Source organism: Kumtagia ephedrae (genome assembly GCF_003012745.1).
GTDB classification, from domain to species: Bacteria; Pseudomonadota; Alphaproteobacteria; order Rhizobiales; family Rhizobiaceae; genus Kumtagia; species Kumtagia ephedrae.
In genome coordinates, this window is the sequence record NZ_PXYK01000038.1 from 1 (window position 1) to 50037 (window position 50037).

Consider the following 50037-nt stretch of genomic DNA (forward strand, 5'->3'; position numbering starts at 1 on the left):
AATCAACGCGCCCGACCGGGCTGCGCAACCCCGACCAGCTCTACCCGGTCGGGCGCTCAACGTCGTGCACCAAAAGGGGGTCAAAATTGGACGCCGATCCGGGGTCAGTTTTGCAAGCCGTTTGACAGATGACGATGATCGTCCCTCACAAGGACTGCCTAGGGCTGGGTCGCGACCTTCCGTCAACGGTTAGTCAATGGCGATTCAGGGGTGCCGAGCTGCCGGGCGGCTCATGGGCTGGAAGCGCTCGTTCTCGAACCACCGAGACGGGGCCGATGCCGGAATGGCAGCTCCTAGCCTCAGAAGCCGACCTTCAAGCCGCTGCGAGTGTCGTCGTGAGCTGCATGAAACCTCTGCAATCCACAACGTGAGAGGCAGCGATCATAGTGACTGGCTGTCCGGCGATTGCGGGATTACTAGCTCATCAAGCCCGCTGCCCGCAGGGCATCCTCAATGATTCTTTTCACTCCCGGCGCGGCGGCAGTCGTGCACTGAGAGGAGGTAGCCGCATCGGCCGGCCTGGTCTGCGCCTCCTTGAGAGTTTGCTCTTGAGAGCGAGATGGCTGACGAAAGCCGACAAGCCGTTCGTGGCTTGAAGTCGTGGACACGCTTCTTTCGCTATCCAGAATCCCCCAAAAGCGTGCGATCTCCCTTGTTGACGAGATTCCCACATCAAGCATGTAAGGTCCTGGAATCCCAAGGCCATCGCCGATCGGCGTGCCATGTCCCATCTCTTGAAGCATGTTGATCTCGATCAATGGGTCCCCGGCACGATCGCACCAGGCCCTTCTTGCGAGCTTACCTATCCTCTGCGAACGTGTCGGCGTCCTCTCAAGCCCGTGAACGCCTCGCCACTGTGTCGCGATGGCCTCCGCATTGGAAGGCGAAACGGTGCGGTCCGCCGTCCCATGCCAGATGGATACTTTCGGCCAACGCCCCCGGTGCTTCGCTGCACTCCGGACAGCACTTGGCAGATCTTGTTCAGATGGGCCGCCTTGCCCGCGCATGCGATCGAATGCCTCGGGCACCGTCGCCGCACTGCCGTAAGGAAGTCCGGCGATAATGGCACCACCAGAGAAGACCTCCGGATACGCTGCGAGCATGACCGCAGCCATTGCGCCTCCCGCCGAGAGCCCCGTGATGAAGATGCGATCTCGGTCGAAGCCATGGATGACAACCATCGCCTCTATCATCTGGCGGATCGAGAGTGCTTCGCCAGCGTCCCGTCGGGCATCTGCAGGCTGGAACCAGTTGAAGCAGAGATTTGGATTATTGGATCGCTTCTGCTCGGGATAAAGCAAGCCAAAGCCTGCTTCAGCGGCGAGTTTGCTCCAGCCGGAGTGGTGATCGTAGGCGGTTGCAGTCTGGGTGCAGCCGTGCAGCACGATGACAAGCGGTGCGCCCTGGGGTAGATTCTGCGGAAGATGGTACATCGCCCTTAAGGTGCCGGGGTTGGAGCCGAAGCTGGTCAGCGCCTGGAGATGACCGGCCGCACCGCTATAATCTTTGAGGGCAGTGTTCCGGGCCTGTAACGCGGCGAGCCGCGCGATTGTGTCTGAGAGTTTTCGCAATGGGGCTGTCCCTGTTGTGGCGCCCGGAATTGGACGGCGGTCTTTCCAACGCACCTGGAGCAATATCGTTGCTGCACTGCACCATGGCAAGGGAGACAGCCGCACGGCTGCCGAGGGACGCGCCGGTTCGCCGCTTCCTCGTATAGCGATAGGCATCCCACTCATCCTTTCGGCGCGTGCCTACGCTTCTCTGTCGGCCGCCTGCCATTCAAGAAACAGGCTGTATCCCACCGCCAATAGCACCGGGCCGAGGAACACACCGATGAAGCCGAAGGCCAAAATGCCGCCTAGGAAGCCGAAGAAACTGAGCAGTACGGGCAAGCTGTTCGCTTGCGTTAGAAGATAAGGCCTTAACAGGTTGTCGATGCTGCTCACCAGCAGCAAACCCCAACCCGCAACGAAGATGCCCCAGCCGACCTCGCCCTGAAAGAACAACCATAGTGCGACAGACCCCCAGACCAGGGGAGGAGCGGCGGGCACGAAGGATAAAAGGAATGTGAGGAAGCCGAGCAGTAGGGTCTGAGGCACACCTGCGATCCAGAACCCAAGCCCCGCCAGCAGTCCTTGCGCAATAGCCGTCCCGATCACGCCGTAAACCACCCCCGTGACTGTTGAGCCGGCAACCAAGAGCAGACGCCGTGCGCGAGTGCCACCGATCCGCTCGGAACTGCCGCGCACGGAAGCTGCCATCTGGCGGCCGTACCGATAAAAGAAGAACGCGATGAACACGCTCAGTGCCAGTTCGAGGAGTCCGACGCCCAGAACCGCACCGCTGGCCACCGCGATGTCGGTCGCAGGACGTATCAGCTTCGTCAGCTCGACGAGGAAGGCGGGCGCATTGTAGGCCAGGCCCTGCCAGTAAAGTGCCAGGCGCTCACCTACGAACGGGATTTCGGCCACCCAGGCGGGCGGCGCAGGTGGGCCTTGTTCAAGCAGGTTGTTCACGGCCTGGGCCACGGTCGCCACACTATCGGCCAGTGTTGCCACCAAGATGGCAAACGGCGCCACAACAACAGCTGCTACAATCAGGGTCATGAGAAGCGCTGCCGGCGTCCTCCTTCCTCCTAGAAGTCGCTCCAACCAAGTGTAGATTGGCCAGGTGGAGAAGCAGAGCACCGCCGCCCAGATCAATGCGGAGAGGAATGGCCAGAGCACGACAATGCAGCCAATGCCTAAAAGCAAAAGTGCGCCAATTCCCAAAATCTGCTCGACTGATCTGTCAAACATCATGCGCCGTGCAGCCCTTATCCGGTCCTTGGCAGGGGCAAAATCCTTCCCAAGAATGCGGCCCTTGAACCTACCAAGCTACACGGCGCACCCGCCATGCTCTCGGTCTTCGACGGCTAACTGAGCCGTTGGTTAGATGACGCGATCAGTGATAGCCAGCGCCGAGATCTGTGACTATCTCTCCCGCGCGACATGTGCGGTCACGTCCATGGCAATGAAATCCTCCGGCAGGCCGACATAGCCCCCGATGATCGGCATGATCTGTCGATTGCTGCGAGCCACCACTATCGGAACGAGATTAGCGTTCCCCACTCGGCGGTGTGTCGGGTCGAAGGCGATCCACCCCGAACCAGGGAGATAAATTTCGGCCCACGCATGAGTCGCGCCCTGCGTACCCGGAGATGCGTGGGGATCGAAGAGGTAGCCTGAGACTGCTCGAGCCCCGAGGCCGAGATGACGAACAGCCTCGATGAAGAGCGCGGCGATGTCGCGACAGGAGCCACTGGCAAGAGAAAGTGTCTCGAGTGGCGTCTGCGTACCCTCCTCGTCGCGAGTCCGGTAAGCCACTGCATCGAGCATGCCGGCATTGATATCCTTCAGCAGAGACAACGTATCTGTCGACGCGCCGCGAATGAAGCCCCGCGCCCACGCTCCCAGTCTGTCTTCCGGGTCCGCGTGTTCAAAGACAACGAGGGTGCCAAGAGCGGCGAGGTCGTCGGGTGAGTATTCGAACGGAAACGAATGTGCTTCTGGTGCGATCCGGAAAATCGGCCATTCCGCCGCCGATTGCCGGACAGTCAGATCATTGATTATCTCGAGTTCGGCCGTGGGATGCGAGAACGTCGCAGTCGCGATCAGATTGCCGAAAACATCTTGTGTCCAGTCCAACTCCGCCTTGGGCGAGCAGCTGAGCGAACTCGCCAGCACCACGATGTCGTGGCTGCCGCGTGGCCTGAGCATGATACGGTGGGGCTGGAGCACGACGGGACGTGAGTAGCGATACGTCGTCTTGTGATGGACTGTCAGCTTCATCGATGCGGTCCCATCACCGTGTGCTTCGCTTATTGAACTCTTTCACATAGGCAACGTCGTGACGATGCCTCCGGACCCGTCTGAGGATGAAGCCGCCACAGAAGGCGACAACACTCCCAGTGACAAGGAAAGTGGGGTGATCCGGAAAACTGAAGCCGTAGAAGCGACCGATGATCCAGAGAGACGCTCCGAGCAGAACCACCGCGATGAGGCCGTAGAGCAGAGACGACCCCTGAGGCGTTGGTGCATATTTTTCGGCGGCGTTCCGGGAATCCGTGCGGCGCTGTTTGCTCATAAAATTCCCTTACCGTGGAGCTGACATCCAAAAGGCGGTGGCACTCAAAGTTCGCTAGGCATTTTCTTCTGCAGAGCGAAACTGATCAGGGATTCGCGGTAAATCGAGAGGCTTTGATGGGATCCAGCCTTCGCTAGTGAATCGTCCCTTTGTCGTTCGCGGGATGGAGGAGGTTTAGGACCTCCGTGATCTCCTCGGCATCGTTCCTCTGCATCTCTGTGGTCAGTCGGTCGCCAATCTCGGCAGATTTGTCGGTAAACGTGTCGAATACCATCCGTGTCCCGTTGTCTTGGATCCGCAAGGCGTAGCGGATCTCCAGAGGCTTAAACCGTGCATGACAACACCTTGGGTTGGTTTTGGGCGACTGGCGAGTCTTGCTACCACCTGCGTTCCTGGCGGAGTGCCTTCTCGACGCTGTTTTGATCTTCGCCATCATCCGGGCGATTTAGCGTCACGGTGCAGCGAATGAGCTGATTCCAGTCCGGTCCGTGATCAAATATTGCCGTCTTTCCCGATCTCACGCTTCCGCCGCGTGCCGTTCGCGTCGTTATCGGTCCGCTGCAAGGTCTCCATCCGAGGGGTTTTCCCAATTGCTCCGCCTTCATTATCCCAACGTTCAAGCGCTTTCCGCTTTGCACGAGCCGAGCCTGTTCGAGTTTCGCAACCAACATCGAAGCCGGCATTTGCGGCCTCTCCGGATATCGCGTCCTCCAGATCGGCATCCGAGATATCCAGCTCAGGAAACATCGTTCGGATTGCGCCCAGAGCCTCAGTTCCGGCAAACGGCGCCGCATCACTCTGACAATGGTGCAGGAAGGTAGCGATGGCTGCACGAACGTGCGCCGGAATGGCGCGCTTTATTGGCATAGGAGCGCTACCAGGTCATTCCATTGCCGACCAGATACACAAGGTAGCCAAGGATAGCTATTGTGCCAAACAGCAGGAGCCAAGACGAGGGCTGCTCGTTCATGCGCTGAATGAATTTCATCTGAGTGCTTTCTGCGCTGATAGCGCGCCCCGCCGGCGTACACACGGAAAGGGTGGGGACATCTCACCAACACGTGGGGCAGCAAAAGGTTCCGCCATGGGAGCAAGGCTTGGCGCAGACGACGTGGCAGTGCTGCTCGCCGTTTGTTGACCCTGGTCGAAGTTGGAACAGACCGCCACCGCTGCTTCGCAACCCGGAGCGGCGGTTCTGTTGTCGCTCAGTCAGTTGCCGTTCCACATCCTCGTGCGGGAACGTCATGCGCGCCTGGGTCGCTCCAGACTTTCGCGGCGGCGCGAGGCTTTTCCGACATCGATCTGACTCGCGCAGGATTTAGTATGGTGTTGGCATGCACGGGGCGTGATAGGGTGTATTCGTCGAGTTCGTCTTTCCGGCTCGGCGGCGTTCCTGCCGAGTGATGGCTCGCTCCGTGAGTCTCCGGCCCTTGAGGGCCTCTTCATGCCAAAGACACCGACTGTGCATTTCGAGGCGGCGAGCACGCTTGCCGTTGTGGTATCGTCGAACGAACCGCTGCTTTTCCTGTCCGACGACCAGAAGGTCATTGCGGCGAGCGCATCGTTCTGTCGCGCCTTCGAGGTCGACCCAGCGACTGTTCCCGGTAAACGCCTCAGCGAACTTGGCAACGGCGAATGGGCGATGCCCAAGCTTGCGTCACTGCTCAAGGCTACCGTCTCAGGAAGTGCGCAGATCGAAGCTTACGAGATCGACTTCAAGCGGCCAAAGCAGAAAACACGGAACCTGGTCGTCAACGCTCGCACGCTCGACGACGGCGACACGGATCACATTCGCCTCCTGCTGGCCGTCACCGACGTGACGGACGCGCGCGCCGAGGCTCGACTGAAAGATGATCTCATTCGCGATAAAGCGATCCTGTTGCAGGAGGTCCAGCATCGGGTGGCAAATAGCCTGCAGATCATTGCAAGCGTTCTCATGCAGAGCGCACGTCGGGTGCAGTCGGAAGAAGCGCGCGGGCATCTCCACAACGCCCATCACCGCGTCATGTCGATTGCAGCCCTGCAGAAGCAACTCTCGACGTCCAACAGCGGCACCGTCGAACTTCGTACCTATTTGACTCAGCTTTGCCAAAGTCTTGGCGCGTCTATGATAGCGGACCCTAATCGGCTCTCGATTCAGGTGACGGTCGACAACAGCGCAGTGGAAGCGGACGTTTCCGTCAGCTTGGGGCTTATCGTGACCGAGCTTGTCATCAACGCCCTCAAGCACGCGTTCCCCGATGAGCGAACCGGCACCATCGTGATCGACTATCGATCGTCCGGCAATGACTGGGCCCTTTCGGTTACCGACAACGGCATCGGCATCCCTGCGGGTAATGATGCACCAAAGGCGGGACTAGGGACTGGCATTGTGGAGGCTCTTGCAAAGAACCTAAAGGGCGGAATCCAAGTGAGTGATGCGGGCCCCGGCACGGCCGTCAAAATCAGCCACCAGGAAAACGCCGGCGTTCGAACCGACAGTTCTACGGTCGCATAGGAACAATTGCCTCCGAATATCTACACCTTGGCACGGAAACGCCGCCCTTACCCGAGTGAGCCATGAATAACAGCATAGCAGTCGTCCTGGTTGTCGAAGACAGCTCGATCTTCGGATAAGCGGATAAGCCCTCCACCGCGGAGGTTTATTGCTCAGAGGAATGCCAGCGTAGCCGGAGCAGGAGCCTGGCGCCCGGTCGGCGACGATGTTCGGAAATCGCGCAACACGACTCCGAGATGTCAGCTTTCAGAAACCGCAGGATCACCGCTACGACCGATATATCGGGCGCATAACGGCCATTCAAAAGCAAAACTCGACCCAACGACCGTAAGCGATTCGAACTTTTTCACCGCCACATATCGCCGTTTATATGCTTTTTTCACACCCAGGCCATTTCCCGCTCTTCACATGGGCGTAGTTTCGGCGGCCATAGCGTACTGCAGAGGGTAATCGGCGGTATCTGGCGCGCCGTATCAGGTGAAGATGATAAATACATCTACGCTATAGCCCTCTAAATTAAGCGAGGAAGATCGGTCGTAACTCACTGAAATAAAGCATCGACGTCGATGGGCGGCGCGCCGAACTGCGCGACCGTTCCTATGATCCCTGCCATCCAGACATAGGGCGCGACGGCAAAGGTCCAGCCGCTTTCCGGCGGCAATTCGGGCGGCACTTCCGGCAGGGCCGGGTCGGCGCGAGGGCCGAACTCGCCCACATCGCAACCGATATTGCCACAAATGGCGTCAAAACCCTGATCATCACTTTCCTCCCTGAGCGTTACGCGCCGCGGCGGGCACAAACTTTGGTCGCACATCAATCACTCAGCTGGCGTGTACCAGATCGGCGAGGTGTAGGCGCGTTCCGTGGTCGTCATCCGCACTTCCGGAGGCATGGTCAGGCCAAAGTACTTAGCATCATAGGCTGTCCAGCGTGGGGTCGGGATTTCGATGACGCGGCCGTAGTAGAACGCGCGCTGCGCCGGATCGAACTCGGGATCGGTCCAGACAGCGATCAGTTCCGGAGCGCCGATCGTATTGGTCCAGGTGGCGTTCTGGACATCCACCGTGTCGCCGACCAGCGGCACCTTGCCGTCCGTGCCGGGCTTACGATCGCCCGACCACGCGACATCGTAGACCTTCTCGTGAACCTCGCTGGCCGCATCGAGCCAGCCCTTGACGATCTGGTAGCGGTCGAGGTTCGCCCCGATCGGATCCTTCAGCGCCGCAACCAGGAAGGTCGGAGCCTTGCCCGCCGGTGCATCTGTCAGGTCGCCGCCCATCGGCACACCTTTGCTGTAGCCGGCAAGGGCCGGATTTCTAGAATTGGCGTCTTCGGCTGTGAAGTCGAAGCCACCAAAGAAGCGGACCAGCATGCGCGGCCCCGTGGTGGCATAGGTTTCGCGGCGTTGCATGGCGTCGAAGATGGAGGCGCGTGTGTTTTCCTGAGCCCACACAGCTGCATAGCCCGACGCCGTCGTTTCCCAACCCATGATCTTCAAGCCAAGCTTGGCGTTCGTCGCGAACGGGTGGGCCGTGCGTTCCGGGCTAGGTTCCCCAGAGGAGACTTTTCCGAAGAAATTGTCATCGTCCGCAGTGGTTAAACCGGTATGCGAGTCAGTCGAGCCGACCAGTCCGAATTTATAAGGATTGATGCCGAGCTTGGCTTCCAGCTTAAGGCCGTTCTTGAGCGCCGAGCGCGTGTACTCGAACTCCAGCATTTCCGGCTTCTTGGCCTCGCTGAGGTCGAGGTTACCCTTGTCCCACGTCTCGAAGTTCGCGAACTCGTCGTTGGGTGATAGCGTTGGATGGCTCTCGCCGTCACCCTTCATCTGCGTCGCCTCGTAGAGCACCTCCCAACGTGCGCGCTGCTCTGCGTATTCGCGATCAATCTCCTTGCCGGTGAAGGATTCTATCATCGGGAACATCGTGCCGTTGCTGAGATTTCCGTTGTGGGCAATGGCAAGGACGTCGCCGCCGGTCTTGTCCTCGTAGTTGTGCAGCCATCTCCAAAGATCACGCGGATTGTTGCTGCCGAGCGGAGGCTGGGTCGTATAGGGCTCCATCAGACCTGCTTTCTCGCCCCCGTCGCGATAGATCACGTTGCGGTGCAGGTTGTTGCCCTTGTCGAGCGACGTCCACTCATAGCCGATGACGGCCGTGAAGCGGCCAGGATCGTTCGCCTCTTCTGCCGCAGCGATAATGCTCTGCCATGTAGAGCGGTAGGCCAGCGTCCCAGGCTGGTACAGGAGTTCTGGCGGAAACTTGCCCTGCGCAAAGGTAGTGACGATGTCGAAGCCGGCCTCTGCTCCTTGCCCCGATTGCATCATATTGTTCCATTTGCGGGCCAGCGTGTTCTGCAGTATTTCAGGCTTTCCAGCCAGGAAATCGCCGAAGAACCCCATATTGTCCGAGTGATCTGTCACCACGAGGAAATCGAGGGGACGTGCCAACTTCACAGGCTGGCCCGTCGAGGAAACGATCTCTTCGCCCTTGGCAAACCGGTAAGCCTCGCGCGGCCCTAGCCGGGCGCCGAACGCACCGGCATCGAAGGAAAGCATCGTATGGAGATGCGTGTCCCCAAACAGTGGCCGCGTTGGGAAGCTCCTGCCTGCCCAAGGCGAATAGGGGCGTTTGGTAGGATAAACCTTCGCGCCGGTGGTTTTGTCGAAATCGCCGATGTCCGTGTGAACGGTTTCCTGTGCCAGTGATGGCAGGGAAAGCGCCGCCAACAATCCGACAGCCGCGGCGCTGCGCAAGAGTGCCGTTTTCAGGGTGTAGCCTTTGCCGGTCATGATCATTTCCTCCCGTTTCGCGGCCGTGCCACGTTCCGCGCATGCTTTCTGATTATCCGATCCAACGTCTCATCATCCCGCCGCTCGCAGCATGGCATCGAGCCGTTCGACGCCCCAGAATGCCGCGATCGTGCCGATCCCGTATGCAGATGCGATGACGGCCTGCCGCGGGATCGTGAAGAACTGTCTTGCGGCGGCGACGACCGCCAGAATTGCGGCGATGAATATCAGCTGCCCGAGTTCGACGCCGACATTGAACGAGAACAGCGCGAGCGGAATGTCGCCGCGCGGCAGGCCGAGATCCGCCAGCGCGCCCGCAAACCCGAATCCATGCAAGAGCCCGAACCCGAAAGCCACGACCCACGGCCAGGTGATGGTCAGGCTTGTTTCGCCGCGCTCCATGCGGACGATCTCCGCCCCGACGAGCACGATGCTGAACGCGATTATCACCTCGACGGGTGCGGAGGATAGCGCTGCCCATCCGAGCGTGGCGAAAGTGAGCGTTATCGAATGCGCCACCGTGAATGCCGTGACTGTTTTCACCAGCATGCGCCAGTCCCGCACGATCAGCATCAGGGAGGCGACGAACAACAAATGGTCGAAGCCGAAAAGGATATGCTCGATGCCGCTGGCGACATAAGTTTTCGCCACAGTCCATCTGCTCTGCGTGGCAGGAATCGTCGCGCCGGGTTTGCCCGGCGTCAGCTTTTCCAGCCAGACATAGCCGTCGAGGAATTCGATCCTGACGAGCGCATCGGTCATCGTATTCTGCAAGCCGTCGATCGATACCTTCTGGCCCTCCAACGGCTCAAGGGCGCGTATCTGCCAGGTCTGCAGCATCGCGTCGCCTGTCGGGCGCGACATAACAGGCGTGAGCTTCACCAGATCGCCTGAAAATGCAGCGGACAAAGCCAGCCGTGCATCGCCCTGCATAGGCGTCTTGAGCAATACGCTGAACACGCCGGGCGTCTCCTCGCGTATATCGAGATAGGCAGGTCGAACTTCATGGGCGGCGGCGGCCCCGAGCAGGCTGGCGACCATCGAGGCTATGGTCAGTAACCGGACGAGCAAGCGGGGCAACATCGTCATTGCGCCGCCACCTTTGCCGCAGGTTGAGGCTCGAGCATCGCCCTGACGCTGTCGTCGAACTCCACCCCGTATTTCTGGCGCAGCCGTGCAAGATAGTCCGCGCTCACCTTCTGTTCGCTTTCGCGCCGCCACTCCGCAACCACCTTGTCACGAACCGCTTCGAACGCTGGCTTTCGGGCTGTCTCCTTTGCGCTGACGAAAACGAGGTGCGTGCCATAGCCTGACTTTAGCGGCCCGCTCCATTTGCCTGTTTCGACGGTGAGCAGCGCATCAGCGAAATCGTCTCCGAACACGTTGGCGATGGCCTGCCGGTCGGCACGCGTCATCTCTGCTTCGAGCAGAAACCTGTCCCCGAGTTCCGCCGCATCGGCGCCGGCATCAGCGTTCAGCTCTGCAAGGACGAGACCAGCGTCCTCGGCCGCATCCTTGCGGTTTTCCGGGTTGAAATAGATCTGGGAGAACGACACCCGAGGGCTATCCTCGAAACGTGCGGCATTCGCTTCGAAATACCGGCGCAGCTCTGCGTCTGTCGGCTCAGCCAGCCGCGACGTATCCTCGACGAGGAATTTCAGCTTCTGGGCCAGCCGGCGACGAATGATCGTGTCATCATCTCCGAGGCCCATGGCCTGCGCCTCGCGGGCAAGCAACTCCTCCTCAACCAGATTGGTCACCAGCCCTTGAAGCTCATTGGCACCCGGCGGCCTGAGCCATTGGCTGGAATAGGTTTCCTTCAGCCACTGGATCTCGCCTTTGCCGATCCGCACGGGTTCGACACCATCCGCAACCGGCCTGCTGCCATCTAGCCATGCATAGGCTGAAAATAGCACCACGCCCGCCACAACGAAATGAAACAAGGGCTCACGTAGAACTTTCATGAGACGTGCCTGTCTGCCGGACATCGGCGCTAAATTCGCGGGACGCATGGGGTCGGCTCACGGCTTCTCAGTTGCCTTGCCCTTCAACCACATGCCTTGTGGCACTTTGTCGGCCGGAATGAAGATGTCCTTTTCGGTCGGCCAGTACGGTATCAGTTCCGGCTTGAAGCCTTCCGGGTAGTAAACTTCCGGCGGAATCTCGGCATCTCTGATCGACTGTTCCTGGATGTCCTGACGCTTGATGTGCGGAGCTGGAATGACCAGCCCGCCCATCCCGGCAATGTCGAACTTCGGCGGCGCCGAGGCTGGGTAATCCGGCACTATGCCGTCGCGTACCCAGACCTTGTCCCTTGTCAGGTTCACCACCACCATATCCGGTGCACCGAAATGGAAAGGTCCTTTGTAGTGATAGCGGATCTGGGAAAGCATCTCGGCGTTTGCGTAGGGGTCGTAGCTCATATGTGTAGTCATCGCCATGCGCGGCTTCACCTCGTTGAAGAGGTATCCGGCGGCGTAGGCAGGGTTGTGAGCCGAGTCGATGGTGTTGCGGGCAATCACCGGCAGTACGCCTGCCACCGTAGAACTGATCGCTACCAGTTCGACCTGGACTTCCGTGATGACCACGTCACACCCTTTGGCGTATTTGATGGTGAGCGAGTTTGGACGACCGTCTCCGGTGAAGGCGACGCACATGCTGTTCCAGTCGAGCCGATAGGCTGATGCTCCGTCTTCGGTGTGCGATTGACGCCAATGCGTGATCTTGACGCCATTCTTCTCATACGCCACGCCGCCATCGTCGCGAAAATCGAACTCCTTGACTTCCATGTCGAAGCCTTTGCCGATCGGCGAAGTGTCGAAGCTTGCGCGATGCCAGGCCAGCATCTCCTTCATGTGCTCCATCATGTGGCTGATACCGAACTCGGGCTTGCTGCCCGACGGTCCGGTGATGCGGAATGTTTCATGCCAGCGGCCTGCCCATGCGCCGAACATGTAGGCATAGGGCACCGTGGCCACGTGGTCCCAGTGCAGATGGGTTAGAAAGATATTGTTCAGTCGATTGAGCGGCACCCCCGCCGCCAGGTAGTTGGCGATCGAGCCCGGTCCCATGTCGAAGATGAAGTTGTCTCCGTTTCCGAGTTCGACGTAAACTGAAGTGCCCATCTGCCCAGGTCGAGGCAGTGGCGAACTTCCCATGAACGTCACGCGGATTTCTTCGGGCTGAACATCCTCCGTCTTCGGGAACCAGTTCGATGCGCTCTTCAGCCAGGGCATTGGTGCGACCCCCTCGAAGGTCAAGCCTTCCTTCCAGCGGCCCATAGGCAAGCCACCAGTCGCCAATTCTTTTAGAACGCCTGGGTCTGTTTCGAAGGTCTGCTGATCCTGGGCTACTGCCTGTGCCAGCCCAATTCCAAAGTAGCAGAGTGAAGCGATCCAAGTTGTGGTTTTCATCATCAACCTCTTTGGCCGGGTGATCCAATCCGCCCGCAGGCTTGGCAATACGCCTGCGCTAGCAGTACGCGCCGGCCGCGCAGCGTCGGACGGAGCGCCGCGCCACTCCGGCAACGCTCACCGGCGTGCGCGGGCGCCCGACCCTTGCCTCCGCAGTGGAAATGATGCCGGAGACACCAGGGAGCGAAGGCCGCTCAAAGGTCTCGAGCCCGATGAAGCCGATCGCTCCGGACAGCAGTATGATTCTCAGTCTCTTCATCGTTGTCATTGGCCACCTCCTACGGAAAACTCCGATGGCAGTTCATCGGTGTCGGCAAGCTCCTTCACGTCGACCTTCGTGGAGTCGGCCGGCGCCTTGAAGGCAAAGTCGCCTGGCGCCGCCTGATCGCCTGCCTTCCAGCCGCTGATCTGAACGCTGTACTGCGGGCCTTGGTCCACCCCTTTGGACGTGATCACATAGCGGCAGGGATAGGGATGCTCGCCTTGCGCGATCCATATCTGCCAATCGACCTCGCTGGTCCGAAACGCCAGATGGTCGCATTCCGTCCCGCCGATCACGCCACTGCCGAGATCCTTGACGTCGGTCACGTCGCGCATCAGCTCGTCATAGACGTTGGATAACAAAAGATCGGCGCCTGGAACCGGCCGCTGATATTTGTTCCTCAGCTCATCGACCAGATTGTTGAGATTGCCGGGGATGTCGACCTGGCCGTAGCGATTGGCGTCCTTGCTGAGCAGGGTCAGCGTCTTTCCGTCAAAGACCATCTCGACCTCGGCAAGCCGCCGTGGCGGCTGGCGCGGAACTTGTCGGGCCGGGTCAGGTCGACCGCGCCGGAGCTGGCCAGCAGGAGCTTCTGGTGGTCCTTGGTAACGATCTCAAGATTCGTGTCGTATGCAAAGGAAACGGTTTTCTGCGCGGCTAGATAGTCGGACATCGCCTTGAGAAGTGTCTTGGCCTCGGCCTCATAGGCAAGGGTGGCTGAAGCTCCCAGGCCGATCGTCAGGACCAGCACCACAGCGGATGCCGCTGTGGTGCTGCGTGCGATTGATTTCCAGGTTGCTCTGTTCATCAGGTTCCTCCGTTGAGACGCTTTTCTTGCAAGACGCTTGGGCCAGAGACTTGGCAAGCTTCATCGCGACCCAAGCTTCCAGATCAACTCAAGGGCCGCCCTTTCAGCGCAGTGCGCGCAGACGAGGAAACGTAGTGGCCACCGCCAAGAACCGTTTGGACTGCGGCGAGCAGTTCGTCGCCCGCATCGGACTTCACGACATATCCGGCAGCTCCTTCGTCGACCGCTTTTTTGATAATGGCCGGCTCATCTCGAACTGACACGAAGATGATGCGGGCGGTCGGATGCGTGGCGAGGATGTTGCGTGCCGCAACCAGCCCGCTGATGCCTGGCATCGCGATGTCAGAAATAATGATGTCGGGCATGTTTGCATTCACTGCCGCAATCAAGCCCCCACCATCCGGCACGATGTCGACGTCATAGTCGACAAGCAAGGATCGAAGCTGCTCAGCCATCTCAGCATGATCCTCCGCGAGTACGAGACGTTTGCGTGGCAAGTGAGGTCTCTCTCGGCTTGAGTATGGGGCCCGCTACTCGTTGGATGCTACGAGAGCAGCCAGGCCGGCGCATCCGGGAAACCCCCGAGACCAAGGCGTGGGAATCACGGGGTTGACGGGCCGGAAATCACGGGGTTGGGGGGCGGCAAATCGCAGGATCAGGGTTCGGGAAAAACCCGGAAACCAGGTCAGTCGGCAATGAACCCCTGCTTCACGGCAAATCTGATCAGATCAGCCGTACTCTTGACGCCGAGGACGTGCAGCAACTGCGATTTGTGATCCTCGACAGTGCGCACGGAAATCTTCAATTCAGCGGCAATCTCCTTCATGCGCTTGCCTTGCGCGACCATTCGCAGGATTTCTCTTTGGCGATTGGTAAGGTGGTGATCTTGTCGATCGGCAGACCCAGAAATCGTCTGCAAGACATCCCCCGCGATATGCGGTGTCAGATATATGCGGCCGGCCATGACGGCGCGTATGGCTTCAAGCAGTTCTTCGCCAGCCGCCGCCTTCAGAAGATATCCGCATGCCCCGGCGCGTATGGCTTCAGCAGCAACGCTCGCCTCAGTGTGAACCGTCAAGAATATGAAGCGCGCTTTGGAGTGCTCAGACTTGAGCTGACGCAGTGCGTCCAAACCACTCATCACCGGCATGGTGATGTCCGAAACAATGATGTCCGGCTTAAGATGCCGCGCTTGCTCAACGAGTTGCTGCCCATCGGCGGCCCGTCCAACCAGATCTGCGACCCCATCGATCAACCGGCCAAGTGCTTCAGCAACCATCACATGGTCGTCCGCAAGTATCACCCGCGGTCTCAATGCCTCTCTCCCGTCGGAATGACGACGGTGGTGATAGTACCTCGACTGGACGACTCCACCTCGAAACTCCCCTCGAGCATTTTGACGCGTTCACGCATGCTCAGCAGCCCGATCCCATGCTGTCCGTTCGAGCCATTCTCCTGGAACCCACCTCCGTCGTCGGTGATCCGCATCACGACCTGTCCATTCCGACGTGCAAGCGATATGCGGGCCGTCCTGGCATGGGCATGCTTCGTTATGTTGCGAAGCGCTTCCTGTGCGACCCTGTACAGGCACAGTTCGATGTCGTCCGGGAGTTCGGACCATCCGTCGGCGACCTCGACATCTACCCTTGTGCCGGACTCACCGTCGATTTCCTCGCAGCGGCCCCGCAACGCCTCCAGCAATCCGACATGCTCAAGCGCTCCCGGATGCAGGTCGTGCGACAAATCCCGCAGGTCCTTCGCCAGCCCCACGACCTGCTGCTGAAGCCCAGAAAACTCGGTTCGCGCGGTATCATCGGGATCCGGGACTCGCCGCTTGAGGCTGCTCAATCCGATTGACAGCGACGCGACGCGCTGCCCGACATCGTCATGGAGTTCCCGCGCAATTCGGGTCCGCTCCGCCTCCTGCGCATAGATGAGCCGGCCAGCCAATTGGCGAACCTGGTCGTAGCTGACGCGAAGTTCGCCTTCCTTTGCGCGAATGTCGATCTCGGCCGCGCGTCGCTTGGCCCGTTGCACGAGAAAGCTCACAATGAGAAGTGTCTGAAGGACGATCAGCGAAATCGCCCCGACAATGTACCAGCGATAGAGCTCCCATACGCCCGGTGACCGAAAACGAACTTCGCTGCCCGGCGGCAGGCTGGCTTCGCCGATCCCCCATCGCTGCAATTCCCGCCAGTCGTAGACCGGGAGTCCCAGTCCAAGCAGCGGGGTCTTGATGTCGCCTGCCTTCTCGCCGCCAAGGATACGCAGCGCAGCGTCAGCGGTTTGCTCGCCGATGGCCTGGGTTTGATCCGCAGGCCCGCCAACCGAGCCCAGCCCCAAATGGTAGTCGCCATAGCCGAAGACTGGTACGGCAGCGACTTCGCGTATCCGCGTGAAGGCGACATCTAGCGGGTGCACGTTGCCTGCTCCATCCACGGCCAGCATGAAATAGAGGACTGCCGACTGCGGCGGCAGGTCTGCGACCCGCTCCAGGATTTCGTCGAGCGGCAACGCGTTCAGCCATTCGAAGTGCACGCGATCGGCAAACGGCTGAAATTCGTTCTGCAGCTCATGTGCCCAGAATTGCTCGTTTGGAGAATTGCCGACGACGATCGCGATGTTCTTGGTCTCGGGCAGCACACGCAGGATATTCTCGAGGAAGGCCGCAAGGTCGAGCTTGACCCCGATGAAGGTGTCATTGGGCGTGAGGGCGGCAGCCTCCATCAGCCTTGAATCTACACCCGATATCACCATGGGTGTGTCGGCAAACAGCTGCTGCCGGTACTCCTCGACGAAGGCGGCCGCCGGCCCGCCTTGAGCCACGATCAAATCGAGTCTGCGTCCGGAAAAGACATCCTGCAGATATTCGACGAGCGAGCCTTCGTTCTCGGGCTCCTGAAACCGCGCCGTAAAAATCGACGCCTCGTAGAAATCGAGGAGATCCGGTGATCGTTTGATCAGCGCCGCCTGAAAGCTCTTGGTCATCTCGCTGAAAGGCGCAAAATCACGACCGAACGAGTGCAGCAAAAGTATGCGTTTTGGATCTGCTGCATTCGTCGCAAGCGTGGAAATCAGGAGGAAGACCCCCAGCAGCCCAACCCCATGCAGCAACGTCCTTGAGGGATATCCCATCATGATTTCAAGATAGCAGTTGCGGGGCGCGAGCGAAATGTCATCGCGATGCTCAAGCGCGACTCCGTCGATAGCTTGAAGGTCTGCTTCGAAGAAGCGCCAAGAATGTCCGGTTATGGCGCAACCGATCTCCACCATGCTCGCCGGCGACGGCTGCTATCAGGCAGGGGCTACGCTGAAATCAACAGCCGATATGCGGCGCATTACCGGCTGGCTGTTTTTGGCCGGAACCAGGCCGTCTGCTTTCCGGATGCATTTGCGAAGGGCAGCCCTAGATGACCAGCCGCGAGCCGTGGGAAGAGGTCGCATATGGCCAAGAAAGAATTTAGAAATACTCTAAAACGCCTCGAATACGTATGACTCGACAATGACACGTCAAGCACGCGACCTGCGATTCGCGTTTCTATTTGGAAGCGAGTTATAAATCTAGATCAACAACCGCAGCTATAGTACTGTTTGCGGCAGTCGGGGGCGATTGCGGAGATACTGCTCTGCTATAGCAAGCAACGTGCCCAGGGAGGATGAAATGACCGTTCGGAGAAATGGTTTTGTCGTTGCGCTTGCCGCGCTCTTGATTGGAACTTGCAAATTGGCCTTTGCCGCCGGCGAGGGCAGCGTGTTGGCAGACCCCGGCGCGATGGAGGGAAAGCACTTTCACCCAAAGGGCAAAATGCCCTCGCAATTCACTATCGACTTCCAGAATGCGCAGCGCAAGACGCTCCCATTGGATGATCAGCGCGACTTCGAGGAAGCCAAGAGGGGTTTCATCGCGGCCCCGCCCTACAAGCAGATCATGGCCGAGGCCGGCAATGTGGCATGGGACATGGAGAGCTACGAGTTCCTGCTGCAGGGCAAGGATTTCGACAGCATTCACCCCTCACTGCAGCGTCAGGCTATCCTGAACATGGCGTACGGTCTTTATGAAGTCGTACCAGACAAGATTTACCAAGTACGCGGCTTCGATCTCGCCAACATAAGCTTCATCAAGGGTGACACCGGCTGGATTGTGTTCGATCCGCTGACCACGAAGGAAACCGCCAAGGCGGCGCTGGAATTCATAAACGAGAAGCTTGGAACACGCCCGGTGGTGGCTGTCGTCTACTCGCATTCTCACGCAGATCACTTCGGCGGCGTGCGTGGCGTTGTCGACGAAGCCGACGTCAGGAGCGGCAAGGCCCAAATCCTTGCACCAGTCGGGTTCATGGAGCATGCGGTTGCCGAGAACGTTTACGCGGGCAATGCCATGACCCGGCGCATGTTCTTCCAGTATGGTGTTCTCTTACCGCGCAGCCCGTTCGGTCACGTCGACCAATCGATCGGCAAAAACACGGCCGCCGGCAATGTAGGTCTAATCGAACCCACCCGTTACATCGAGGATGATTTCGAGGAGTTGACGATCGATGGCGTGAGGATGGAGTTCCAGAACACGCCTGGTACCGAAGCGCCGGCCGAGATGAACACCTACTTCCCGGATATGAAGGCGTTCTGGGCTGCCGAGAATATTACTGGCACCATCCACAACATTTACACGTTGCGTGGTGCGCTAGTGCGCAATCCATTGGCTTGGTCCAAGCATATCAATACGGCGCTTTATCGATACGGTCAGCTAGCTGACGTGATGTTCGCGTCACACAGTTGGCCTCGCTGGGGCAATGACCGTATTCAGGAAGTGATGCGCACCCAGCGCGACGTCTATGCGCACCTCAATAATGAGGTGCTGCACCAAGCGAACAAAGGGGTGACAATCAACGAAATCCACACCAGCTACAAACTACCCAAGAGTTTGCAGGACCAATGGGCAGCCCACAGCTATCACGGCTCGGAGGAACACAACAGCCGCGCCGTGATCAACCGTTACCTTGGCTACTGGGATGCCAATCCCGCTACGTTGATCCCACTGTCGCCGCGCGACTCTGCTCCGCTTTATGTCGAGATGATGGGCGGCGCCGAGAAGATCATGGCTAAGGGCAAGGAGTTGCACGATCAGGGTAAGTATCTTGAAGCGATGGAAATCCTCAACAAGCTCGTCTACGCCGAGCCTGGAAACCAGGCCGCCAAGGACCTGCTGGCCGACGTCTACGAACAGATCGGCTATCAAAAGGAAAGCCCCAGCGTTCGGAACAGCTTTCTAGCGGCTGCCTATGAGCTGCGCTCGGGGGTGCCTGGGGGCGCATCGCCCAAATCGGGTCCAGACGTGATCCGGGGAATGTCGACCGGGCTGTGGCTCGATTTCCTCGGCATCAGCTTGGATTCCAAGAAAGCCGAGGGAATGAAGTTCACTATCAATCTGGTCACGCCGGATAACGGGGAGAACTACGTCATCGAAATGAGCAATTCGACGCTCACCAACATCAAGGGTCACCTTGCGAAGAATCCGGACCTGACCGTCACGCTCAATCGTTCGGATTTGGAGCAGGTCATGGGTGGTAGGTCGACCTTTGACGAATTGCTGGCGTCGGGGAAAGCGAACTTTGACGGCGACCGCAAATTCTTCGACGATGTAAGGAGCACTCTGAGTGTGTTCCCCCCGGACTTCGAGCTAATCCCGGGAACGAAACCCTCCGAAAGCAGCGCGCCTTCGGCGAAGAAGGACCCCTTCGAGGTCGATGGACCGGCCGATACCTCGGGCGGCTGACGTTTGTGCCCTCAGCCCGTCGCCTCGCGCGACGGCTGAGGTTCCACTTCAGCAGGTCATAACCTGCAGCTATCGATTGTTGTGTCCGTAGCCGCTCGTGGCCACAAGTGTACCTGGCCAAGCTTTTGAGTGGCCGTAGGGTGCTAACGATTGAGGGCGAGACCAAGGCAGGAGCAAATAATATGCGTAGCCTCATCTTGGCATTGGCGGGAATCGCGGGGCTGCTCGGCCCAACATTCGCGAAAGCTGCAGATGTTTCAGCCGACGCACCTTCAGAAGCACCGTCGCCAGCAAGCGAATGGACTTTCAGCGTGGCGCCCTATCTCTGGGGTGCCGGACTGGAAGGCGATGTCGGGCTTTTCGGCCGCGAACCGATCAATGTCGATCTTAGCTTCGACGATATTTTCGACAATTTGCGTTTCGGCGGCATGGTCGTGGCCGAGCTCCACAACGGCACTTGGGGTGTGTTCGGCGACCTAGTCTACGTAAAAATCGAGGCGGACGAATCGATCACGCGGGAGATTGGAGGGGTTCCCGTTGCTCTTTCCGGCGGCGTTACCACGAGCAGCCTAACGGCAACGCTCATGGGCGAGTATCGCGCTTTGGCGACGAACGAGGCAACGGTGGACCTCATGGCGGGCGCCCGCATCTGGAGCGTGGACAACGACATTGAGGTCGCCTTGTCGGCGGGTGATGTCCCGCTCGCGGCATTCAGCGGCAGCGACGGCAGCACGTGGGTGGACCCAATCATCGGCGTCAAAGGTCGTTATGATATCAGCCCGTCCTGGTATCTGACTGGATGGGGCATGATCGGCGGCTTCAGTGCTAGCTCCGACATCACTTGGGATTTGCTGGGCGGGGTCGGCTATCAGTGGAGCGAGCGGCTTTCGATCGTCACCGGATACAGGGCGCTCGCCGTCGACTATGAGGATGACGGTTTTTTCTATGACGTGATCCAGCAAGGTCCGATATTGGGCGCGGTTATACGCTTCTAGGGATGACAGGCCCAGATCAGCGAACTTGAGCGGCTTCCACTCGACAAAGCACGCTGCGAAACAGCGGGAGAACTAAAACCTGGCCGAGGCCGACATCTTGACTGCTGCCACTATCATCCCGACTTTTACCGGCAAGGGCGGCGACGACAATGGCAACTCGCCAACATTCAAAGTCGAGGTTAGGCCCTTGGCACATCGCACTAGAAAGGCATCGCAGGCAGTCGGTTAAACGTCCCCTTGTGGGTGTCTTAGGTATCCCCTCGAACGACTGAATTGGGGGCGCAAAGCTGCCATCCAACGCCGATGCGTGCTCCGCCTTGGGCCAAAATACGTCATTCGACTGTAAGCGATTCGAACTTTTCATCGCCGATCACCGCCGTTACCACGCTTTTCGCCCCTGGTTGTTACCCGCTCTTTGCGCAAGCGTAGTTCCGGCGGCGATTGGCGGTAATTCTCGGTGGTGGCGTGGTGGAAATGACAGAATTGGCGCGCCGCACCGGGCGATGATGAGAACTACGTCTACGCTATAGCCCTCTAAAATGATCCTCTGATGTTGGCGCAACTAGCGGAAAAATCACATAGGATTTTGCCGGTTTGGCCATCACGCCGTTCCGATGCGGCGTAAGAGCCCACCACGTATAGGTTTTGTTTTGCACGGGAGGTGGCAACGTTTTGAGCGCCGCGTCCTTCATCTTGAGGACGAGATTGAGGCGTTCCGATCTCGTGTCGCGCCGGCGCCGGTAAGCAACACCGATGCCCAATGACGGCGGAGAGTGAATGGCCGGCCGTTGTCATGGGCCGGTCGCCGGGTCGACATTCATCGAATGAGGGTATATACATGTATCATGTCTCGCTGTTATTGTTCCATGCTGCGCTCAGCGACCCGAAGGATAGGCTCGGTCTACGATCGGGCGCTCGCGCCGCTGGGCATCAACATCGCCCAGTTCTCCCTGCTGCGAACCATCCAGCGTCGCCAGCCCGTGAGCTTGACGGAGCTGGCCCGGAGCGTCGAGCTGGATCGATCGACGCTCGGGCGCAATGTTCGGGTCTTAGAGCGTCTCGGCTTGGCGGCGATGGACCGCGGAGAGGATGATCACCGCGAGGCCGCCGTGAAGCTCACAGCCCGTGGAGTCGAAATTCTCGAGAAGGCCGGTCCGCTCTGGGAGGACTGCCAACGCAAGATCGAGACCCAGCTCGGCCCCGTGAAGGTGACCGCATTGCATGAGATACTTCGTTCCGTCTGATTTTTGCCCATAAACGGGCATATGCCCGTGTCTGGAGACGTTCGTGACAGGTCCAACGCCGCAATCCTCGCAATCACCTCCCCTGCCGGACCGTCTTGCCGCGCGCGGGGTCCATTACGGGTGGGTCGTCGTCGCCGTGACCTTCCTGACGATGATGGTGGCGGCGAGCGCGGTCGGTGCGCCGGGTGTTCTGATTGGCCCCTTGCAGAGGGAGTATGGCTGGACTGTCGCGGACATCTCGGCTGCCTTCGCGGTACGCTTCCTGCTGTTCGGCGCAGTCGGGCCTTTTGCTGCCGCGTTCCTTAATCGCTTTGGCGTCAAGCGTGTCTGCGTCTTCGCGCTTGTTCTTATCGCTGCAGGCGTCGTTGGCTCCTTCGCCATGACCAGCCTCTGGGAGTTGTTCCTGCTTTGGGGTGTCGTGGTGGGCCTGGGCACCGGTTTCACCGCCATGGTACTCGGCGCGACAGTCGCTACCCGCTGGTTCGTGGCCCGCCGCGGGCTGGTAGTCGGCCTGCTGAGCGCCAGCGTCGCAACCGGCCAGGTGCTGTTCCTGCCTGCCTTCGCCGCGCTGTCCGAAGCCTGGGGATGGCGACTCGCCCTGGGGCTACTTCTCGCCATGCTGGCGGTTGCAACGCTCCTCGTGCTGCTTCTGATGCGGGACCGGCCGGTGGATGTCGGTCTTCTGCCCTATGGCGCCACCGAGGCGCCGGCCGCAGCCTCGCACAACGCGTCTTGGGTTGACACCTTGATTGCGCCGATCCGCGTGCTCGGGGAGGCATCCCGTACCGGGACCTTCTGGATACTGTTCGGCACCTTCTTCATTTGCGGTGCCACGACGACAGGCTTGGTGCAAACCCATCTCGTTTCCATCTGCGGCGACTTCGGGATCGCTGCGGTGACGGCTGCGGGACTGTTGGCGGCCATCGGCGCGTTCAACTTCATCGGCACGATTGGTTCGGGTTGGTTGTCGGACCGCTTCGACAGCCGTTGGCTGCTGTTCTGGTATTATGGCCTGCGCGGGCTCTCGCTGTTCTATCTGCCCTTCACCGATTTCGGATTCTACGAACTCACCCTGTTCACCGTCTTTTACGGTCTGGACTGGCTGGCGACCGTTCCGCCCACCGTCAAGCTGACGACCGAACGGTTCGGGCCCAACGCCACCATCGTCTTCGGCTGGATTTTCTTCGGCCATCAAATCGGTTCCGCAGTCGCGGCTTATGGCGCTGGCCTGACCCGCGACGTCTACGCCACCTACCTGCCGGCATTCTTTATCGCTGGGCTCCTCTGCCTCGTCGCCGCGCTTGCCGTCTTTGTGATCCGCCGCTCACAGGGCGGCGCGGAACCGCAATTGGCCTGACCCTTCCAGAGACGAAAGGCATCTCCATGGACTACACGACCTTCGGAACCACAGGGCTTCAGGTCTCGCGGATCGCGCTCGGAACCGGCAATTTCGGGACTGGTTGGGGGCACGGCGCCGACCCCGACACGAGCAAGGCGATCTTTAACGCCTATGCCGAGGCCGGCGGCAACTTCATCGACACGGCGGATGTCTATCAGTTCGGCCAGTCGGAAGAGATCCTCGGCGGCCTGCTTCAGGGCCGGCGCGAGGAGTTCGTGCTGGCCACGAAATTCACTAGAGGCGATGCGCCAAATGCCGGCCGTCTGGTCACCGGAAACAGCCGCAAGGCGATGGCGGCTTGCGTCGAGGCCAGCCTGAAGAGGCTCAAGACGGATCGGATCGACGTCTACTGGGTGCACTGGCCGGACAATGTGACGCCTGCCGAGGAGATCGTCCGCGGCTTCGAGGATCTCGCGCGCGCCGGCAAGATTCTTTATGCGGGCCTTTCGAACTTTCCGGCCTGGCGGCTGGCGCGCGCGGTCACACTGGCGGAGCTGACCCGTGCGGTCCCGATCGCTGCGGCACAGTTCGAGCACAGCCTCGTCCATCGCGAGCCCGAAGCGGACCTGTTCCCTGCCTCGCAGGCGCTGGGCCTCGGCGTCGTCACCTGGTCACCGCTGGGCGGCGGCATGCTGACCGGGAAATATCGGCAAGGCGAAAAGGGCCGCGCCGAAGGCTTCGGCGGCAAGGTGTTCCAGCCGGAAAACTCCGAGCAGCGCACGAAAATCCTCGACACGGTTCTGGAGATCGCCGGAGAGCATGGCGTCAGCGCCGACCAGGTCGCGATCGCCTGGGCCGGCAGCCACGGCGCGGTCCCGATGATCGGCCCGCGCTCCGTGGCGCAGCTTGCCAGCAATCTCGGCGCTCTCACCGTCGCGCTCTCGGACGAACAGATCGAGCGGCTCGATTGTGTCAGCAGCCTCGACCCGGCCGGGTCGAAAAGGACGGCCGTGCCGACCGGCACACAAGGTGTTCGAGCTCCGGTCGCCTGAGAGACGTGCATTCTACTCCAATTGGGAGAAACCCATGAGCACCACCGACATCATCCTCGCCCATCCGGTCCGGACCGCCATCGGCGCCTATAACGGAACGCTGAAGGGCGTGCCCGCCACAGAGCTCGGGGCGATCGCCGTGAAAGAGACGCTCAAGCGCGCCGGCCTGTCGGGAGAGGACATCGGCACGGTGGTCATGGGCAACGTCATCCAGGCCGGCAACCGCATGAATCCGGCAAGACAGGCGGCGCTCGGCGGCGGCCTGCCGGTGTCCGTGCCGGCGCTGACCGTCAACCGCGTCTGCGGCTCCGGCGCTCAGGCGATCCTGAGCGCCGCGCTGGAGATCGCCGCCGGAGCGAGCCATGCCGCCATCGCCGGCGGCATGGAGAACATGGACCGCGCGCCTTATCTCATGGATAGCGGGCGCTGGGGCTACCGCATGGGGCCCGCCCAGATCCTCGACAGCATGCTGACGGACGGGCTTAACGATGCCTTTTCAGGCGAGCACTCCGGCTGGCACACCGAAGACCTCGTCACACAGCTTCAGATCACGCGCGAGGCGCAGGACGCCTTCGCGGCACGCTCCCAGCAGCGTTTCGCGGCGGCCCGGGACGCCGGAAAATTCTCGGACGAGATCGTGGCTGTCGAAATCAAGGGCCGCAAGGGACCCGAGATCTTCGACACCGACGAGGCGCCGCGCCCCGATACGACGGCAGAGACGCTCGCCAGGCTGAAACCCGCCTTCCGCAAGGAGGGGACGATCACCGCCGGCAACGCGCCCGGCCTGAACAGCGCCGCCGCTGCGATGATCGTCGCCGAGCGCGGCTTCGCCGAGACCAGGGGCATCGAACCGTTCGCCCGTCTGGCGGGCTTCGGGGTCGCCGCCGTCGAGCCGGGTCTGTTCGGCCTCGGACCCGTTCCCGCCGTGCGCAAGGCGCTCGACCGCGCCGGCTGGACGCTCGGCGACATCCAGCGGATCGAGATCAACGAGGCCTTCGCGGCCGTGCCGCTCGCGATCATCAAGGAGCTCGGGCTGCCCGAGGACATCGTCAATGTCGAAGGCGGCGCCGTCGCCCATGGCCATCCCATCGGTGCGACAGGAGCGATCCTGACCACGCGTCTCCTTTACTCGATGAAGCGCGACGGGCTGTCGAAGGGCATCGTGACGCTGTGCATCGGCGGCGGACAAGGCATCGCGCTCGCGATCGAGACGCTCTGATCCCCGCGGCGAAAGGACCAGCCATGCCCGTTTTCAACGCCCATATTCCCGCAGGTTGCTTCTCGCGTGAGCAAAAGCGTGCGCTTGCGGACGCGCTCAACCAGTCCCTCGTCCAGGGCCTCGGAATCCCGGAGGACGACCGCTTCGTCATCCTGAGCGAGCACGGCCCCGACGAACTGTTCATCCATCCGACATTCTTCGGCATGGAGCGCGATCCGGCCAATGCGATGATCGTCACCGTCATGATCGGCACGCATCGTCCCCTGGACGACAAGCGCAAGCTGGTGGCGGCCATCAACCGACTGGTCGTCGAGGCCGTCGGCATTTCGCCGGACGATATCTTCGTCACCCTCGTCCCGATCCCCAACGAGAACTTTTCATTCGGCAGGGGGGAGCTTCAGTTGGCGGACGCAGCACCCCGCTGGTAGGCCGCCGAGCCGATGCAATTCGCCAGGGCGCGGGTGCGGAGCCCGCCTTTGCCCGCCGCATAAGGGAGTTAGGCCTCATGACGACAACACCGCATCTCAATCGCCGGGTGCTCCTGGCTTCCAGGCCGGAGGGCACGCCCACGCTTGAGAACTTCCGCTTCGAGGACAGGCCGGCGTCTGATCCGGCCGAAGGCGAAGTTCTGCTGAAGACACTCTATCTCTCGCTCGACCCGTATATGCGCGGCCGAATGAGCGCCGCAAAGTCCTATGCCAAACCGGTCGAAGTCGGAGACGTGATGGAGGGCGGCACGGTCGCGCAGGTGCTTCAGTCCCGCCATCCCGACTTTGCCCCGGGCGATATCGTCCTTTCCTATTCCGGCTGGCAGAGTTTCTCGGTCTCCGACGGCAGCGGATTGCGAAAGCTCGATCCGCCGCAGGCGCCGGTCACCACCGCGCTGGGCATTCTCGGCATGCCCGGATTCACCGCCTATTCCGGCCTGCTCACGATCGGGCAGCCAAAGCCCGGCGAGACCGTCGTCGTCGCGGCGGCCAGCGGGCCGGTCGGATCGCTGGTTGGGCAGATCGCCCGGATCAAGGGGGCGCGGGCCGTGGGCATCGCCGGCGGGGCGGACAAATGCGCCTTCGTGCGCGACGAGCTCGGCTTCGACGCCGTGGTCGATCATCGCTCTGCGGACTTCGCCACGGAACTCGCCTCCGCCTGTCCCGACGGCATCGATGTCTATTTCGAGAATGTCGGCGGAAAGGTCTGGGATGGGGTCTTTCCGCTCCTCAACGACTTCGCCCGCATTCCGGTCTGCGGCCTCATCGCTCAGTACAACCATGCCGGAGACAGCTTTCCCGGCCCCGACCGCCTGCCCGGGCTGATGCGCGCGATCCTGAGCAAGAGCCTCCTTCTGCGGGGCTTCATCCAGCGCGAGTTCGTCTCCCAATATCCGGATTTCCTGCGCGACGTCTCCGCCTGGATCGCATCGGATGAGGTTCGCTACCGGGAAGACATTGTCGACGGCCTCGACAACGCCCCGTCAGCCTTCATCGGCCTGCTCGACGGCCAAAACTTCGGGAAGCTCATTGTCCGGGTCGGTGACGCCGAATGACGGCCGCCAAAGCCGCATCGCGATCCGCCCTTGGGGGAAGAAGGAAAGCGAGATGATATCCAGTTCGGAACCAGGGGACGCGGCCATCCGCGGAAGTATCCTGATTGCCGGTGTCGGGTCCGCCCAAGGCCTTGGGGCGGCCATCGCGCGCCGATTTGGCAGGGAGGGCTATCCTGTCGTGATCGCCGGACGCAATGCCGAGAAGCTGGAAGCGACCCGGTCCCGGTTGGACGCCGATGGCATCACCGTCCGCGCGACATCGGGCGATGTGGCAAACCAGGAAGATGTGAAGCGTTTCGTCGCCGCCGCCGCGGAGCAGGCGCCGCTCGCGGTCGCCGTCCACAACGCCGGCAGCAATCGACCCGCGCCGTTCCTCGAGTTGCTGCAGGAGGAATTCGAGGCGCATTGGCGCGAACATGCGCTGGGAGCCTACCACCTGGCGCGCGCAGCCTTGCCCGCACTGCTCGCCCGCCAGAACCGCGATCAACCCTTCAGCCATGGGCCGAGCCTCATCTTCACGGGTGCGAGCGGCAGCCTCCGGGGCAAGGCGAATTACGCGCCATTCAGTGCCGCGAAGGGCGCGCTTCGCAACCTCTCCCAGTCTCTTGCGCGCGAATTTGGCCCTTGGGGGGTGCATGTCGCGCATGTGGTGATTGACGGCGGGATCGCCGGCGAGCGCCTGCTGTCGAAGCGCCCGCAGTTGCGGGACAGCCGTGGCCCGGACGGTCTTCTGAACATCGACGCGATCGCCGACGCCTACTGGACCCTGCACCATCAGCATCGCAGCGCCTGGACACAAGAGCTGGATTTGCGGCCATGGTCGGAGAGTTTCTGAGATCAGGCCGTGCGGGACACATGCCCGTTTCTGAACAACAGGAGGGAGGTCAAGCGATGAAGTATTATCTTTGCAAGTACATACCGCCACGAGCGGATTTCCTCTCGACGCTTAACGACGAGGAAAAGCAGTGGATGGCGAAGCACAGCGACTTCTTGAACGAACTGCTCGATCGGGGAACGATCGTCGCCCATGGCCCGGTCATCGACCCGGCCGGCGGGTATGGCGTCTCGCTGTTCCGGATCGAGGATGATGCGGATATCGCCGCGATCACCGCGGCCGATCCCATCGTCCAGCAGGGAATCGGCCATTACGAGCATTATCCAATGCTCCATATCCGATCGAAGGGCTGAGCCGACGCTGCGACGCATCGGCTGACCGCCATTGGCCGCGGAAGCGCAGGACCCCCCTGCGTCCTACTCAGGCTTCGGTCGGCGCTGCCTTTCGTAGACCTGCAGGTGGCAGAAGGCCGTACGCAGAAGCGGCGCATCGAGGCCGCGGCGCTCGGCACGTTCCAGCATGTCGCCGACGATCGCGTCCGCCTCGATGCGCGGCGCGCCCTGGGCAATGTCGCGCATCATGGAGGCTGCCCACCCCGAGCTCCTGTCGAGCAGTCGCGCCTCCAGCTTCTGTACGTCGTCGGCCGTGAGCGCTATCCCCTCGGCCTGCGCCACGCTGCGGCATTCGGACATTGCTTGCCGCATGAGGCGTTCGCCGTCACGGGTCGCGCCACGATGTCCGTAACGGTGCCGCGCATCAGGCAGTTCATCATGGCGCCCGACGCCAGCATCACCCACTTGTTCCAGAGCGCATGCACGACATCGGAAGCGTGACTGCGCAGGCCGGGCGACTCTGCGAGCGAGCCGTGGAGAGCGGCCGCCATTGGTTCGCCCGCAGCCGAGCGGGCGCCGACGACAATGACGTCGTTCGTCCCGGCGTGGCGGATCACGCCATCTGCTCCCAGCGTCACGGCGATATAGGCAACGCCGCCGAGCACGCGGTCTTGGCCGAACTCGGCATCCAGATGATCATAGACCCCAAAGCCATTGAGGAACGGCAGGATGACGCTGCCGGGCCCGACCGCGGGCCGAATGTCCTGAATGGCGGAGTCGAGATCATATGCCTTGCAGGACAGGACGATCGCGTCGAACGGCGTTTTCAACTCGTCGCTGGAGATCGCATTGACGGGACCGTCGAAGTCTCCCAGCTCGCTGCGCACGCTCAGCCCCTGAGAAGCCAACGCCGCTCGTCTCCCTGGCCGCACGAGAAAGGTGACGTCGGCGCCCGCCTGCAGGAGCCTGGCGCCGTAATAGCCGCCGATCGCGCCAGCCCCGACCATCAGAATCCTCATCTGACTATCCTCCATTCCGAGTGGTCGAAAGCGGTGCGCGCGTCGCCCCACGCCGCTATTGCCTGCGGTGTTTGAACCAGCTTCCCGACGCGACAGCCCAGAAGACGCAAAGGCCGTAGATCGCCATCGCGGCCGCGCCGAGGACGAAGAAGACGGTCAGCGATCCGGTCAGCGCCAGCGCGGCCCAGCCCACGCCTGCATAGAGTGTCAGTCGTAGCGCGCCTGCCAGCAGCGGCCATTTCAGCCGCCCGGCTCCCTGGGACGCGAAGTAGAGGGCAAGGCCCATGGAGAAGAAGCCATAGAAGGGGCCGACGATCCGGAGATAGTGCGCGCCCGTCTCGATCAGATGGGAGTCCGTGCCGAACAGCCGGAGCCAGATTTCGGGCCAGAACGCTGCCGCGAGGCCGACGGCGGAGCCGATGAGGAAAGCTATCAAGCCGCCTGCGACGGCAATGCTGCGGGCGCGCTGCGGCTGGCCCGCACCGATATTCGCGCCGACCAGGGCGACCATCGGGGCGCCGAGACCAAAGGCCACCGGAATCAGAAGATATTCCAGCCGAGCCGCCGTGGCGTAGCCGGCAAGCGCTTCGGTGCCGGCATAGGCGCCTACGATGGCTGCCGTCGACGCGATCAGGACGTTAGTGATCAGCGGGTTGAGGCAGGCCAGGCCACCGACGACCAGGATACTCCGCATCGGGCTCCATCGCATGGGGCCGGCTCTAAGCCTCGCGACATTGCGGCCACTCAGGCAGTACCAGCCCAGAGTGGCGGCGCCGGCGAGCTGATACAGCACCAATGCCCAGGCTCCACCGGCGACCCCAAGCGCCGGCAAGGGGCCGCAGCCGAAGATGAGGCCGGCGCAAACCGGGACCAGCAGCACCGCGCCACCGCAGATGACGGCCCCCGGCACGAGCATATTGCCAGTGCCGCGAACGACGCTCGCCAGCGCACTCATCAGCCACAAGGGCACGAGGCCGAGGAAGACCACCTGTCCGTATTCTTGCGCCGCCACGAGCGATGCGCCTTCGGCACCGAGAAGGCGGAACAGCGGTGCGCTGAAGGCCAGCAGCAGGACGGTGAACGCCAAGCCGATAGCGGCGCTGAGCACGGCTGCATGGCGCGCCAGATCGTCCGCGAGTGCGCCATTCCCGGACCCCAGCGCCCGAGCCACTGCCGCGGAGATGCCACCACCTAAAGCGCCCTGCGACATGTTCTGCATGAGCATCAGCACGGGCACGACGACTGCCACGCCAGCCAGCACGTCGGTCCCGAGTTTAGCCAGCAGCCAGACTTCGACGAGGCCGGTCGATGCCAGAGCCAGCATCATCAGGACGTTCGGCCAACTCATCCGCAGCAGCGTGGGCACGATCGCGCCATGGAGCATGCCGTGCAGGCGCGGATTGGCCTTCTGCAGCGCCGGGGCAGCCTGGAGCGACGACAGCTGTGTCACAGGCGCGCGAGGACAAAGAACATCGATCAGCCTCCGGAGTTAATGGCATATGCACGCATCTGTCGACGCATTTGCGTGCATATGCCAGTATCAGTCAAGCTGTTCCGCTGTTGATCACCCAGCGTCGCGATTGCGCTGGAATGCGACCGCAGTTTTGACGGAGCCCGGGATGCAAGCATCGAAACGTGCGAAGGATCCGCTGATCTGCAATGGGGCGGCCTTGCGCAAGGCCACTCGCCGGATCACCCAGCTCTATGACGCCGTCCTCGCGCCTTGTGGGCTCTCTGTCTCGCAGCGCTCGGTGCTCGTGCATATCGCGCGCGCTGGCGAGCCCACCATGAGTGAGCTGGCGCAGGCGATGGTGCTCGATCGCTCAGCTCTTGCCCACAATCTCAAGCCGCTTCAACGGGACGGTTACGTCGTGGTGCGGCGTGACGAGGTCGATGGCCGCAGCCGCCGGGTCGTACTGACGGAGGTCGGGCAGGAGAAGCTGAGCGCGTCCCACCATCTCTGGCGCTCCGCCCAGGACCGCTTCGAGGCGGCTTACGGCGTTGAAAGGGCGGCCGATCTTCGCCTGGCCCTGGCTGAAATCTTTTCGGATGATTTCGCAAAGGCATTCAATCGGGCCCGGGCTGCACCGTCGTCAGGATGACGGTTGCGCGACCCGCGCTCACTGCTCATCGCCGCGGGGGGCCAGGGACGCTTGCGAACGTGAACGCTGCTCTGAGGCCGGCCCGTGTTCCTGTCGGATCGAGGCTCACCTATCAGGCGGCCAGGAACGCCTTGGCCTTCGTCAGGAAGGCATCGTGATACTGGAAGATGCCGCCATGCCCGGCGTCGGGGTAAAGGACGAGTTCAGCCCCTGGGATGCGGCGCGCCAAATCGGACGAGTTCTCACTCGGTACCATGATGTCGTGATCGCCGTTCGCCACGAGGACGGGCGTGCGGACGGCATCCAGCGGCTGCCGCGCCTGGAGGCCCCAGGCCTTGATCGCCTTCAGCTGGCGCAGGAAGGCCGTCAGGGAGACCGCCTTGTCGCGATCGCGGGTGCGCTCCTTTAACCGTGCAAGGAATGTCTTGGCCGCCCGCCTGCTTGCCGCGCTCGACGTGAAGAAAAGATAGAATTTGGGATCGCGGAAGGTCAGGAGGCCTTTGATGATGAGCGGCCACGATACGGCGCCGACCCGCTCGATCCCGGCACCACCCGCAGGACCCGTGCCGGCGAGGATGGCGCGGCGGACGAGATCGGGTGCGTCGAGGAGGATCTGCTGCGCGACGAAGCCGCCGAGCGAGAAGCCGATCAGGTCGATCGACGTCAGTCTCAGCGCGCGGATCGTGGCGATCGTGTCGGCGGCCATCTCGGCGACGCTGAGCGGCGCTGTGCCGCCGGAACTGCCGATGCCGCGGTAATCGAGCGCATAGACCGGCCGATCCGCCGCCAGACCCTCGACGATGGGGGGATCGAAATTGTCGAGGTTCGCGCCCCAGTGATTGAGCAGCACCACCGGCACGCCGGCGTCAGGCCCGAGACGGCGATAGGCGAAGCGCGTGCCGGCAGCCTCGACGTGGCGGGTGAGTGCCGTCTTCCAATCTGCACTGCGGATGTAGGTGGCCATGGTGGAATCCTTATTTCCCGGTATCGTGTCACTTCAGCGTGACGACGACCTTCCCCTTGGCGCGACCGGTGTCGATGTAGGCGAAGGCGTCGTTCAGCTTCTCGAACGGGAATGTGCGGTCCACGACCGGGCGGATCGTGCCGTCTTCGATCAGCTTCGTGATCCGGCCGAGCTGCTCGCCGTTGGCGCGCATGAACAGGAACGAATAGTCGACACCGGCGCGCTTCGCCTTGCGCCGGATGCCCCAACTCATCAGGCGCAACACGAGCCGCAGCATCGCATTCAAGCCTTGGGCGCGGGCGAAGGCCGTATCGGGTGGGCCGGAGATGGAGATCAGCTTGCCGCCGGGCTTGAGGACCCTCAGCGATTTCTCCAGCGTCGCGGCGTCGAGGCTGTTGAGGACGACGTCGTAGCCCGAGAGCTCTTCCTCGAACTTCTGGCTGCGATAGTCGATGACGACATCCGCCCCCAGTTCTTTCACCATCGCGGCATTGGCGGCGCTCGCCGTCGTCGCGACGGTCGCGCCGAGATGCTTGGCGAGCTGGATGGCGAAGGTGCCGACACCACCCGATCCGGCATGGATCAGCACCTTCTGTCCCGGTTTGATCTGCGCGCGCTCGACCAGCAGCTGCCAGGCGGTCAGCCCGACCAGCGGGATCGACGCCGCTTCCGTCATCGACAGATTGGCAGGCTTGAGCGCCAGATCGGATTCGCTGACGGCGATCCGCTGGGCAAAGGTGCCGATCCGCCCGTCGCGGGGGCGGGCATAGACGGCGTCACCGACCTTGAAGCGCCGTACATTCGCGCCGACCTTGACGACGGCGCCGGCCAGGTCATGCCCGAGCACCAGCGGCGGCTTGTAGGGCAGTATCGGCTTGAACGCGCCGTCCCGGATCTTGGAATCGAGCTGGTTGAGTCCGGCGGCCTCAACCTCGACCAGCACGTCGTCGGGACCGGGCACGGGCTCGGGCATGTCGCCGAGACGCAGCGCCTGTTTCTTGCCGTAGCGGTCGAGGATGAAGGCCTTCATGCTGTCTCTCTCATCGGTTCGAGAACCCTGACGGAATTCTCAGGCATTGACGTCGATGACAGTGCGTCCCTGGATCTTGCCTTCAAGGACGCGCCTCGCGATATCGGGCACGTCGGCGAGGCCGACCACCGTCGTCGTGCGGGCGAGTTTGTTGAGATCGAGATCACGGGCCAGACGCGACCAGGCCTCGATGCGGACTTCCTGCGGCGCGTTGACGGAATCGATGCCGGCAAGCGTGACATTGCGCAGGATGAACGGCAGGACGGTCGCGGGCAGATCGAGGCCCTGGGCCAGGCCGCACGCCGTCACGACGCCCCGATATCGGGTCTGGGCCAGCACATTCGCCAGCGTATGACTACCCACGGAGTCCACCGCACCGGCCCAGCGTTCGCCCGCGATCGGCTTTCCCGGCTCCGAAAGCGTGCGGCGATCGATGACTTCGGCCGCGCCGAGCTCGCGCAGATAGTCAGCTTCTTCGAGACGGCCGGTCGAAGCGACCACGCGGTAGCCGAGATCAGAGAGCAGCGCGATCGCGATCGATCCGACCCCGCCGTTGGCGCCCGTGACGATGATATCGCCGCGATCGGGTGTGATGCCGCCATGTTCCAGGGCCAGCACGCACAGCATGGCTGTGTAACCGGCCGTGCCGATCGCCATGGCGTCCTTCGTTGAAAAGGGTTCTGGGATTTTGACCAGCCAGTCGCCGCTCAGCCGCGCCTTCTGAGCATAGCCGCCGTGGTGGGTCTGGCTGAGGCCCCAACTGTTCGCGACGACCTTGTCGCCCACCGCGATGCCGGGATAGGACGAGGCTTCCACCGTACCGGCAAGATCGATGCCCGGGACCAGCGGAAACTGCTTGATGACGTCGATCCGGCCGCTCAGTGCGCCCGCGTCCTTGTAGTTCACGGTCGAATAGTCGACCCTGACCGTGACATCGCCCGGCATCAGATCGGCGTCGTGGAAGTCGGTCACCTTCGTCGAGAGCGCTTCGTTCTCTCGCGTGGCCACAAGTGCTTTGAAAGTCATTGCGCTATTCCTTTTGGGGTCGTTGATCACCGCGCGCATGCGATGACGGCGTCGATTGGGTTGCGTCGAAGGGGCATCGAAGCGTTGCGCCGAGCCGAAGCCCGACACCGCACCTGTCTCCGACCCAGCGTCACGCCTTGTCCAGGAACAGGCCGGTGTGTGCCACGAACAACTCGGGATACTGGAATTGCGATCCGTGTCCGGAATCGGGATAGACGATCAGCTGCGCATTCGGGATGTGCTGCTGGAGGTGGAAGGAATTGATCGTCGGCACCATGATGTCGTCATGGCCGTTGACCACCAGCGTCGGCTGACCGATCTCTTTCAGATAGGCGAAGCGCTCGCCGCGTGGCTGGGTCCATTCTATGATCACTGCCATTTGTGCCTGCATGGCCTCGGGCGAGGACGGCGGATCCTGGTCCTGGCGCGCGTGCCGGCGTTCCCAGAAGGCGCGGCCCGCTGCCTGACTCGCCTCGGATGGCGAGAAGAACAGGAACAGGAAGTCATCGACGGTCGGAACGGGGTTGCCAGCGACCTGGAAGATGCGCGGATCGGGATTCTGGTCGCCGTTGCGCGGTCCTGTGCCGGTCAGAACGAGGGGACGGACCAGTTCAGGATAGCGATGGGCGAAGCTCTGCGCGACGAAGCCGCCGATCGAAAAGCCGAGCACGTCGACGATGGAAAGGCCAAGCGCCTTAACGAAGACCGCGACGTGATCTGCCATGCCGTCGATCGTCGTCGCGTTCTCGCCGGTTGAACTGGCGACACCCGCATAGTTGAACAGGATCACCGGCCGGCTGGCGGCAAGACCGTCGGTGACCAGCGGGTCCCAATGGTCCATCCCGCCCCGGAAATGCTGGAGAAACACAAGCGGCGTGCCGCCTTCGGCGCCGAAGCGGCGATAGGCATAGCGGATGCCGTTCGCCTCGACGAACTGAGTAGGTGCGGTGAGATGGTTGTTGCTCGACATTGCAAAGATCCTTCCTTCGATGGGTTCGACGGCCACCTGTTCAGGCGGCGGTCGCCTCAGCCGAGATGGAGGGATAATCGGTGTAGCCCTCCGCGCCGCCGCCATAGATCGTGGCGGGGTTCATCTGGGCGAGCGGCGCGCCGCTTTTCAGCCGTTCGACCAGATCGGGATTGGCGATGAAGTGGTGGCCAAAGGCGAACAGGTCGGCCTTGCCCTCGCTGAGACGCGACTTGGCCAGCTCAAGATCGTAGCCATTGTTGGCGATGTAGGTGTTGCGGAACCGCTGGCGCAGCGCATCGAAATCGAACGGCGTCGCATCGCGCGGCCCGCCCGTCGCCCCCTCGACGACGTGGATATAGGCGATGCCGAGACCGTCGAGTGCGTCGACGACGTGGTTGAATTGCGGCTGCTCGTCGCTTGACGGCACGATGCCGCTGGCCGGCGATACCGGCGAGAGGCGGACGCCCGTGCGCTGCGCGCCGATCTCGCTCGACACCGCGGCCGTCACTTCGACCAGCAGCCGGGCGCGGTTTTCGATCGAACCGCCATAGGCATCGGTGCGGACATTGGCGGTTTCCCGCAGGAACTGGTCGAGCAGATAGCCGTTCGCGCCATGCACTTCGACCCCGTCGAAGCCGGCCTCGATCGCATGGGCGGCGGCTTTGCGGAAATCCTCGACGATGCCAGGGATTTCCGTCAGTACCAGCGCACGCGGCTCGGACACATTGGCGAAACCATTGTTCACGAACGTCTTGGTCTCGGCGCGGATCGCCGATGGCGCGACCGGAGCCTCCCCGCCGTGAAGATCGACATGGCTCACGCGGCCCACATGCCAGAGCTGGACGAAGATGCGACCGCCCTTGGCATGAACCGCGTCGGTCACCTTGCGCCAGCCGGCAACCTGCTCGGGCGTATAGAGGCCGGGCGTATTCTGGTAGCCTTGGGCCTGCTTCGAGACCTGCGTCGCCTCGGTGATGATGAGCCCGGCGCTCGCCCGCTGCGCGTAATAGTCCGCCGCAAACGGGCTCGGTACGAGGCCGGCGTCGGCGCGGTTGCGCGTCAGCGGCGCCATGACGATGCGGTTTTTAAGCGTGAGGCCGCCGAGGTCGTAGGGGCTGAACAGATCTGTATCGGTCATTGTCGCGGTCTTTCGTTTTGATGATCTAAATTCGCTCGGCTCGAGCGGCCCTCAGGCGCCGACCAGATAGCGTTCGGCCGGCCGGGACTGTCCGAAGCCTGGGATCATGGATTGCCGGGCTGCCTCGAAGGCCTCCCATTGTCCGAGGTCGTGCAGCGGCGGGATGGTGACGGCTTCGCGGCGATCGAAGCCAGCCAGCGCCGCGTCGACCAGATCGTCCACTTCCATCACGGCCGGCAGCGTGTCGACGTCGACCCCGGCGTGGCCCCAGATTTCTGTGCGGGTCGCCGCCGGAAGCACAGCCTGGACATAGACGCCCTGCGGTCCGAGCTGGAGGCTGAGCGCCTGGGACAGATGCAGGACGAAGGCCTTGGTCGCACCATAGACCGGCATGCCGTATTCCGGCGCCAGGCCGACCGCTGAACCAATGTTCACGATCGCGCCTTCGCCCGCTGACGCAAGGCGCGGTGCTATGGCGTGGGCAAGCCGCACCAGGGCGGTCGTGTTGAGCGCCACAAGCCGGTCGATGTCCTCCACGGCGTGCTCGATGAAGGTTCCCGCGAGGCTCGTTCCGGCATTGTTGATGAGGATTCCGATCCGCGCATCCTCGCCCAGCCGCGCCTCGACCGTTGCACGCTCCTGCGGATTCACGAGGTCCGCCGCGATGATGTCGATCCCGACGCCTGTCTCGCTTCGCAGCCGTTCCGCCCCCGTCTCCATTCGCGCGGTGTTTCGGGCAACGAGCACGAGGTCATGGCCGCGCCGTGCGAAGCGCTCGGCATAGGCCGCGCCCATGCCGGTCGAGGCGCCGGTAATGAGGACGGATGGTTTGACGGTCATGGTATTGCCCTTTCGCCGCATCAAAACTATATTCATGATGAATATCATCAATGCCCCAAATATGATAGCCATCATCAAAATGTCAATGCCGAACGGAGGCCACCTGCAATGAAAGTCAGCCAGGAGCAGAAGGCGCAGAACCGCAGTCGCATCCTGACCGAGGCAGGACGCCTGTTCCGTGAGAAGGGTTTTGATGCAGTGAGCGTTGCCGAAGTGATGAAGGCCGCCGGTATGACCCATGGCGGCTTCTACGGGCATTTTCAGTCAAAGGACGATCTCGTCGCCCAGACCATCTCTCATGCCGTAGGCAGCCAATCAGGGATCGACGATCTCGGCGCCTGGATCGACGCCTATCTCTCGGAGCCCCACCGTGAGCATCCGGATCTGGGTTGCCCGATGGCCGCCCTGGCCGGGTTCATGCGGCAACAGGCTCCCGAGGCACGCGCGTCCATGGCACAGGTTCTCGCCGCGCAGATTGCCACTCTTACCGACGTCATGCCTGGAGAGGATTCTGCAAAACGCCGCAGAGCAGCAATCGGCAGTTGGTCGGCGATGGTCGGCGCGCTCATCCTCGCCCGGTCGATTGATGCCCCCGCGCTGTCGGGCGAACTCTTGTCTGAGACACGGGCCTGGATCGACGAAAGAAAGGCGCCGGACCAGCCTACGCCAGCGCAGAAACGCCGCGCGGCATGATCGTATCCTTGGCCTAGACGGCCGGCCAGCTAGCGGGCCTCAGGAAGGCCATATACCGCCGACAATTCGTCTTCGCGTTCGATTATCTCGCGCCGGAGCTCTTTGGAGATAAGAATATGTTCACGCACGTCATGATCGGTAGCAACGACCTGGAGCGGGCCAGAGCTTTCTACGATGCAACATTCGCCGCGCTAGGAGGTGAGCCGGGCGAGATGGATGCCAGAGGCAGGCTGATCTATGTCCACAAGGGCGGTCGGCTAATGATCACGAAGCCGATCGACGGCAATCCAGCGACGGCGGCCAACGGTGGGACTATCGGTATCGTCGCGGCGAGCCGTGACCATGTTCTCGCGTGGCATGAGGCCGGCACCACGCATGGTGGGACGGCGATTGAGAGCCCACCCAGCGAGCGCCCGAACGGAGCCTTCGTCGCCTACCTTCGCGATCCGGACGGAAACAAGCTCACCGCCCGCTCTCAGCCGACGAAGTAACACAACCGGCAACAGCCACTCCGAAGATCATCCCTTTTCGGAAATCCGTCAGCAACCAGACGGTTCAATCCCGACCTCTCCTTCGAATCGATCCGGTGCGAGGAAGCGTACCTCCCGGCAGTCCAGACGGGCTGATTTTACCCCTTTGATAACGGTCTGGAGCCTGACGTTCGCTGAGGCGACGGCACACGATGACCCGTACGTAGCTGATGAGTCCCGGGGGTTGGTGCCCGCGCCTGAGGGCGGCGATGATCTTGTCTGGATCGGCGATCCAAGTGGTCGGGATAGGTAATCGCGTCGACAGGCGCGCGTGTTCACGACAAGACCCCGGCTGGGACGATCGCTACAATCGCGCAGGTGATGGCCGACCGCCCCTCCGGCCTTGAAGGCGGAGGTGTCGCCGGCGCGCAAAACCGTTTTGGTTACGCTCTCGACCAGCGTGGTCACACCTTCCAGCACATAGATCAGTTCGTCCTGGGCGCTATGCCAATGCTTGAGCGAGTACTGCGCCCCCGCGCCAGAACCTCGATCAGCGCTCCGAACTGTGTTGGCCCAGCCGCTTCGCTGATCCAGTATGTGCGGGCCAGCCGGCACATATCATCCGGGGCGCGATCTTCGGGAATGAACTCCAGTGGCGTGAGGGCGGCGCGCCGGCGGCTTCCTTTAAGCGGCTTGAGCGACAATCATGCAGGAAACTCGGCGACCGCATCGAAGGCCGCGGGCGGCATGATGCTTCGGAAATAGACATCCTCCGCCTGATGCCATTGCCGTTCCCAAGGACCGATGATCCGCTCGCGCGCCATGAGGCGAGCCATCCGCACGTCGTCCGGCGCCACCAGCATCACGCGCAGATCGATCAGATCGGCCAATTCCGGGCGCGCGGCGTAAACGCCTTCGAGAATGACGATCCGCTTCGGCACCAGCCTGGTCGTCTGGTCTCGCAGGCGTCCGTCGAAGGTCTCCCAGTCGAAGGCTCTCCAGATCGCCTCGCGCCCGGCCCGCAAGGCTTCCAGTGCCGGCCGCTGCCGTGTCCAGTCGATACAGGCTTCGGCACGCGCCTCCGGGCTGTCTACACGAAGTTTGGTGCCGCCCGCATAAAAGTCATCCCCCTCGATGAGGACTGCGTCGAACATCTCCGCCAGCGTCTTGGCCAGCGTCGACTTACCCGCGCCGCTGCGCCCGTCGAGAGCAATGATGAAGGGCCGAATCATCCCTTTCATACGCGCGGCGACCAGGGTCGCAAGTTCGGTCGGATCGTTCAGCATATGCGGCATTCAGCGCTCCGTTTGCCGACAGTCTCAAAGCCCTGGCAGGCATAGGTGTTACATTTCGCGGCGAAGGCCCGCCCAGCGGAATCGGTTTGCTCATGTCGATCAGCACGCCGTTCGGATCCTGTAGGATGAAATGCCGCTGGCCGACTCCACATTTGAGGCAAAACCGGACATGGCCAAGCTATCGCCGCGACTGAACGATATACTGAATTCTCTGCCGCTTGCCGCTGGGATGCGGGTTCTGGAGGTGGGCTGCGGGCCCGGTGTGCTTGCCAGGGCGATGGCGTCACGCATTGGCGAGGGGCATGTCTTCGGCATCGATCGGTCCGCCCGGGCCATCTAGCAGGCCTTGACGGGATCGGAAGCGGAGATCGCAGCGGGCCGGCTATCGTTCCGGCACGTGGCGGCCGAGGACTTCGCCCGCTCGACCGGCGAGTTGCCGTTCGACCTCATCGTCGCGGCCCGCGTCGACGCGCTCGATGGCCGCCACCCGCAGACCGGCGCACGTGCGCGGCCGCGCCTCATTGCGGCGTTATCGCCGACGGGCCGCATCTTCATCGACGGATCGGAGATCGAGCTGGGGCGGCAGAAGTAAGAAGTAGCCTTCACCGCGGTATAGCCAATGTGGCGGATGATTTCATGGAGGTAAGCCAAGGCCATCGGGCGGCCTACAAGAATGAACAATACGGGCGTGGAGAGAAAAGCCATGTCCTATTTTGATTGCTATCTCATTCCGGTTCCGACCAGCCAAGCTGGATGCCTACAAGCTGTTCTCGGAGCGGTTCGCCAATGCCCATCGCGAATACTTGGCGATTCGGGTGATGCCGAGGGCGCTCAAGCCGAGGTTTAGGGCGCCGAGCTCCGCAATTTCGACGCAGCGAGTATGCCGGTCGGGCGGACTTTGGGATTTGTCACATGACAGTTCCGACTAATAACTTGTTTAAATTGCCTAGCTCATATCCGTCCAGTCATAGGCACGCCGATCCCGTCCGATTGATGACCGCACTCCATGCTGCGCTACGGCTTATCGGTGCTCCGCTCTCGGATGCTACTCCAGCGCGACGGTGAACATTGACCTCGATACCGGTTCGATTTTGACCAAGCTCGGCATTAGAGGGCGATGGCGTAGACATAGTGCTCATCGTCACCTCGCACGGCCCGCCCATTGCTGATTCGATATTTCTAAGAGCCGCTTACCTGCCAAACGCCCTCTATTGCCGCACAAATGTTATCAACATCGATCGGACTGCGGCAGGCCGCCTATTTCAAGAGCTGCCGTTTGAGCAGCGCCTCAAGCCAATCGGCGAAGACCTGTAGTCGTCGCGAGAGATGCTGCCTGTGCGGATAGAGCAATGTCATGGGCATGGGTTCCGCGCGGTGATCCGGCATGACCTCAACTAGTTCTCCCGCTTCCAGATGGGCGCGAACGTCATAAGCTGGGATCTGGATCAAGCCGAGGCCAGCCAGACAACAGGCGATATAGGCCTCGGCGCTGTTGACGGTGACGCGCCCACGCAACGGCAGTGAGCGCAGCGCGCCATGCTCTACCCATTCCCAATCTTCGACCCTGCCGTTGGAGGGCGAAGCATAGTTGACAGCCCAATGGTCGCCGAGATCGTCAGGGCTTTCGGGATTGCCATGGCGCTTCAGATAGGCGCGGCTGGCGACATTGATGAGCGGCAGCCTACCGATCGGCCTTGCGATCAGTCCCGAATCGTCGAGCGGCCCCACGCGCAGCACGCAATCGACGCTGTCCTCGACCAGGTTCACCGCGCGATCGGTGACGCCAAGGTCGATATCGATCTGCGGATAGAGATCGAGAAATTCCGGCAGCGCCGGCGCGATGATGAGACGTCCGATGCGACCCGGGACATCGATCCGAATCTTGCCCGAGGGCTGCGCCGCCGTCTGCCGGAAGAGGTTTTCCGTATCCTCGACGTCGGCGATGACCCGCAGGCAGCGATCGTAGAAGGCCGTGCCGTCCTGCGTCGGCGAGACCTTGCGGGTGGTGCGATGAAGCAGGCGCGCGCCGACGCGGCCCTCCAACTCCTGCACGGCCGCCGACACCGATGAGCGCGGGAGGCCAAGTGTGTCGGCAGCGCGAGTGAAACTCGAACATTCGACGACGCGGGTGAAGACGCGGAATAGGTCGATACGATCCAATGTGAGAGCGGCCCTTCATTGTGCCGATATTCTGACAGGTGATGTCAGAATGACCATCTTTATCAGTCAATCCTAGACGATATGCTTCCCCAACGAAAGCGACCGCCGGTGTGGTCGCCGTACTTCCGAAGGAGGCCACCCATGACCGACCACAGCATCAAAGGCAAAACCGTCATCATCGCCGGCGGCGCAAAGAACCTCGGCGGGCTGATCGCGCGCGATCTCGCCGCCCACGGCGCCAAGGCGATCGCCATCCACTACAATAGCGCGTCCACCAAGGCCGATGCCGACGCGACCGTCGCCGCCGTCAAGGCCGCCGGCTCGGAGGCCGTCGCCTTCCAGGCTGACCTCACCACGGCGGGCGCGATGGAGAAGCTCTTCGCCGATGCGGTCGCCGCCATCGGCAAGCCGGACATCGCCATCAACACCGTCGGTAAGGTGTTGAAGAAGCCAATCGTCGAAATATCGGAAGCGGAATACGACGAGATGACAGCGGTGAATTCCAAGACCGCTTTCTTCTTCCTCAAGGAAGCCGGCAAGCATCTCAACGACAACGGCAAGGTCTGCACGCTGGTCACGTCGCTGCTCGGCGCCTACACGCCCTTTTACGCCGCCTATGCCGGCACCAAGGCGCCGGTCGAGCATTTCACGCGGGCAGCGTCCAAGGAGTTCGGCGAGCGCGGCATCTCGGTGACGGCGATCGGCCCCGGCCCGATGGACACCCCTTTCTTCTATCCGGCCGAGGGGGAAGATGCGGTCGCCTATCACAAGACCGCGGCGGCGCTGTCCAACTTCTCCAAGACCGGCCTGACTGACATCGGGGACATCGTGCCCTATATCCGCTTCATGGTCTCGGAGGGCTGGTGGATGACCGGCCAGACCATTCTCGTCAATGGCGGTTACACGACCAAGTAGGATCTCGGGCAAGTCAGTTCGGGGCGGCCTGTCCATAAAGCCAGGCCGCTCTTTTGCCATCACGAGGGGAAGGACCACACATGCACATGCTGCTTGTCATCACCGGAGGCGTCCTTCTGCTCGGCGTGTTCGCCCTGTTCGGGAAGCTCTGGGGCGGAGATGTCGCCGGGGTCGCTGCGGCGGCGAAAGTGTTCGTGCCTGTCTGGCTAGTCGTGGCGCTCGTCAACATGTGGGTCGGCGTCAACAAGGCTGGCTACACCGTGGCGCAGGAACTGCCGATCCTCCTCGTCGTCTTCGCCGTACCGGCTGTCATCGCCGCGCTCGTCGCCTGGCAATTGGCGAGGGGCTGACCGATGGCCGCCGATGCTGTTTCGCATGCCGCTGAGGCCGCCTCACATGGCGGCTTCGATCTCATTCCGGTCGTCGTGTTGCTCGGCGCGGCGGTCGTCGCTGTGCCGCTGTTCAAGCGGCTCGGCCTCGGTTCCGTGCTCGGTTATCTTGCCGCGGGATTAGTGATCGGACCGTTCGGCGTCGGCCTGTTCTCCGATACGCAATCAATCCTGCACGTCGCCGAGCTCGGCGTCGTCATGTTCCTGTTCATCATCGGGCTGGAGATGCAGCCCTCGCGGCTGTGGTCGATGCGGGGCGAGATCTTCGGTCTTGGCCTTCTCCAGGTCGCGTTGTGCATCGGGCTGCTCACCTGTGTCGGCCTGACGCTCGGCTATTCGGTGCCTCAGAGCTTCGTCGCGGGCACGGGCTTCGTGCTGACCTCGACTGCTATCGTCATGCAGATGCTCGAGGAGCGCCGTGCGATGGGGCTGCCGAAAGGCCGGCGGATCGTCGCGATCCTGCTGCTCGAGGACCTGGCCATCGTGCCGCTGCTGGCGCTTGTCGCCTTTCTGGCACCCGGCGGCGAAAACGCCACGCTCACCAGTCGGCTGACTGGCGTCGCCATCGGCCTCGCGTCGATCCTTGGCTTGATCGTCGCCGGCCGCTATCTGCTCGACCCGCTGTTTCGTATTCTCGGCAAGGCCAGGGCGCGCGAGGTGATGACGGCAGCGGCGCTCTTCGTCGTGCTCGGCGCTGCGCTCGCCATGCAACTGGGCGGCCTGTCGATGGCGATGGGGGCCTTCCTAGCCGGCGTGCTGCTGTCGGAATCTTCCTTCCGCCACCAGCTCGAGGCCGATGTCGAGCCGTTCCGCGGCATCCTGCTCGGCCTGTTCTTCCTGGGCGTCGGCATGTCGCTCGATCTTGCGGTGATCGCCGCCAACTGGCGCCTCATCCTCGTCGCCGTCATCGCCTACATGGTGCTGAAGACCATTGGCATCTATGCGGTCGCCCGCCTGTTCCGGGCTGGCAACCGGGAAGCGATCGAACGCGCCGTGCTGATGGCGCAGGGCGGCGAATTCGCCTTCGTGCTCTATGCTGCGGCCGCATCGGTCGGCATCATCGACGGCGAGGCCAACGCCATCCTGACGGCGACCATCATCGTCTCGATGGCGGTCACCCCGCTGATGATCATCCTGCACGACCGGTTGATACCCAAGCCCGCTCCATCGATGGATGGGGTCGAGGCCGCCGAAGGCTTATCAGCCGGCGTGCTCCTGATCGGTTTCGGTCGCTTCGGCCAGATCGTCAGTCAGCCTCTGTTGGCGAATGGTTGCTCAATCTCCATCATCGAGACCGACACGGACGCCATCCGCAATGCGCAGGATTTCGGGTTCAAGGTTTATTTTGGCGACGGCGCGCGCCTCGACATCCTTCATGCCGCCGGCGCCCATGACGCCCGCCTTGTCGTCATCGCGGTCAATGACCGCGAGGCGAGTCTGAAGATCGCGGAGCTGGTCAAGGCAGAGTTCCCGCTGGTGCCGGTTCTGGCGCGCTCCTTCGATCGCGAGCATGCCATCGAACTGATCCATGCAGGCGTCGACTATCAGATCCGTGAGACCTTCGAATCGGCGCTGGCACTCGGCCAGAAGGCGCTTGAAATGATGGATGTGGACGAGGAGGAACGCGTGCGCGTGATGGAGGACGTTCGCCAACGCGATTCCGAGCGCTTCGCCCTTGAGACCGCCGACGGCATCTATGCCGGCCGCGACCTGATCCATGGCAATGCTCCAGGCAAGGGCCAGCCTACGGAGCGGGAGGCTTCATCATGATCGCCGCGCTCAGGATGCGCCCCCGAGGAGACGAGGAGCTGATTTCGGAGGTCGTCGGCTTCTGGAAGGACGCCGGGGCGCAAGGTCGGTGGTTCGACAAGGATGAGGGTTTCGATCGCATCTTCCGGGACCGCTACTTCGATCTTCACATGGCGGTCGCGGCGCGGCGACATGACGGCTGGATCGAAAACCCGAAAGGCGCGCTCGCCTTGCTGATCCTGACCGACCAGTTCCCGCGCAATGCGTTTCGCGGGACAGCGCACATGTATGCGACCGACCCATTGGCGCGGCACTACGCCCGTCTGGCGCTCGATGCCGGGCACATGGAGCAGGTCGAGCCGGATCTGCGGCTGTTCTTCTGCCTACCCTTCGCGCATTCGGAAGATATCGCCGACCAGGACCTATCGGTGAAACTCAATGCTCGATTGGGGCAGCCATGGCTCGATCACGCTGAAGGCCACTGCGACATCATCCGCCTTTTTGGACGCTTTCCGCACCGCAATTTCATGCTGGGCCGCGCCACAACTGCGCTGGAAGCAGAGTTTCTCGAAGCGGGCGGCTTTCAGGGATAGGGATCAAGAGAGGAAAGTCCATGACAAAATCCAGAAGCAGAACTTTGACCGGCATACTCGTCGCAGCTCCCGTTGGCTTGCTGTTGGCCTTCGGCGCCGCCGCGAAATCAAAAGTCGACCCCATGCCGACCGACAATGTGCGGTCCTACTCCGCGCTGTCCAATGGCACGTCTTCGACCTTGGGGACGACGATGAAGCTCAGTCGCACCTCGGCGAGTTTCTCGAAGCTTAAAGGGGAACTGACGCTCCAGTATTCTGACGTCTGGAACAACGGGAACGACACGGACTACGGCGGAAACGTATACAAGGTCCTCAACGCCGACGCGTTCTTCTCGCAGAACAAGGGAAAGAACGGTTTTTGCGACGAACCGGTGCGATGGCTCACCGTCATGGATATGAGCAATCAGCTCGGTGATGGGGCTGTTCGCATCGGAATGCTCAGCATCGACGACTGGCGCAAATACAGTCCGGACGCCTTGGGCGCGTGCAGTGCCGACACGTTCACGCTGAAATAGCATCGCTGACAAATAGCTTTCGGGGGCATGCCGAGGCCATCGCAGCCTCGTGCGACGCTTATGGGCGCTTCCCGCGCGCCGCAACCATGACCACGGCAAGGCGCTCTCCGGCCATCCTGCAAAACGAAACAAGAAAAGGCCCTTTCAAATGCCAGCATCAGACCTGAAAATCGATACCCGCATCGGCGTTAAGCGCAAGCCACGCCGCATCCTGTCGATTGTTTCCAACACGACGGAGCTCAAGGGCTTTCCGGTCGGCTTCTTCGCCGAGGAAATGACGCGCGCCTTCCTGATGTTCACCGAGGCTGGACATCAGGTCGATCTCGCCTCGCCGAAGGGCGGCGAGGTGATGTTCGACACCCACAGCGATCCACGCACGCCGGACGGCGCCTATGCCGACGATCTGATCAGCCTGGGCTTCGTCCATCATGCGAAGTTTGGGGCGATGCTGAAGAACACCCTGCCGATCAGCGCCGTGTCGGTGGACGAGTATGACGCGGTGTGGGTGGCGGGCGGCGGCGGTCCGCTGCTGACCTTCAAGGATGATATAGCGCTGCATGAGCTGATCGCGTCCTTCTATGAGAAGGGCAAGATCGTCACGCTGATCTGCCACGGGTCCGGTCTTCTATTGTGGACGCGCCTGTCCAACGGAAAGCTGCTCGCTGACGGCAAGAAATGGACCGGCTTCACCGACGAGGAGGAAGAGCAGGTCAACGCCGCCTTCGGCATGACGCTCAACGACTACACCATCCAGAGCGAGGCCGCTGGCATCAAGGGCACCAGCTTCCTGTGCCGTGGCGCCAATGAACCGTTTGCCATTCGCGACGGGCGTCTCATCACCGGCCAGCAGCAGTACAGCAGCGCGCTTACGGCGGAACTCGTGCTGGAGGCACTCGACGAATATTGATGATTACACGAGCGGCGAATTGGTGTCGGCGCCTGGATCCGCCCCGTTCACACATTTAGCTACCTCAGACAGCGTGCTGATGGGGCGATGCCACATAGATTTCCGACGTCAGGGACAGCCAAATGCGTAGTTCGACCGTAAGCGATTCGAACTTTTTCACCGCCGAACGCCGTCGTTTCTACGCCATCTCGCGCACCGACTGTCCTTCATTCTATGCATAGGCGTACGTTCGGCGGCTACAGCGTATTGTGGAGGGCAATCGACGGTATTTGGCGCGCCGCACCGGGCGATGATGATAACTTTGTCTACGCCATAGCCCTCTAAATTCGAACCCGTAGCCCGACGAGAAGCCCTTGAGATCGCAGTAGGTTTCGAGACGATTGCCGCAATCCTTCTGTACCTATAATCGCGTGACGTCGTATCGGACTCCAGAACAAAGACCCCTTGAAGACGCGCTCTTCCCTCAGGCGTTTCCGAATGCGGAAATGCCTAACAGCGCGCTTCAGGCGTCTCCGCGGTGGCTATTGATCCTTCTATGCCAGAGTGAATCGCGGCAGCTTCCGTCACGAGCTCGACGGCAACCGCAGCAGCTTCCTCGTTGGGGACGGGCGCGGCTTCCTCCGGTCCCATCATCATCTCGTAGTGCGCACCATGGTTGGTCGACTCGAAGATCAGCTTGAAGACTGCAAGGTAGCGGCCTACGGTCGTATCATCGGCTGCAACATACAGGTCGTCCGCGAAGTAATGCGATCCGTCGTTGATCCACGAAAACAGCGACGCGCAGATCTGCTGGTCGCGTCCTTCGAATTTCGCGATGACGGCATCCTTGTCCATATTGCCGAGGATGGTGAAGTAGTGCTCCAGGATCCGCCGCAGGACATTCTGGATCGTCAGGTTTGATCGGTTCGGATTCCTGACCTCGGCCCAGAGCAGTTCATATGAGGTGCGGATCGGATTCCTCTGGTGGCCTTCGACGATCGTGGCCGCTCCGGCTTTACGAACGACCCAGAACGTCTCGTGCGTACGGCGTTCTCCTTGCTGCCGCTTCGGGTCGAAGGACACTTCCTTGTGGAAGTAGATGTTGTGGGTCAGCACAAAGACTTGCTTCACGCGTCCGTTGCCGTCCACCGCTTCAGCCAGGACGCGCTTGATGAGCGCGCTGACGATGAAGAGCACGTCGCTGTCGAGGCTCGACACGGGATCGTCGAAGACGACGATGCGATCGGCGTTCACGCCGCTTGCGGACGTACTGCCCCGGATCAGATGATAGAAGTACAGGAAGGTGATGAAGCTGCGTTCCCCTTCGCTGAGCGTCTCCCGGGCGTCACTCCCGTCGCCGCGGACAATAGCGTAGAACTGCTGCTTATCGCCGGCTGTCGCGAGCCTGAAGCTGGTGAAGCCAAATGACGCGAGGGTCGCGTTGATTTCGGTGACCGTGGGCTGGACGCTGGTGACCTGCTTTTCAAGGTCGGCCAATGCTGCCCGAGCGGCGGTCAGGGCCTGTGTCTTGGTCTCGATCCCGGTCGATATCCCCGTGATGGCCTTGTCGAGATTGCTCTTGGCAGTCGTGTATTGCCCAATGACGTCCTTCTTCTCGTCGGTCAGGCATTTCCAGATCTCGGAGCTGAGCGTCTTGCGCTCGGCGGCGAGATTATCGACCAGGGCATTGTGTTTCGCGATCTCGCTGTTCGCCTGTTCGATGATGGTGGCCACCGCGGCCAAAGGCTCGGCGAGCGGCTCCAGCTTTACCGGTGTGCTGGGCTCCTTCCGCTTCCGTTCTATATGACCCTTGTTGAGGGTGATGAGCGAGCGCAGTCGATCGCAGAGGGGGCGCAGCTTCTCCACGTCGATATGCGGACTCCCGGATGCGAGAACGGCATCGATCGTGGCCAGGATTGCGTCGGCGAAAGTGCGATAGGCTTCTTCGGTGCCCGCGATCACCGCGATGTCGGCGAGGTACGTTTCGTCGAAGAAGGCGTTCAGCTTGGCCAGAAGCTCCTCGTCGAGCGGCTTCTGGCAGAACGGACATGGCGTGCCCGGTCCTTCCACGTATCGCAGTCCCTGGCGCACCCAATCGCTGTTGCCGAGGCGGCGAACGAGCGCTCCGATATCTATGTCCTCTTTGCCGACAACCTTCTTGGCGAGTACGGGCTCCTGCTCGATACCGAGCAAGTCCTCTGCGGCAATCGTTGGCACGGTCGCCAGTCGAGCGACCCCTTCGGCGAATACGGTTCGGGCGCGGGCCTTCAGATCGTCGACTGGGTGAACAGCCGCTTGATTGCCGTATGTCTCCTCGAGCACCTTGTCGCAGAATCTCGTGCGCGAATTACGCAAACCTGTGAATGCGCCCTGGAAATGGGGATCATGCGTGGTCTTGATCTTCCAGCATTGCTCTTCGAATGCATTGCGCAAGTCGCGAAGTTCGGCCCGCTTGCCGCTTGAGTGATCCTCGGCGCCGAGGGTTGTTTTCAGTGTGCCAATCTGGATTTCGATCTCTGCGACCTTGGCGCGGGCTGCCTCGATCTTCTCCAGCGTGTCGGTCTGGACTTCCCCCAGAGTGAAGATACCGCGCAATTGCGGAGTGAAGTTTCGGTCAACGAAATCGCTGTTGTAGACGAGTGTCTCAAGGGGGCGAGCACCGCGCCAGTTCACGGCACAGGACGGATGTTCTGTTGGATCAGCGATGACCCGAGAGATCGTCGTCTTGCCTGATCCGTTCGTTCCGAACAGAAAGTTGATCTGGCGAAGACCGTCAAGATGCTGCGGTTGCTCCCCATAATTCGCCACTTTGGCAATGCTGACGTCTTCAAGCATCATGCCCCCAGATGGCGACATTGTTGTTTACTTATCGCCAAGCCCAAGGGTGATTGAGCGTCAATGAAGCAGAAAAATCAATCGCCTTCTGGCGACTGGACACCTCGAACTACCGGCATTCGCGGCGTGTTTTGTCTCGCTGAGGTGTGGCGCGGCCCGATGAGCGGCGATCGCGTCGGGTTTGGTCGATGAGATTGCTGCTGGACGCCGATTTCGGCGTCGC

Annotated in this window: 48 protein-coding genes and 1 pseudogene; 22 read left to right on the plus strand and 27 right to left on the minus strand. The window is 61.6% G+C overall.

Annotated features, from left to right (window positions below; genetic code table 11):
- Positions 1 to 416: 416 nt before the first annotated feature.
- From C7I84_RS26550 to C7I84_RS26565, 4 genes are all read right to left on the minus strand, one after another.
- Complete coding sequence (locus C7I84_RS26550) at positions 417 to 1571, minus strand: extracellular catalytic domain type 1 short-chain-length polyhydroxyalkanoate depolymerase (RefSeq protein WP_106775240.1); 1155 nt, start codon at positions 1569 to 1571, stop codon at positions 417 to 419.
- A gap of 180 nt (positions 1572 to 1751) precedes the next feature.
- Positions 1752 to 2801 carry an AI-2E family transporter gene (locus tag C7I84_RS26555; RefSeq protein WP_106775241.1) on the minus strand — a complete coding sequence of 350 codons (1050 nt, stop codon included), beginning with the start codon at positions 2799 to 2801 and terminating at the stop codon, positions 1752 to 1754.
- Positions 2802 to 2972: 171 nt separating this feature from the next.
- A complete protein-coding gene (locus tag C7I84_RS26560; protein WP_106775242.1) occupies positions 2973 to 3830 on the minus strand; it encodes a transglutaminase family protein in 858 nt (285 codons plus the stop codon).
- A 787-nt stretch (positions 3831 to 4617) separates the two neighbouring features.
- Positions 4618 to 4992: a hypothetical protein gene (locus C7I84_RS26565; RefSeq protein ID WP_106775243.1), complete on the minus strand. Its 375-nt coding sequence runs from the start codon at positions 4990 to 4992 to the stop codon at positions 4618 to 4620.
- 577 nt (positions 4993 to 5569) lie between these two features.
- Here C7I84_RS26565 and C7I84_RS26570 point away from each other — a divergent pair.
- Positions 5570 to 6622: a sensor histidine kinase gene (locus C7I84_RS26570; RefSeq protein WP_106775244.1), complete on the plus strand. Its 1053-nt coding sequence runs from the start codon at positions 5570 to 5572 to the stop codon at positions 6620 to 6622.
- Between the two features lie 541 nt (positions 6623 to 7163).
- Here the strand turns inward: C7I84_RS26570 and C7I84_RS29840 are convergent.
- The 10 genes and pseudogenes from C7I84_RS29840 to C7I84_RS26615 form a co-directional block, all read right to left on the minus strand.
- Positions 7164 to 7436 (minus strand): hypothetical protein, encoded by a 273-nt coding sequence (locus C7I84_RS29840; RefSeq protein WP_133170164.1) that lies wholly within the window; start codon positions 7434 to 7436, stop codon positions 7164 to 7166.
- Between the two features lie 3 nt (positions 7437 to 7439).
- Positions 7440 to 9419, minus strand: a complete 1980-nt coding sequence (locus C7I84_RS26575; RefSeq protein WP_425351404.1) for a DUF3604 domain-containing protein — start codon at positions 9417 to 9419, stop codon at positions 7440 to 7442.
- Between the two features lie 66 nt (positions 9420 to 9485).
- Positions 9486 to 10502: a HupE/UreJ family protein gene (locus C7I84_RS26580; protein WP_106775245.1), complete on the minus strand. Its 1017-nt coding sequence runs from the start codon at positions 10500 to 10502 to the stop codon at positions 9486 to 9488.
- A complete protein-coding gene (locus C7I84_RS26585) occupies positions 10499 to 11377 on the minus strand; it encodes a peptidyl-prolyl cis-trans isomerase (protein ID WP_106775246.1) in 879 nt (292 codons plus the stop codon). Before C7I84_RS26585 ends, C7I84_RS26580 begins: the two co-directional genes overlap by 4 nt.
- A 57-nt stretch (positions 11378 to 11434) precedes the next feature.
- Positions 11435 to 12829 carry a guanitoxin biosynthesis MBL fold metallo-hydrolase GntH gene (gntH, locus tag C7I84_RS26590; RefSeq protein WP_106775247.1) on the minus strand — a complete coding sequence of 465 codons (1395 nt, stop codon included), beginning with the start codon at positions 12827 to 12829 and terminating at the stop codon, positions 11435 to 11437.
- Positions 12830 to 12884: 55 nt separating this feature from the next.
- Positions 12885 to 13094: a hypothetical protein gene (locus C7I84_RS26595; protein WP_106775248.1), complete on the minus strand. Its 210-nt coding sequence runs from the start codon at positions 13092 to 13094 to the stop codon at positions 12885 to 12887.
- Positions 13091 to 13896, minus strand: a pseudogene (locus tag C7I84_RS26600) (DUF2092 domain-containing protein). Before C7I84_RS26600 ends, C7I84_RS26595 begins: the two are co-directional and overlap by 4 nt.
- 83 nt (positions 13897 to 13979) lie before the next feature.
- Positions 13980 to 14393, minus strand: coding sequence for a response regulator (locus C7I84_RS26605; RefSeq protein WP_280954238.1), 414 nt, complete (start codon positions 14391 to 14393; stop codon positions 13980 to 13982).
- 188 nt (positions 14394 to 14581) lie between these two features.
- Positions 14582 to 15199 (minus strand): response regulator, encoded by a 618-nt coding sequence (locus C7I84_RS26610; protein WP_106775250.1) that lies wholly within the window; start codon positions 15197 to 15199, stop codon positions 14582 to 14584.
- Between the two features lie 8 nt (positions 15200 to 15207).
- Positions 15208 to 17169, minus strand: a complete 1962-nt coding sequence (locus tag C7I84_RS26615) for a sensor histidine kinase (RefSeq protein WP_106775251.1) — start codon at positions 17167 to 17169, stop codon at positions 15208 to 15210.
- 388 nt (positions 17170 to 17557) lie between these two features.
- On the opposite strand from C7I84_RS26615, the gene C7I84_RS26620 reads away from it, so the two are divergent.
- From C7I84_RS26620 to C7I84_RS26665, 10 genes are all read left to right on the plus strand, one after another.
- Positions 17558 to 19666, plus strand: a complete 2109-nt coding sequence (locus C7I84_RS26620; RefSeq protein ID WP_207771074.1) for an alkyl/aryl-sulfatase — start codon at positions 17558 to 17560, stop codon at positions 19664 to 19666.
- Between the two features lie 182 nt (positions 19667 to 19848).
- Positions 19849 to 20661 carry a hypothetical protein gene (locus tag C7I84_RS26625; protein ID WP_207771075.1) on the plus strand — a complete coding sequence of 271 codons (813 nt, stop codon included), beginning with the start codon at positions 19849 to 19851 and terminating at the stop codon, positions 20659 to 20661.
- 866 nt (positions 20662 to 21527) lie between these two features.
- Positions 21528 to 21905, plus strand: coding sequence for a MarR family winged helix-turn-helix transcriptional regulator (locus tag C7I84_RS26630; protein WP_425351405.1), 378 nt, complete (start codon positions 21528 to 21530; stop codon positions 21903 to 21905).
- A gap of 151 nt (positions 21906 to 22056) precedes the next feature.
- On the plus strand, positions 22057 to 23262 hold the full coding sequence (locus tag C7I84_RS26635) for an MFS transporter (protein WP_106775277.1): 1206 nt from the start codon (positions 22057 to 22059) through the stop codon (positions 23260 to 23262).
- A 26-nt stretch (positions 23263 to 23288) separates the two neighbouring features.
- The gene (locus tag C7I84_RS26640) at positions 23289 to 24296 is read left to right on the plus strand and encodes an aldo/keto reductase (RefSeq protein ID WP_106775253.1); all 1008 of its coding nucleotides are present in this window, start codon (positions 23289 to 23291) and stop codon (positions 24294 to 24296) included.
- 34 nt (positions 24297 to 24330) lie between these two features.
- A complete protein-coding gene (locus C7I84_RS26645; protein WP_106775254.1) occupies positions 24331 to 25515 on the plus strand; it encodes an acetyl-CoA C-acyltransferase in 1185 nt (394 codons plus the stop codon).
- A gap of 23 nt (positions 25516 to 25538) precedes the next feature.
- A complete protein-coding gene (locus tag C7I84_RS26650) occupies positions 25539 to 25943 on the plus strand; it encodes a tautomerase family protein (protein ID WP_106775255.1) in 405 nt (134 codons plus the stop codon).
- Positions 25944 to 26020: 77 nt separating this feature from the next.
- On the plus strand, positions 26021 to 27058 hold the full coding sequence (locus C7I84_RS26655) for an NADP-dependent oxidoreductase (RefSeq protein WP_106775256.1): 1038 nt from the start codon (positions 26021 to 26023) through the stop codon (positions 27056 to 27058).
- Positions 27033 to 27893 carry an SDR family NAD(P)-dependent oxidoreductase gene (locus C7I84_RS26660; protein ID WP_245428620.1) on the plus strand — a complete coding sequence of 287 codons (861 nt, stop codon included), beginning with the start codon at positions 27033 to 27035 and terminating at the stop codon, positions 27891 to 27893. The genes C7I84_RS26655 and C7I84_RS26660 overlap by 26 nt, the downstream gene beginning before the upstream one ends.
- 56 nt (positions 27894 to 27949) lie before the next feature.
- Positions 27950 to 28246 (plus strand): YciI family protein, encoded by a 297-nt coding sequence (locus C7I84_RS26665; RefSeq protein WP_106775258.1) that lies wholly within the window; start codon positions 27950 to 27952, stop codon positions 28244 to 28246.
- A gap of 63 nt (positions 28247 to 28309) precedes the next feature.
- On the opposite strand, the gene C7I84_RS30445 is transcribed toward C7I84_RS26665, so the two are convergent.
- From C7I84_RS30445 to C7I84_RS26675, 3 genes are read right to left on the minus strand one after another with little or no spacing between them, the layout of a single operon-like run.
- Entirely contained in the window at positions 28310 to 28585 is a 276-nt protein-coding gene (locus C7I84_RS30445; RefSeq protein WP_245428621.1) for a ketopantoate reductase family protein, read from the minus strand.
- Positions 28546 to 29244 carry a 2-dehydropantoate 2-reductase N-terminal domain-containing protein gene (locus C7I84_RS26670; RefSeq protein ID WP_207771077.1) on the minus strand — a complete coding sequence of 233 codons (699 nt, stop codon included), beginning with the start codon at positions 29242 to 29244 and terminating at the stop codon, positions 28546 to 28548. The genes C7I84_RS30445 and C7I84_RS26670 overlap by 40 nt, the downstream gene beginning before the upstream one ends.
- Before the next feature lie 55 nt (positions 29245 to 29299).
- Complete coding sequence (locus C7I84_RS26675; RefSeq protein WP_245428622.1) at positions 29300 to 30694, minus strand: MATE family efflux transporter; 1395 nt, start codon at positions 30692 to 30694, stop codon at positions 29300 to 29302.
- 169 nt (positions 30695 to 30863) lie between these two features.
- Here C7I84_RS26675 and C7I84_RS26680 point away from each other — a divergent pair, with 169 nt between their 5' ends.
- Positions 30864 to 31346, plus strand: a complete 483-nt coding sequence (locus C7I84_RS26680) for a MarR family winged helix-turn-helix transcriptional regulator (RefSeq protein ID WP_106775259.1) — start codon at positions 30864 to 30866, stop codon at positions 31344 to 31346.
- 112 nt (positions 31347 to 31458) lie between these two features.
- On the opposite strand, the gene C7I84_RS26685 is transcribed toward C7I84_RS26680, so the two are convergent.
- From C7I84_RS26685 to C7I84_RS26710, 6 genes are all read right to left on the minus strand, one after another.
- Positions 31459 to 32310 (minus strand): alpha/beta fold hydrolase, encoded by an 852-nt coding sequence (locus C7I84_RS26685; RefSeq protein ID WP_106775260.1) that lies wholly within the window; start codon positions 32308 to 32310, stop codon positions 31459 to 31461.
- 28 nt (positions 32311 to 32338) lie between these two features.
- Complete coding sequence (locus C7I84_RS26690) at positions 32339 to 33340, minus strand: NADP-dependent oxidoreductase (protein WP_106775261.1); 1002 nt, start codon at positions 33338 to 33340, stop codon at positions 32339 to 32341.
- A gap of 39 nt (positions 33341 to 33379) precedes the next feature.
- The gene (acuI, locus tag C7I84_RS26695; protein WP_106775262.1) at positions 33380 to 34366 is read right to left on the minus strand and encodes an acrylyl-CoA reductase (NADPH); all 987 of its coding nucleotides are present in this window, start codon (positions 34364 to 34366) and stop codon (positions 33380 to 33382) included.
- 130 nt (positions 34367 to 34496) lie between these two features.
- A complete protein-coding gene (locus tag C7I84_RS26700) occupies positions 34497 to 35441 on the minus strand; it encodes an alpha/beta fold hydrolase (protein WP_245428623.1) in 945 nt (314 codons plus the stop codon).
- A complete protein-coding gene (locus C7I84_RS26705; RefSeq protein WP_106775264.1) occupies positions 35377 to 36474 on the minus strand; it encodes an alkene reductase in 1098 nt (365 codons plus the stop codon). Before C7I84_RS26705 ends, C7I84_RS26700 begins: the two co-directional genes overlap by 65 nt.
- A 51-nt stretch (positions 36475 to 36525) precedes the next feature.
- Positions 36526 to 37314, minus strand: a complete 789-nt coding sequence (locus tag C7I84_RS26710) for an SDR family NAD(P)-dependent oxidoreductase (protein WP_106775265.1) — start codon at positions 37312 to 37314, stop codon at positions 36526 to 36528.
- On the opposite strand from C7I84_RS26710, the gene C7I84_RS26715 reads away from it, so the two are divergent.
- Together C7I84_RS26715 and C7I84_RS26720 are read left to right on the plus strand one after the other, a co-directional pair.
- Positions 37228 to 38007: a TetR/AcrR family transcriptional regulator gene (locus C7I84_RS26715; RefSeq protein ID WP_342587183.1), complete on the plus strand. Its 780-nt coding sequence runs from the start codon at positions 37228 to 37230 to the stop codon at positions 38005 to 38007. The two genes, C7I84_RS26710 and C7I84_RS26715, sit on opposite strands and share 87 nt — an antisense overlap.
- 116 nt (positions 38008 to 38123) lie before the next feature.
- On the plus strand, positions 38124 to 38498 hold the full coding sequence (locus C7I84_RS26720) for a VOC family protein (RefSeq protein ID WP_106775267.1): 375 nt from the start codon (positions 38124 to 38126) through the stop codon (positions 38496 to 38498).
- A 48-nt stretch (positions 38499 to 38546) separates the two neighbouring features.
- On the opposite strand, the gene C7I84_RS31085 is transcribed toward C7I84_RS26720, so the two are convergent.
- Together C7I84_RS31085 and C7I84_RS26730 are read right to left on the minus strand one after the other, a co-directional pair.
- On the minus strand, positions 38547 to 39092 hold the full coding sequence (locus C7I84_RS31085) for a cupin domain-containing protein (protein WP_207771078.1): 546 nt from the start codon (positions 39090 to 39092) through the stop codon (positions 38547 to 38549).
- Positions 39093 to 39181: 89 nt separating this feature from the next.
- Positions 39182 to 39772: a uridine kinase family protein gene (locus tag C7I84_RS26730; RefSeq protein ID WP_106775268.1), complete on the minus strand. Its 591-nt coding sequence runs from the start codon at positions 39770 to 39772 to the stop codon at positions 39182 to 39184.
- Positions 39773 to 39902: 130 nt separating this feature from the next.
- Between C7I84_RS26730 and C7I84_RS31090 the strand changes: the two genes are divergently transcribed.
- Together C7I84_RS31090 and C7I84_RS31095 are read left to right on the plus strand one after the other, a co-directional pair.
- Positions 39903 to 40112: an SAM-dependent methyltransferase gene (locus tag C7I84_RS31090; RefSeq protein ID WP_245428624.1), complete on the plus strand. Its 210-nt coding sequence runs from the start codon at positions 39903 to 39905 to the stop codon at positions 40110 to 40112.
- Between the two features lie 6 nt (positions 40113 to 40118).
- Positions 40119 to 40364 (plus strand): hypothetical protein, encoded by a 246-nt coding sequence (locus C7I84_RS31095; protein WP_245428625.1) that lies wholly within the window; start codon positions 40119 to 40121, stop codon positions 40362 to 40364.
- A 665-nt stretch (positions 40365 to 41029) separates the two neighbouring features.
- On the opposite strand, the gene C7I84_RS26745 is transcribed toward C7I84_RS31095, so the two are convergent.
- On the minus strand, positions 41030 to 41932 hold the full coding sequence (locus C7I84_RS26745; protein ID WP_106775269.1) for a LysR family transcriptional regulator: 903 nt from the start codon (positions 41930 to 41932) through the stop codon (positions 41030 to 41032).
- Positions 41933 to 42073: 141 nt separating this feature from the next.
- On the opposite strand from C7I84_RS26745, the gene C7I84_RS26750 reads away from it, so the two are divergent.
- From C7I84_RS26750 to C7I84_RS26775, 6 genes are all read left to right on the plus strand, one after another.
- Positions 42074 to 42847: an SDR family oxidoreductase gene (locus C7I84_RS26750; RefSeq protein ID WP_106775270.1), complete on the plus strand. Its 774-nt coding sequence runs from the start codon at positions 42074 to 42076 to the stop codon at positions 42845 to 42847.
- Positions 42848 to 42927: 80 nt separating this feature from the next.
- Entirely contained in the window at positions 42928 to 43197 is a 270-nt protein-coding gene (locus tag C7I84_RS26755) for a hypothetical protein (protein WP_106775271.1), read from the plus strand.
- 3 nt (positions 43198 to 43200) lie between these two features.
- Positions 43201 to 45006 carry a monovalent cation:proton antiporter-2 (CPA2) family protein gene (locus C7I84_RS26760; protein WP_106775272.1) on the plus strand — a complete coding sequence of 602 codons (1806 nt, stop codon included), beginning with the start codon at positions 43201 to 43203 and terminating at the stop codon, positions 45004 to 45006.
- Entirely contained in the window at positions 45003 to 45578 is a 576-nt protein-coding gene (locus C7I84_RS26765) for a DUF924 family protein (protein ID WP_425351406.1), read from the plus strand. The genes C7I84_RS26760 and C7I84_RS26765 overlap by 4 nt, the downstream gene beginning before the upstream one ends.
- A 20-nt stretch (positions 45579 to 45598) precedes the next feature.
- Complete coding sequence (locus C7I84_RS26770) at positions 45599 to 46093, plus strand: hypothetical protein (protein WP_106775273.1); 495 nt, start codon at positions 45599 to 45601, stop codon at positions 46091 to 46093.
- A 148-nt stretch (positions 46094 to 46241) separates the two neighbouring features.
- On the plus strand, positions 46242 to 47000 hold the full coding sequence (locus C7I84_RS26775) for a type 1 glutamine amidotransferase domain-containing protein (protein WP_106775274.1): 759 nt from the start codon (positions 46242 to 46244) through the stop codon (positions 46998 to 47000).
- A gap of 489 nt (positions 47001 to 47489) precedes the next feature.
- Here the strand turns inward: C7I84_RS26775 and C7I84_RS26780 are convergent, their stop codons facing one another.
- Positions 47490 to 49814, minus strand: a complete 2325-nt coding sequence (locus tag C7I84_RS26780) for an AAA family ATPase (protein ID WP_106775280.1) — start codon at positions 49812 to 49814, stop codon at positions 47490 to 47492.
- Positions 49815 to 50037: the final 223 nt, after the last annotated feature.

What these genes read in the sequence shown, in the direction of transcription:
- C7I84_RS26555 (WP_106775241.1), bottom strand. Translation starts at nt 2,801, where the DNA reads ATGATGTTTGACAGATCAGTCGAGCAGATTTTGGGAATTGGCGCACTT.
- C7I84_RS26560 (WP_106775242.1), bottom strand. Translation starts at nt 3,830, where the DNA reads ATGAAGCTGACAGTCCATCACAAGACGACGTATCGCTACTCACGTCCC.
- C7I84_RS26565 (WP_106775243.1), bottom strand. Translation starts at nt 4,992, where the DNA reads ATGCCAATAAAGCGCGCCATTCCGGCGCACGTTCGTGCAGCCATCGCT.
- C7I84_RS26570 (WP_106775244.1), top strand. Translation starts at nt 5,570, where the DNA reads ATGCCAAAGACACCGACTGTGCATTTCGAGGCGGCGAGCACGCTTGCC.
- C7I84_RS29840 (WP_133170164.1), bottom strand. Translation starts at nt 7,436, where the DNA reads ATGTGCGACCAAAGTTTGTGCCCGCCGCGGCGCGTAACGCTCAGGGAG.
- C7I84_RS26575 (WP_425351404.1), bottom strand. Translation starts at nt 9,419, where the DNA reads ATGATCATGACCGGCAAAGGCTACACCCTGAAAACGGCACTCTTGCGC.
- C7I84_RS26580 (WP_106775245.1), bottom strand. Translation starts at nt 10,502, where the DNA reads ATGACGATGTTGCCCCGCTTGCTCGTCCGGTTACTGACCATAGCCTCG.
- C7I84_RS26585 (WP_106775246.1), bottom strand. Translation starts at nt 11,377, where the DNA reads ATGAAAGTTCTACGTGAGCCCTTGTTTCATTTCGTTGTGGCGGGCGTG.
- gntH (WP_106775247.1), bottom strand. Translation starts at nt 12,829, where the DNA reads ATGATGAAAACCACAACTTGGATCGCTTCACTCTGCTACTTTGGAATT.
- C7I84_RS26595 (WP_106775248.1), bottom strand. Translation starts at nt 13,094, where the DNA reads ATGACAACGATGAAGAGACTGAGAATCATACTGCTGTCCGGAGCGATC.
- C7I84_RS26615 (WP_106775251.1), bottom strand. Translation starts at nt 17,169, where the DNA reads ATGGTGGAGATCGGTTGCGCCATAACCGGACATTCTTGGCGCTTCTTC.
- C7I84_RS26620 (WP_207771074.1), top strand. Translation starts at nt 17,558, where the DNA reads ATGACCGTTCGGAGAAATGGTTTTGTCGTTGCGCTTGCCGCGCTCTTG.
- C7I84_RS26625 (WP_207771075.1), top strand. Translation starts at nt 19,849, where the DNA reads ATGCGTAGCCTCATCTTGGCATTGGCGGGAATCGCGGGGCTGCTCGGC.
- C7I84_RS26630 (WP_425351405.1), top strand. Translation starts at nt 21,528, where the DNA reads ATGCTGCGCTCAGCGACCCGAAGGATAGGCTCGGTCTACGATCGGGCG.
- C7I84_RS26635 (WP_106775277.1), top strand. Translation starts at nt 22,057, where the DNA reads ATGATGGTGGCGGCGAGCGCGGTCGGTGCGCCGGGTGTTCTGATTGGC.
- C7I84_RS26640 (WP_106775253.1), top strand. Translation starts at nt 23,289, where the DNA reads ATGGACTACACGACCTTCGGAACCACAGGGCTTCAGGTCTCGCGGATC.
- C7I84_RS26645 (WP_106775254.1), top strand. Translation starts at nt 24,331, where the DNA reads ATGAGCACCACCGACATCATCCTCGCCCATCCGGTCCGGACCGCCATC.
- C7I84_RS26650 (WP_106775255.1), top strand. Translation starts at nt 25,539, where the DNA reads ATGCCCGTTTTCAACGCCCATATTCCCGCAGGTTGCTTCTCGCGTGAG.
- C7I84_RS26655 (WP_106775256.1), top strand. Translation starts at nt 26,021, where the DNA reads ATGACGACAACACCGCATCTCAATCGCCGGGTGCTCCTGGCTTCCAGG.
- C7I84_RS26665 (WP_106775258.1), top strand. Translation starts at nt 27,950, where the DNA reads ATGAAGTATTATCTTTGCAAGTACATACCGCCACGAGCGGATTTCCTC.
- C7I84_RS30445 (WP_245428621.1), bottom strand. Translation starts at nt 28,585, where the DNA reads ATGTCCGAATGCCGCAGCGTGGCGCAGGCCGAGGGGATAGCGCTCACG.
- C7I84_RS26670 (WP_207771077.1), bottom strand. Translation starts at nt 29,244, where the DNA reads ATGAGGATTCTGATGGTCGGGGCTGGCGCGATCGGCGGCTATTACGGC.
- C7I84_RS26680 (WP_106775259.1), top strand. Translation starts at nt 30,864, where the DNA reads ATGCAAGCATCGAAACGTGCGAAGGATCCGCTGATCTGCAATGGGGCG.
- C7I84_RS26685 (WP_106775260.1), bottom strand. Translation starts at nt 32,310, where the DNA reads ATGGCCACCTACATCCGCAGTGCAGATTGGAAGACGGCACTCACCCGC.
- C7I84_RS26690 (WP_106775261.1), bottom strand. Translation starts at nt 33,340, where the DNA reads ATGAAGGCCTTCATCCTCGACCGCTACGGCAAGAAACAGGCGCTGCGT.
- acuI (WP_106775262.1), bottom strand. Translation starts at nt 34,366, where the DNA reads ATGACTTTCAAAGCACTTGTGGCCACGCGAGAGAACGAAGCGCTCTCG.
- C7I84_RS26700 (WP_245428623.1), bottom strand. Translation starts at nt 35,441, where the DNA reads ATGGCGGCGGCGCGGAGGGCTACACCGATTATCCCTCCATCTCGGCTG.
- C7I84_RS26705 (WP_106775264.1), bottom strand. Translation starts at nt 36,474, where the DNA reads ATGACCGATACAGATCTGTTCAGCCCCTACGACCTCGGCGGCCTCACG.
- C7I84_RS26715 (WP_342587183.1), top strand. Translation starts at nt 37,228, where the DNA reads ATGGCCGCGCCGTGCGAAGCGCTCGGCATAGGCCGCGCCCATGCCGGT.
- C7I84_RS26710 (WP_106775265.1), bottom strand. Translation starts at nt 37,314, where the DNA reads ATGACCGTCAAACCATCCGTCCTCATTACCGGCGCCTCGACCGGCATG.
- C7I84_RS26720 (WP_106775267.1), top strand. Translation starts at nt 38,124, where the DNA reads ATGTTCACGCACGTCATGATCGGTAGCAACGACCTGGAGCGGGCCAGA.
- C7I84_RS26730 (WP_106775268.1), bottom strand. Translation starts at nt 39,772, where the DNA reads ATGCCGCATATGCTGAACGATCCGACCGAACTTGCGACCCTGGTCGCC.
- C7I84_RS31090 (WP_245428624.1), top strand. Translation starts at nt 39,903, where the DNA reads ATGCCGCTGGCCGACTCCACATTTGAGGCAAAACCGGACATGGCCAAG.
- C7I84_RS26750 (WP_106775270.1), top strand. Translation starts at nt 42,074, where the DNA reads ATGACCGACCACAGCATCAAAGGCAAAACCGTCATCATCGCCGGCGGC.
- C7I84_RS26755 (WP_106775271.1), top strand. Translation starts at nt 42,928, where the DNA reads ATGCACATGCTGCTTGTCATCACCGGAGGCGTCCTTCTGCTCGGCGTG.
- C7I84_RS26760 (WP_106775272.1), top strand. Translation starts at nt 43,201, where the DNA reads ATGGCCGCCGATGCTGTTTCGCATGCCGCTGAGGCCGCCTCACATGGC.
- C7I84_RS26765 (WP_425351406.1), top strand. Translation starts at nt 45,003, where the DNA reads ATGATCGCCGCGCTCAGGATGCGCCCCCGAGGAGACGAGGAGCTGATT.
- C7I84_RS26770 (WP_106775273.1), top strand. Translation starts at nt 45,599, where the DNA reads ATGACAAAATCCAGAAGCAGAACTTTGACCGGCATACTCGTCGCAGCT.
- C7I84_RS26775 (WP_106775274.1), top strand. Translation starts at nt 46,242, where the DNA reads ATGCCAGCATCAGACCTGAAAATCGATACCCGCATCGGCGTTAAGCGC.
- C7I84_RS26780 (WP_106775280.1), bottom strand. Translation starts at nt 49,814, where the DNA reads ATGCTTGAAGACGTCAGCATTGCCAAAGTGGCGAATTATGGGGAGCAA.